This window comes from Acinetobacter sp. RW6, from assembly GCF_041956835.1.
Lineage (GTDB): Bacteria > Pseudomonadota > Gammaproteobacteria > Pseudomonadales > Moraxellaceae > Acinetobacter > Acinetobacter calcoaceticus.
Map to the genome: position 1 here is coordinate 2,074,554 of NZ_CP167121.1, position 55,540 is coordinate 2,130,093.

Genomic DNA, 55,540 nt, shown 5'->3' on the forward strand with positions numbered 1-55,540 from the left:
TATCGACCCCAACAGTATGAAACCCGCGATGATGAAATAAATAAATCGCCTTATTAACGACTTGTAAGGCACGTGTAGAAAGTACTAAATTTGGCATAGTTTTACCGTTATAAATTCTTGTTGTTTCTAAATGAGATACTTTTTTGGGAGAAAAAAGGCATAGCAAAGCCGTAAAGACTGTGCGTGGCACATCTCAAGTTTTGTTGTTCAAATAAGTTTTTTGAGCCGTAATGACTTAAAGCCTGAAAACCTTAGGGCGTTCAAGCTGCTTTAAATTTTTAAGTTGTGTCGTTATAGCTTTTGGCATTGAGAGCCAAGAAATAATGGATGTGCAAAGCCAACTCCTTTTTTATTGGGAGTTCTGCCAAAACATTAAAATTATGGTGGCAGAACGAAAGGGGGTTAGCAGACTGGCCGAAAAAACCCAGCACACCCGAAGGTGTCCCCCTCCCGTTCCGCCGCAGAGGGGGCACGAGGGTTCGTCACTAAAAGATTGCTCTTTTAATGCTTTTCGGAACGGTCTGCTAAAACCGACTGGCAATGTGGCCAGCAGGCAAAGGATAGTGTCCAACCCTTTTGCAGTCAAGCACACAAAATGACATTTGTTTTAAATTAGATCATTAAAAAGTAAGAATAAATAATGAGTGAGTTATTGTTAAATTGGGGTTTATAAATAGGGTAAAAAATAGCCCAATTGAGGTTTTTTGTAGATTGGATAAACAATATAAAATTAATTTTTAAATAATTAATAAAATTTCAATCTAACCATTGAATAAAAAAAATCACCTATAAATAAGTTAGATAGCAACTTTATATGAGCAATAAATGAAATTTAAAGAAATATTCACTGAGGCTATTCACACTAAAAGCAAATTAAAAGTTACCTTTTTTTCTAAAGAAGATAAAAGCCCTTTAACTCGCTTATGTGCTCCATTCGATATAGGACCGGGTAGTAAAATTAAAAAAGATACAGCAGATCGTTATCACTTATGGGATTATGATAGCGACAGTGGACCACATATTTTATCTCTTATCGATGAACAAGTTATTGATATAAAAATATTAGATGAAAAGTTTGAGCCTTCAAATATTATTAATTGGAATTTCAAACCAAATTCTTGGCATATTAAGAGAAATTGGGGAACTTATAGTTAATAGCAAAAACTCTTTGGAGTTGGGATTAGCTCCACCGCTCCAAAGAGTTCAACGGAATTAATATGAGTATTTTTCTGATCAGACATGCTGAAAGTGAAGCCAATATTAATGGAAAAACCCTTTCGCATGCTTCAATTGCTTTAAGTGAAAATGGGCATAAGCAAGCTCAAGCACTCTGTTTAAAGCTCCCGAAGATTGATCATGTGATTGTGTCTCAATATTTACGCACACATCAAACCGCCGCCCCACTACTGGAAAAATATAATCTCACTTTTGAAGTAGATGAGCATTTGCATGAGTTTAGCTATTTGTCTGAACGCAAGTGTGCCAATACTAATATGGATGACCGTAAGGCTTGGGTAAACGCATATTGGGATAAAATGGATTATCAGCATAAAGATGCCTTTGATGCCGAGTCTTTTGAGGATTTATATGTTCGGGTTCAGGCTTTTCATGAGAAGTTAAAGGCATTGAGTGAAAATTATGTCCAAAAGAATTTGGCTGTGTTTAGCCATGGACAGTTTTTACAGCTTTTGATGATGCAAATACAGCAACCTCAACCACTTTCGAAAGATTTAATGCGGCAGTTTAGATACAACTTGTTTTATCAACCAATTAGAAACACTCAGGTTTTTACTTATTAAACTGATAAATTTCATATAAGCTACATTTAGTATTTTAGTAAAACGTTAAAGAATAAAACCTATGTGCGAATGTCAAAATGTTGGTGATTTTTTTGTATGCCCTGACAGCTTTTCAAATATTTTTAGCAATAACTATGAAATGAAAAATAAGTTTCCTTACTACATCATTGAAGATGCCCCATGTGAAGAAGCTCAACCAAAATTTGACTATAGTGTGTTTTACTATATCTGTTCTGAATGTCAGCAACCATGGTATTTTGAATGCTATCCAGATACACCAACAGCACCTATTTTTGGAATTAAACTTTCAGATGTGAACCAAAGTTTAAGTCAAAATCGAATAAACAGTATTAAGCAATTTTTAGTTGTTTTAGCTCATGAAGGCTTTTCAGAAAACAAGTGCATTCATAAAGGCTGTACGGACTACTCACTTAACGGAATTAAAGTATGTCTTAATCATTTTGGCTATAAGTTTAGTACCTGATAAGTTTTGCTTTCAACTTACCAAGTACTAAGCGAAATACCCAAATAAAAAGTATTCTTAATTTATAGAATTAAATTTTTTGATAATTATCATCGATAGAAGTCAAAAGATCCTGAGCTGGAAACCATCCATTTGCTTCTGCTTTTTGTAACCAATATTGAGCTAATGGAATGTTTTGATCTACAAGTTCTCCATTAAAATAAAGTACTCCTAAACTCCACTCCGCAGCTGCAATACCTTGTTCAGCGGCAATATTATAAAGTTCAATAGCTTTATTAATGTTCTGTTCAACACCAGAGCCATTTTCATATATGTCAGCTAAATTATTTATTGCTGGATAAAAATTTTCTTTTGCCGCCTTTTGATAGTATTCAATTGCTAACAAAGGATCTGGTTCTCTAAAATGAACACCTAGCATGTAGATTGCTGCCAAATTATTTTCCTCTGCCAATATTTGTAATTCTTCTAAAGAAATATCTTCTTCAATTTTATAACAAGGTGTACTTGTCCATGTTAAAGCCCAATTATACTGAGCAATAAAAGACCGATAGTATGTAGCTGCTATCCACAACCATGCTCGCCCCTCGTTAATGTCTTGTTCATATCCATTTATTCCTAAACAATAATTAATCCCTATAATCATTTGTTCATGGACACTAAAGTTCTGCGCTTTATCAGCTATTTCTTTTACAGATACAAAAACCACTTTAAACCTTTTAATTTTTAAAAAACAATTAAGTATAAGTAAATTTAGCTATTAAATATAATCAATGTTCTACAAAAAATAAGAAAAATAAGCACACAAAATGACATTTGTTTTAAATTAGATCATTAAAAAGTAAGAATAAATAATGAGTGAGTTATTGTTAAATTGGGGTTTATAAACGAGTAAATAAAACAGCCTAGTGAGAATATGTTTTAAGCGGAATATACACAGGTGCTGTGTATATTGCCGATTTGAACCAAGAAAATAATTTACTCTTAAATTTATTTTTTCATAGGGAGTAGTAAAACAGGATCTTCAATATCATAACCAGTTTCCTCTGGAACCCCCAGATATTTAACGACAACCAACCTCTTATTTTGTTTAGGTACGCTATAATTTTGGGAAATTTTTATTGCTTTGGTGTAATGAACAGCAACATGGGTCTTACTTTTTAAAGACGGCGATTTTACAACATATTCTGTTTTATATTGGGTGATCTTTCCTGAAGGGTCGAACCAAGCCGATACTTGATTCTGATGAGTTTTTAATGTTTGAATTTTTACAGTCTTACTCTTACTTACTAGCAAAGGGGTTAAATTCTTTTTAATTTTATTTAGAGCCTTATTAAACGCTGTACTATCTTGATCATAATCAATTTTATGAGTTTTTGGATTGATATAGAGAGATTTAACTTCAATAAGTTTATCAGGCGATTTACTATTTAATAGATAATAATATAGTTGTGGTAGACGTCCTCGACCATCTTCATAATGTCTTAATACATAAAGTTTTTTCTCTTTTTCCAGATAACCCAATACTTCAATCTTTTGTCCCCCACTGACAGTTGCATAACTATGTGCGGATAACGTAAAAATAGCACTAAAACTTAGAATTTTTAGAAACTTCATTAGCTGATATCCTTGTGATTTTTTAGCTATGTTATATACATATTAACCAGATTAAAATTACACTTCAGTAAGTGATGCTTGCTGTTTTTTCTATTCTTTTGTACAGAAGCACCTTCACTAATGACTACTTATTGGTCTTATATTCCGATGCTGTACTCGATAGTTGTGCAATAGCCTATTTACCCTACTCTTTGGTGAAACCTGCTTTAGAAGAGAAAAAGTTAGTAAGTCTATTAGAACAACACGCGGTTACCTTGCCTCCTTTTTATTTGTTTTATACCAGTCGTAGATTGATGTCACCTGCTTTTAGAATCGTTAAAGATACCTTGAGTGAAATATAAGAAAAGTCCTCATTAGAGGACTTTTTATTTATAAATTATCGTTTTCTTTAGAGGGTAAAATTAGTTAACGAGTATAGAGTGGATCTTCCTCAACAAAAAACACTTCACCTGATGAAGGTAGAATCCATTGATAGGTTCCTTCTATTTTTTGCATTTTTTCTTTTAAAATATTATATATGGCTACAAGATCATGTTTTTCATCATATTCTCCTATATAGCCAAGCGCCTTTTCCTCATGAAAATCTCTAAACATTTTATGCATTTTTACTGCTCTCAGTTCCATATCTTTTCTCCTTTTTATTATCATTACAATTAATTATGATCTTTTTTTATTTCCAATACTAAAAAATATGTACCAAAATATATCTTATAAAAACATCAACCCAATATTTATTGGAGTTTAATATTTATCAAACCTAAACTTTTCCATATCGTATGGTATGTCTAGCTTCACGCTCCATTGAGTTGATTCTTCACTCATTATAACTGCATCAACTTCAAAAGCATCTCTCTCACTAAAACCTTTTATTTTTAAAAAATTAACAAAACTAGAAGAGTTTATTTTATTAAGATACCCTACTCTTAAAGTATCTATATATACTGCGATTTTATTTGTTTCTTTTTCTAGGCATATTACAGCATTTTTAAAGACCTTAAATCTGCCACCATTTTGGTTACCAACTAAAGTTATCAATTCTTCTTGGTATAAAATTACAATTATTTCATGTTCAAAAAAGTTTTTATTCTCTGTAAATATTTTACCAGCTATTTTTAGGGTGCTTTCGGGAAGCTCAAGGTTAACTTTAGAAAAAACTTTAAATAAAATATAAGCAAAAATAAATAAAATAAAAACTATGATAATAAAATACATATTAAAAATATTCCTCTTAATTTTATAAATTGGCAAAAAGAATATTTATTCTTTCTACCAACCAATTTTTTAAGAAAAAATATAATTATCTATATTATGATTTTTTCTCATTTTTATCATTTTCATTCAATTTTTCTACATCATTTTGATCAGGAGTTTTAGGCTCAAACTCTTTACCATCTTGTTGTTGCTGTTGTTGCTCTTTTGATTTGTCTTGATCGCTTTTAACTTGGTCCTGAGACATTAGAGTCTCTCCTATTTAATGTTGTGCAGATGATTATCTAACACTTAGTTAACATAGGCCCTTTATCTTTATATAGATACAACGCAAGTGTATCTGAATGTAATACCGTTGTTTATTATCAAAATAATATAGATATTTTAAATCCACCCACCAAATAAATATTTTAAACCTCTATATTTTTTATTATTTTAAATTTTATTAACTTTACTTTCACTTCTCAAATAAAAATTTAACCTATAAAAACAACACCATAAAACTCCCACACTCTTTAATGTAGACATGAATATTACATTTTTATTAACACCATAAATAAAATAAATTTAAAGTATTAATTGATTCCCACCATTAATTTAAATTTCCCCATTCAAATCAATACACAAGATATCTTTTAAAAATTATTTCGATATTAAAATATAGAAAGGAACATATCTCTACATACCACGCCTATAACTACCGCAATGTAACTCAGTTAAAGGTATACGATTAAGCTTCACTACTCTTATTAAGAAGTTTAAAATGTCTGACTTCAAAGACTTTTCAAAAAAAGCAACTCAAAACCAGAATGACTCCGACCCAAAACCAAATGAGGATAAAGTTGAAAAACCTGCGCAGCCATCTGAATCAGAAGATTCTTCACCAATTAAAAATAATGAAGAAAAAAATAAATAAAAAGATTTAACTAATATGAAAGAAGTCCAATATTGGACTTCTTTCATATTATTTCTTATAAATAAATTATTTTAATTTAGGTAACTAAAAATCTCGTATTTAGTATTAATTCAACTCTTTTTTGTGCCTCATACAAGCCAAGCTCTTCACTTACCCAAAATGAATGAAGTTGTCCATCTAAATGAAAATACTCTTTATTATATTGAGAACCATGATCAGAATAATGGTTGTCTACTTTGAAATGAGTTTGATCATCCTTTCTTTTTTGACCATCAAGTATGCCGCCAATACAAATATCCATTTTAATACCAATTATTAATCGAATTTGACTATAACACACATAGACCAGTTGCTCGAAAAAGAGTTGTTACCGGTAATTTTTTCATTATTTATCAGGACATTATGATTTTAGCGTATCTGTTTAAACTTACAGGTAATAAAAAATAAATTGTATGTCTAGAATATTTTAATAAGCAATATCAGTGTTTAATTTTCCAAATTTCACATCATTCCTAAATAACCCTTCTTTGATTAGCTAAATCTCTATATGCTGCAATGCACCACTTACAGAAAATTATTCGAATGGCCGAACAGACCCTACTACAAGAGCTTAACTCGCGTATCGAATATTACTCTACAAGAACGGACTATCCGCTACGCAGAATTTTGATAGGTTACCGAGCATACGCAAAATTGATGTTATGCTCCTCTTTCTCAGATGAGGTCATAAATTCTGCAATTGATCCAAATAAACGCAAATATAAAAAGTTAAAAATTAAAATTACTAAAGATGATAATCAACTTGATCTTGAATGAATCAATCAAAGTGGTTCACCCATTCCTGCTTTTAGACAATTGATGTCATGGGGCTTGAAAGCAAAATTCTAAAATATAAACTTTTCAATTTTCGAAATACTTAGAAAAACGGAGAAAGAAATAAGCCTCATAACCGCATGTTATGGTGCGAGCCTGTAACACGTAGAAGTAAATAAAGCGACTTTATTATTTAAACCGTCTGTTATCACCACTTCATAATGCGCGAATTTTTTACTACTTCCAACTTTGGTTGCCGTTGCAAATAACACCTTATCTTTCGCACCGCTCATATAGCGAATATCAGCCTGTAGGCCAGTATATGGCGCATCCCCTGCATTACAAGCCATCGCAAAAGCAATATCGGCTAAAGAAAATATGACACCACCATGCACGCCGCCCAAAGCATTCATGTGTTCGTCTTTCACATTAAGCTGGCAACGCGCTTCATCAAAACTGCGATGCAGCACTTGAACACCCAATAGCTCTGCGAATTGATCAACCGCAGTGGTTTCCATTTTTTGCACAAACGTCTCCCTACTCGTGCGAGTATTCCTTAAGTTTTATGAACTCATGTGTATTGAAATCGACTTATGAATCGTCGTTAAACACTATCTTGTTTAATCTGATAGTTTGAAGAATTAAAGTCCTTATAGGTCAGGCGATCATCTAGCTCTGAGCTTAAAGGCTGAACTTCTTGCATTGAGTTTAAGCATCGCTGTGCAAGCTCAATGTATTCTTGCGTGCCTCTGGTTTTCCACTTTTTTTCTTGTTCTGATAAATCACGTGCCACCTTGGCAGGACTACCCATTGCCAATACATTTGCCGGAATAATATCTTTGGTTTTAACCAGACTATTTGCACCAATAATGGTGTTTTCACCAATTTCTGCATAGTCCAAAATTACGCTGTTCATGCCGACCAAAACATTTTTTCCAATACGGCAGCCATGCAAAATTGCACCATGCCCAATGTGCCCCATTTCCTCAACTAACGTCACGCTTTGCGGAAAACCATGTACGGTGCAATTATCTTGCACGTTGGCATTTTGTTTAATATGAATACGACCAAAATCGGCACGCAATGAAGCAAATGGCCCCACATAGACACCCGCTTCAATAATGACATCACCAATTAAAACAGCGGTTGGATGTACAAAAGCGTCTGGGCTGACCACCGGAATAACACCGTCAATACTATAACAAGGCATGATTTAACCTCTCATTTGTCGCAACCAAACCTCCGAAACGGCGCCAATAGTGTGCTGTGGCATTTGGCATTGGTCCTTCTGCTGTTGCGGCAACAGACAAGAAGTATTCATCCGCAGGTTCAAATACTTTTTTATAAATGTTCATTGATAAAGTTCGTGCACTAATCGCAGGCCAGTCAGTCGGCAACAACTCAAGCGGCAATGCAGGGTCTTTCAATAAAATCCGTCGATAATAATGAATCAGCAAAGTTCGAATTTGAAAGGCCTGAACTGGTTCGAGTTGTTCATTTTCCTGCATCAGCAGCACGCCAATTTCTCTAAAAATATCGAGAAACTGTAAATATCTTTGACGTAATTCATCGATTGGCCAGTTGGTTCTGAGCATACGTCCAATGGTATCGACCGAATTATTAAAGAGCTGCAAGGTTTCGGCTTTAAACACCACCACTTGCTCACTCATATTTAAGTCAACCAACAACCGTTGCAGTTCAATACGGTTACAGCCCGGATACGCCATTAAGTTGGTTGAAATATTGGCAAACCCCAACCATTCGAGTTCTTTCTTTAACAACGCTTTATTTTCAGTGTCGAGGCTAGACATCAGAATAAGATCCCAATAATGGTCCCACTCTTTCATCTGGTCGTTATAAATGCGTTGCTCGGCTTGCAAATAGGTCGAACGGCTCGAATCGGTAATTCGATAAAAACTGGTTCTGCCGATTTTGTCTGAACATAACCAATCATTTTTAACTAAACGAAAAACAGAGGTTCTTACAGCGCGGTCATTAAAACCAAATAGCTCTAATAACTGAATCAGGCTTGCAAGACTAATGTTTCCACCCCGATGAAGTACTGAATCTCCAAAAATTGTCGAAATAAGCGAAGTTCCACTTAAGGTTTCATTCTTTACAACAGAATCAATTATTTGCTGTATTTTTGCACTCATACTCATGTCTTGGCGTTTAGTTTCAGGGTATAGATTCTATACCCTGAATGATCTTGATGTTAAGCAATCTGACGCATATCGATTACCCGCTTTGCCTTACCTTCCGAACGAGGTAAGGTCGCTTCTGTAACAACTTCTACAGTAACGCTAATCCCAATCATGGTTTTAATGCGTTTCATCAACTCCTGAGCAAGTTGATTGGCCTGTATAGTACAGTTATGACACATCTCTGTACGAATATGCAAAGTATCCATATGTCCTTTTTTAGTCACCAAAATTTCATAATTTGGAACTAAATTCGGAACTTGCAAAATTTGCTCTTCAATTTGAGTCGGGAAAACGTTCACGCCGCGAATAATCAGCATGTCGTCACTACGGCCCACAATTTTATCCATTTTACGCATTGCCAGATTTTCTCCCGCCAGTAAACGGGTCAAATCGCGGGTACGGTAACGAATAATCGGCAAGCCTTCTTTGGTAATGGTCGTAAAGACTAACTCACCAAGTTCGCCATCTTTACAGACTTCACCCGTTTCAGGGTTAATAATTTCTGGGTAGAAATGATCTTCCCAAATGGTTAGCCCTTCACCCTCACCTAAGCACTGCATCGCAACGCCCGGACCCATCACCTCAGACAAGCCATAAATATCGAGTGCTTTAATATTTAAGCGTTCTTCAATTTCACGACGTAGTTCATTGGTCCACGGCTCGGCACCAAAAATACCAACTTTTAAAGACGTATTACGTGCAGTACCAAATTGTTGTTCCAGCTTTTCAATAATACTGACGCAATACGATGGCGTAACCATAATTGCAGTAGGTTTAAAGTCTTGAATGAGCTGAACTTGCTTTTCAGTTTGCCCGCCAGACATTGGAATAACAGTTGCACCTAAACGCTCAGCGCCATAATGGGCACCTAGACCACCGGTAAAGAGTCCATAGCCATAAGCAACCTGAATCATATCTTTAGCAGTTAAACCTGCCATGCGTAAGCAACGCGCAACAATGTCTGACCAAGTGTTAATATCTTTTTGGGTATAACCCACTACTGTCGGTTTACCCGTTGTGCCCGATGATGCGTGTAAACGCACAATTTGCTCTTGCGGTACGGCAAACATTCCAAACGGATAGTTGTCTCTTAAATCCTGTTTGGTGGTAAATGGGAATTTTGCCAGATCGTCTAAAGTGACGAAGTCGTCAGGATGTACACCTGCTTCATCGAACTTTTTCTTATAGACCGGACTATTTTCATAAACAAAAGTCAGGGTTTGTTTTAACCGTTTAGTTTGCAGCTCTCTAAGCTCTGCAAGTGTTAATTGTTCAACATTATCCGTTGTAAGGCTGTCCATCGCCTCTCTCCTCATTATGTAATTTTAAAAACCGTCTGAATTAATTTAAATTTTCCAAAATCAGTGCAACGCCTTGTCCAACACCCACGCACATCGTGCAAAGTGCATAGCGTCCACCTCGTTTTTTTAGCTCACGTGTTGCAGTAATCACTAACCGTGTACCACTCATACCTAACGGATGGCCTAACGCAATTGCACCACCGTTTGGATTAACGCGTTGATCATCATCTTTTAGACCGAGTTCGCGCATACAAGCCAAAGATTGGGCTGCGAATGCTTCATTCAGTTCAATCACATCCATCTGATCTAGCGTTAAACCTGTCTGCTTTAAAATTTTCTGTACCGCCGGAACAGGACCTATACCCATATACTTGGGTTCAACCCCTGCACTTGCAATGCCAATCACGCGTGCTAAAGGTTTTAAACCATGTGTATCTGCAAATTCACGGTTGGTAATTAACACACACGCGGCACCGTCATTTACACCAGAGGCATTTCCGGCAGTCACTGACCCACCTTCTTTTCTAAAAGGTGCTTTAAGTTTAGCGAGTGCTTCAAGTGTCGTTTCACGCGGATGTTCATCGCGGTTAATAACGTTCACATTTTTCTTACGGTCTACAATCTCGACAGGCAAAATCTCGTCAGTAAAAAAACCGTTTTGTTGGGCAGCAGCCGTTTTTTGTTGGCTACGCAATGCAAAAGCATCTTGGTCTTCACGACTAATCTGATATTTTTCAGCTACATTTTCAGCAGTTTCCGGCATGCTGTCGGTGCCGTATTGCGCTTTGAGTTGCTTATTTACAAAGCGCCAGCCAATGGTTGTGTCATAAATTTCAGGTGTACGGCTAAAGGCTTCGGTTGGTTTAGCTTGTACAAATGGCGCACGGCTCATTGACTCAACACCACCTGCCAATACAAACTGCGCTTCACCTGCTTTAATTGAGCGTGCAGCAAGTCCTACCGCATCTAAGCCAGAGGCACATAAACGATTGACGGTCATGGCTGGTACTGCATCAGGTAAGCCTGCCAAGAGTGTTGCCATACGTGCAACGTTACGGTTGTCTTCACCTGCTTGGTTAGCACATCCTAAAAACACTTCATCTACCGTATTCCACGGCAAGTTCGGGTGTTTATCTTTTAAATATTTGATGGGCAATGCAGCTAAATCATCTGCACGCACAGCACTTAAGGCACCTGCATATCGTCCAATTGGGGTACGAATAAAATCGCAAATTAAAACGTCTTCCATGTTGACTCCTGATTATGCAAATTCGGTCATATCACGTGAATATTCAGTAGCAATGTTTTGAGTTTTCGCTACATATTGCTTGAGATAGATACTCGCGCGATATTTTTCCTCTCCATACAGTGCATATAAGTTATTTAAAGTTTGGAGCACATAAGCGCCGCCCATTTGTGTCAACCATTGGTAAGGACCTTTAGGATAATTCACTCCATATTTCATAGCATTATCAATATCTTCCAGACTCGCAACACCATGTAAACTTGCTTCGCATGCTTCATTAATGAGTAAAGCGATGGTACGTAGGGTTAACAGTGCCGGATGGTCTTTAATCCACATGACGCTCATGCCAAATTGCGCAAAGTAAGCTTCAACTTTAGCGAGGTCACTTGCTTCACATAGTTCGTTATGACTGAGTACTAAAGTCTGCGCCTGTTCAAAATCATGATGCCAATCCATTAAAACCACTTTACGGCTTAGGTAATGAATATTGGCTGACTCACCTTGGCTTAAACGCAAGTCAATATCATCAATTTGAAGGATATTGTCGTCACTTGCAGATCCGCTTTTTAAACCTAAACGCGTTAAAAAAGCAGGTAGCTGAGACCAAGCACCTTTGAGCTGAATATGTGCATCGACTGGTTTGGCAATCACAGCTTTAGGCTGAAATGTCTCGTACTGATTTTTTTCGTTATAAGTATAAAAGCCCTGTTTTGACTTACGCCCCCAAGCGCCAGCATCGACTAATTCTTTTTGAATCAGGCTTGGGCGGTAGCGTGGCTCGTAAAAAAATTCTTGATAAACGCTTTGCGTCACTGAAAAGTTAACATCTTGCCCAATGAGGTCGGTAAGTTCACACGGCCCCATCGCAAAACCGCCACATTGCTTTAAGGCATAGTCTAGCTGGTCGTAGCTAGTGACTTGTTCTTGCAGTGCTCTAAAGCCTTCAGCATAAAACGGACGTGCAATTCGGTTCACAATAAAACCGGGAGTCGACTTGGTGAGTACTGGGATTTTTTTCCAGCCGAGCATCAAGTTTTTTAAAGCCAAACATAAGCTGTTTGGGGTTTTTAAACCTTGCACAATTTCAACCAGTTTCATGACTGGCGCAGGGTTAAAAAAGTGTAAACCGACCACACGTTCAGGATGAGCAATGCCAGCCGAAATTGCAGTGACTGAAATTGATGAGGTATTGCTTGCAAAAATGGTTTGCGCACTACAAATTTCAGCGAGTTGTTTAAATAAAGACTGTTTAACTTCTTTTTTCTCAACGACCGCTTCAATGACCAAGTCAGCATCACGTAGCGCTTCAACTTGATTCACCACAGTTAAACGCGCTAAGGCTTCATCAGCTTGCTGTAGCGTTAATTTGTTCTTTTCGACTAGCTTTTTAAAAGTCTGTACCAAGCCTTCAACCGCTTGTTGTGCTTTTTGAGCATCCAGATCATATAAAACGGTCGAGTGCCCATTGACGATCGCTAACTGGGCAATGCCGATGCCCATGGTGCCAGAACCAATGACGGCAATTCGGGCGTGGGATAAGTCTAAATCTGTCATCCTTAGCGCCCTTTAAAATTTGGTTCACGTTTATTCATAAAGGCTTGCACACCTTCACGATAATCTTCCGAGCGTCCAGCAATACGTTGTAAATCACGCTCTAACAGCACTTGCTCATCGAAAGTGTTATTGCTTGATTGATGAATGGCTTTTTTAATAAGAGATAGACCAAATGTAGGCTGTTTCGCTAAACGTTCCGCGAGTTCCGTGACTTTTGTTTTAAGCTCGGCGTCCTCAACCACATCCCAAATCATGCCCCATTCTTTTGCTGTTTCTGCTGGTAGCTTGTCGCCTAACAGAGTCAGCCCCATAGCTCGCGCATGGCCTATGGCGCGTGGTAAAAACCATGTACCCGCAGAGTCTGGAACCAAACCTAAGCGGCAAAATGCTTGTACAAAGTTTGCCGATTTAGCTGCAATCACCAAATCACACGCCAGTGCAATATTTGCTCCTGCACCTGCTGCCACACCATTTACCGCGCAAATGACAGGCTTTGGCATATTTACAATCGTTTTAATGAGCGGGTTATAGTAAGTTTCAATGGAATATCCTAAATCTGGAGCTTCAGCATTTGGGTCTACTACACGATCGCCTAAATCTTGACCTGCGCAAAAGCCTCGGCCTTCGCCACTAATCACAACACAGCGAACATCTGGATTTTTAGTCCACAGGTTTAAAACCTCAGCCACTTCACGGTGCATGTCGACGTTAAAGCTATTCAGTGCTTTTGGGCGGTTAAATGTCAGGTAGCCAACACCATTTTTTTCTTCAGCAATAATATTTTGATAGTCCATCACTCACCTCTAAACACTGGCTTTCTTTTCTCAAAAAAAGCATTAATCCCTTCGTTTCGATCTTTTGTAGCCGCCAGCCAGACAAAGTTTTGACGTTCAAACTTGAGTCCCTGACTTAAAGTCGTTTCATGAATACTTTTAATTGACTGTTTAATCACGCGAATCGCTAAAGGCGCTTGTTTCGCAATTTTGGCTGCAAGTTGAATAGCATATTCAACGGTTAATTCAGTCGGTACAACCTGACTGCAAATAGCATGTTGCTCTGCTTGTTTTGCCGAAATCATCTCACCTGTCATGGCCCAGCGCATGGTGAGTTGTTGCCCAACCAAGCGCGCCAAACGCTGTGTTCCGCCTGCACCCGGCAACATGCCAAGACCAATTTCAGGTAAAGCAAAACGGGCATTTTCACCACAAATCACCATATCTGAATGCAAAACCAACTCAAACCCAGCGCCTAAGGCATAGCCATTGACGGCGGTAATGAGCGGCTTACTAAAAGCATCAATTTTTTGCCAAAGCTTCGGACGAATATCGAGTTGCAAAGTGACAGCGTCCATAGCAGCCAACTCGCTAAGATCTGCCCCAGCCGCAAAACATTGAGCGTTACCCGTTAAAACCACCGCTTTGACTTGAGCATTATGTTCAGCTTCTTCGAGCAACTCGCATAAACATTGCAATGTTGCATTGTTTAAAGCATTTCTTTTTTCTGGACGGTTTAGTGTTAATAACAAAACACCGTCAGCTGCTGTGCTGGCTTTAATCAACTCTTGCATGGCGGCCTCTATTCATCAAAACTCAAACGAACATTTGAACCCTTTGGCAAGGTTTGACAGCTCAGCACATAGCCCTTTTCAACTTCATCTTTTTCAAGACTGTAGTTAAGGAACATGTCGACTTCGCCAGAGACAACTTTACAACGACAAGTCGCACACACCCCACCTTTACAGGCATACGGCAAGTCAGCACCCGCACGTAAAGCCGCATCAAGAATACTTTCATCATCCTGAGCCACAGAAACAATCAGCTCACGACCATCTAAAATGATGTTTACTTTTTCCTCTTTACGGTTTGCATCAGCTTCAGCACTACGTTTACGGGCTTGTCCTGTATGGAAACGTTCAGTGTGAATCTTCTCTGCTGCAATACCATAGTTTGGTAACGTGCTTTCTACAGCATTCATCATTTCGTCTGGACCACAAGCAAACACATGGTCAAAACTCGTTTCAAGCACATCAAAATCAAAAAGCTGTTTTAGCTTTTCTGCATCAATACGACCATTCATCAGTTCACTATCGTTGAACTCACGAGAAAAAATATTGATGAGCTGAAAGCGTTCTTTAAACTGATCTTTCAAATCCATAATTTGCTCGGCAAACATGGTTTGTTTCCATGAACGATTGCCATAAAGCAACGTAAATTTAGCTTCAGGTTGTTCAAACAAAACTTGCTTAACAATCGATAAAATTGGAGTGATCCCACTGCCCGCAGCAACGCCTAAATAGTTTTGCCCACCTGCCTTTGCTGCTTTTTGAAAAAACACGCCTTGTGGTGGCATTACTTCAAGTACATCGCCCACTTTTAAATGGTCATTTGCCCAATGTGAAAATTGACCCTGATCAATTTTTTTAACCGCAATGCTGATGTCTTCTTTTGCTGCATAGCTACAAATTGAATAACAACGGCGGATTTCACCAGCTTCGGTTAAATGGCGAATGGTTAAGTGTTGCCCCGGTTGAAATTGAAATTGTTCTTGTTGTTCAGGTACAACATCAAATGCAATACAAATTGCCTGATCGGTTTGAGGCGTAATACTTTTTACTTTTAATGGTACAAATTGGCTCATGGCTGATTTCCTTATCTAAAGACTTAAATACATTTGAAGTAATCAAAAGGCTCAAGACAGTCCTGACATTTATAAAGTGCTTTACAGGCAGTAGAACTAAACTCTGTTAACAGTCGGGTATGTCGGCTTTTACAACGTGGGCACTCGATACCATCAATCAAATGAACATGCGTACCGCACTGGTGTGCCAACCCTTCAGGTGGCGCAATGCCATAAACTTGCAATTTCTTTTTACCCGCCTCAGACATCCAGTCCGTGGTCCATGCTTCTGATAAATCGACCATCACTTTGACTGGGGTCAACGCTTCTGCGGTAAATGCCTCAACAATTTGTGCTTTCAACATATCTGTTGCTGGGCAACCGCTATATGTTGGCGTTAGACGAACTACAATTTCTTGTTGATCGTTAATGTCTACACCCCGAATCATGCCTAAATCGACAACCGATAAAACCGGAATTTCAGGATCACTTACCGTTTGTAGAACATCCCAACATTGGTCGATGCAATGACGAATCATGTGCATGGCTCACCTCCTTGTCTTACCAGGTCATGCCCGGATAAGTTCTTTGAATACTTTGCATTTCAGCCAACAAATAACCTAAATGCTCGGTATGCAATCCTTGTTTCGCACCGCGGCGATAAGAGCCATTAACAGCAACATTTAATTCAAAGCGCTTAAGCTCATCTGCAATGGTTTGGTTCCATTGTTCTTTTTCATTTGAAAAATCTGGAATCACGCCTTGTGCGACTAATGCTTGTTCGTCTGCATTAAGTTCAAATAACTCAGCGGTAAAGCGCCATAAATTATTTAATCCATCTTGCACACGTTGATGAGCTTCATCTGTGCTTAGACTTAAACGCTCCATCCAGCTAGTCGAAAAACGAATGTGATACTTCACTTCTTTTAAAGATTTCACAGCAAGCGCACTTACTTCTGGCAGCGAACTCTGTGTTAACGCAGTAAATAAATGAAGATGGTAATGGTCTATCAACCACTGGCGTACAATCGTTTGTGCAAAATCACCGTTTGGTTGTTCGCATAACAATAAGTTTAGAAACTCACGTTCTGTACGGAAATACGCAAGTTGATCTTCATCACGCTGAGCTTCATCATATTGCCCAGCCAAAGTCAGAAAGTTTCTTGCCTGACCTAACAAGTCCAAACCGATGTTTGCTAAAGCAATATCAACTTCAAGCTCAGGTGCATGTCCACACCACTCAGCTAAACGCTGAGACAAAACCAGTTGACTATCGCCAATATGTAATAAGAATTTAGATAAAACTGAATGATTCATTTGCCATTCCCCTTACATGTGCTCAATGCCATCTGGAATATGGTAAAAAGTCGGATGACGGTAAACCTTATCTAGAGCAGGATCGAAAAATTCAGCTTTTTCATCTGGCTGTGAAGACTTAATGAGTTCTGAACGAATCACCCAAATGCTAATTCCTTCATTACGACGTGTATAAACATCGCGTGCATGTTGAAGTGCGATTTCATCATCTGGTGCTCTTAAGCTACCCACATGACGGTGGCTTAAACCTTGTTTACTACGTACAAATACTTCGTAGAGTGACCAGTTGTTTTTATCTTCCATTTTGATTTCCTCAAATTTTTCCATAAATCTTGTTAAGCCACTTTGTTCGCTTCAAGCTTCTGTTTTTTCGCGTAGACCACTGCCGCATCACGAACCCATTTGCCGTTTTCCCATGCTTTACGGCGTGCTTCGATACGCTCGTGATTACACGGTCCACGTCCAGCAATCACTTCATTAAATTCGTGCCAGTCAATCTCGCCAAACTCATAGTGACCTGTTTCTTCATTAAGTTTTAAATCTGGATCTGGTACTTCCAAGCCAAGCTGCAACACTTGCGGTACGGTGTTATCGACAAACTTTTGACGTAATTCATCATTACCAAAGCGTTTGACTTTCCACGCCAGACTTTGTGCGCTATTTGGAGAATGCTCATCACTTGGGCCAAACATCATGAGTGCAGGCCACCAATAGCGATTTACCGCATCTTGTGCCATCTGTTTTTGTTCTGGCGTACCGTTTGCCAAAGCCATCATCGCTTCAAAACCTTGGCGTTGGTGGAAACTTTCTTCTTTACAAATACGTACCATTGCACGTGCATATGGCCCATATGAAGTACGGCAAAGTGCAACCTGATTCACAATCGCTGCCCCATCGACAAGCCAGCCAATCGCAGCAACATCTGCCCAAGTCAAAGTTGGATAGTTAAAGATTGATGAGTATTTCATTTTCCCATTAATCAATTTTTCCATCATGTCATCACGGTCAGCACCTAAAGTTTCTGCCGCGCTGTACAGATATAAACCATGACCCGCTTCATCTTGTACTTTCGCCAACAAAACTGCTTTACGTTTTAAAGTTGGCGCACGAGTAATCCAGTTCCCTTCAGGCAACATACCTACAATTTCAGAATGGCCATGTTGCCCGATTTGACGAATCAATGTTTTGCGATAGGCATCGGGCATTTCATCCTTAGCCTCGATCGTAATGTCATTGGCAATATTTTGTTCAAATTTCTGGTAATTGTTTTCCATTCTTTCATTCCCTGTAGGTATCACCCTTAAATCTATTTTTCGATACACCAAAAACAAAGTCAATCTATTTTTTAGTATCAAATTAAATCCACATACCAAAACCACATTAAACAATTGAAATAAATAAATATTAATCAATTGTAAAAAACTTTTTTACTTTTAAAAATCAAAATAAAGTTGACTTTTATACAAATTAATCTGAAATTATGAATCATATTTTTGCAATTTTTATAATTGATGTATCACATAAAAAGGAGTTTGGTCATGCTTGAACAAGCACACCTAGAAGGAACCTCAACTGACACAGATTTTCAGCAGTCTGAGCATCAACTACCTCACCTTGCTTCTTATGTCTATGGAACATGGCATTCGACGAGTGAAGAACTGCGCCCCGTTTTCCATGCCATTACAGGTGAAGCGATTTATGCCGTAAGTAGTCATGGCATTGATATGAAACGTGTTGTTCAATATGCCAAACAAAATGGTTCAGAACTGGCAAACTGGACGTTTCATCAACGCGCTAATGCTTTAAAACAAATTGCCCAATATTTATTGGAACGTAAGGAAGAGTTTTACAAACTTGCTTATGCAACAGGTGCAACTCTTAAAGATGCATGGATTGATATTGAAGGTGGTATCCAGACATTATTTGCTTATTCAAGTCTGGTTCGCCGCGAACTCAATGATGAAAAAATTATTACTGAAGACAGCTGGATTCAATTATCTAAAAATGGAACTTTTGGTGCTAAGCACATTTTAAGTCCTAAAGCGGGTGTTGCAGTTCATATCAATGCTTTTAACTTCCCAATTTGGGGAATGCTTGAAAAGATTGCACCGACTCTACTTGCGGGTGTGCCATGTATTGTTAAACCAGCAACTGACGGTGCCCAATTAACTCAAGCTGTTGTAAAAGCCATTGAAGAAGCACATGTATTACCAAAAGGTTCACTACAACTGATTTGCGGTCAAACTTATGACCTATTAGAGCATTTAGGTCCACAAGACTGTGTCACATTTACGGGTTCTGCATACACAGGCCAAAAACTACGTAACCACCCTCACCTGAATAAATATTCGATTCCGTTTAGTATGGAAGCCGACTCGGTAAACAGCGCAATTTTAAGCTTAGAGGCAAATGAAGAAACAATTGATTTATTTGTGCGTGAAGTCTTCCGTGAAATGACGACAAAAGCAGGCCAAAAATGTACTGCAATTCGTCGTGCTTTCGTTCCTGAAAATTTGTTAGCTGCTGTGCAAGAGAAGCTAACCGCCAAACTTGCTAAAGTTGTGGTGGGTGACCCTCAAAAAGAAGAAACTACCATGGGTGCTTTGGCGAGCATTAAACAAAAACATGACGTCGCAGAAAAAGTTGCTGAACTCAGCAAAGATGCAAAAATTGTTTTTGGTGACAGCACTAGCTTTACATTTAATGCAGATCATCCTGAAAAAGGTGCTTTTTTCGCTCCAACTTTATTGTTATGCGAACAACCTTTGCAAGCGGCACATGTTCATACGACAGAAGCTTTCGGTCCAGTATGTACACTCATGCCATATCAAACCATTGAGGAACTTGCCGACCTCGTTTCACGTGGTGAAGGTAGCTTAGTGGCTTCAGTCGTTAAAAATAACGATGAGAATATCGAACAGATTATTCAAAAAATTGCACCTTGGCATGGACGGGTGCATGTACTAGACGCAGAGTCAGCAAAAGAAAGTACAGGACATGGTTCTCCACTTCCTCATCTCGTACACGGCGGCCCTGGTCGTGCAGGTGGCGGTGAAGAGTTAGGTGGTATTCGCGCCGTTAAACACTATATGCAGCGCACTGCAATTCAAGGTTCTCCAAATAGCTTGACACAAATTACCCACTCGTGGACTGCTGGCTCTAATGTCAACGAAGACCGTGTTCATCCATTTAAAAAGTCGTTTGATGAGTTAGTGATTGGTGAACGTTTATTAACGGCGCGCCGTACAGTAAGCGAAGCAGATATTGTCAATTTTGCTGGTTTAAGTGGTGATTACTTCTATGCACATACGGACAAAATCGCAGCTGCCGATTCTTTCTTTGGTGAGCGCGTCGCACACGGCTATTTCATTGTGTCTGCCGCAGCAGGTTTGTTTGTAGATGCAGCGCAAGGTCCAGTTATTGCCAATTACGGTATGGACAACTTACGCTTTGTTGAACCGGTTAAAATCGGTGACTCAATTCAGGTTGAACTCACCTGTAAACAGAAAACGCCTAAACCACAAAAAGATCCATCTCAGCCTGCTCATGGGGTTGTGGTATGGGATATTAAAGTCAAAAACCAACGTGGTGAACTTGTCGCAACTTACGACATTTTAACTCTAGTTGCTCGTGATTTATAAATAGAACTCAAACTGATGGATAGCCAATTTATCCATCAGTTTTTATCTTATATAGCCGTTAAACTTACACCACAAGAAATAATGTAGTCTTCAAGTTAGTGATGAGCCAAAGGCCAAAATCTTTTTAGTCGACACCTTTTTAGTGTACCGAAAAATAGCGACTTTAGAATTATCTCAGATGAAAACGTTTAGCCAGTTTCTTTTGCAGAATAATAACGAGAATTGGGAATCCTGATGCGGAAATTGCACATACCATCAGTAACTTGTTTACATTTTGTGGTGCCATATCATGATCAGGTAATAGAAATGCAGACAGGAAGAATGCGATGGTTGTAACCAGATACATGATTGATGTCTGTAATGAAGAGAATCCAGCTCGTTGCCTATCATCAGGAAACTGAATCGAAACCACCGAAGATGACACCAAACGACTGTAAGATGCGCCGAGAAATAAAGTAATAAATAACGTTGCATACTGGTAGCCTAGAATTGGTATCAGCAAACTCAATATAAAGACGATGGTTGAACCTGTAGCCAGCATCAAAGCAGAAAAACGGGAGGTTAACGCCCCTGTGATTTTTGTAGACAGATAACCTATAACGCCCCCGCTGAAGAAGAGCCAAGGCAGTAGATCTTGCGAAGCGCCCAACTGCTGTATCATTAATGGCGCCAGAATAGGAATGACCAGCATAGGACTAAACTGTACAAGCGCATTACTGGAAGCGAACAGTAAAGTATCCATATCGAGAGGCAGCGCACGAAGCGTGTCTAAAGAGAGTGGGTCTTCGGGTATGATGGATACAATCAATGGCAATGCCAACACACACAATGCACTTATTAGCCACAAAGCCACATGCCAACCATAATTTGTGCACAGAAATAATAGAGTGGGCATTCCTACAATGCTTACTATCGAAAATGACGCAATCACCGTCGCCAACATTTTTCCGCGCAAGTTAGGCGGTGCGTTGTTTATCAATATATTTATACCCACACCCATTGTCGTACCACTAACCAGCCCTGCACAGAATCGTAGTGCGAGCAGAAGACTAAAACTGGATGTAAATGTAGTCAAAAGTGTGAGTAAACCTAACAGCGCCATATTAGCGATTAAAAATTTTTTCTTATTGAAATGACCAATCCAGTAAAAGGCAATAACTCCCGAAAGAACGGCACCAAGTGTGTACATGCCGGACACATAACCTGAGAATGATACAGGCACTGCGAAATCTGTTGCCATAAAAACAAAAACAGGATTGAACACCATATATTCCAGTGCATTCGTGAACTGGACAAAAGCAATTACAAGGGCTATCCGCATGAGCGCTTTATGATTAAATGTCTGCGTCACTAGGGGCATAGCAAGCAACCTATGGATGAAAGATATCCAAGTTTAACTGCTATCAATGGTGTTTATTATATGGTAGAAATGGCAATTATTATTATCAAATATGGGATAATTGATGCGTCCGACTCTGGATTTTAATACCCTGAAAGTGTTCATTGCGGTGGTTGAAAGAGAAAGTTTTGTTGGGGCATCGAAAATCCTTGAAATGCCGACATCAAATGTTAGTCGCTGTATTTCTCAGTTAGAAGAAAAACTGGATCTTCAGCTCATTGAGCGTAGCACTCGACATATGAAACTCACTCAGGCGGGGCAGCTACTCTATACCCGAGCAAAGCCATTACTGGAGGCGCTTGAGCAAACTGAGACAGAGTTAACGTTGCGGCAAATGCAACTCAAGGGTCCATTACGTATCTGTATTCCCAATGAAATAGGTCCTGCATTGCTGGGTTCTGTTATTGCCAATTTCGCCTTTGAGTACCCGGACCTAGAGATCAGCTGTGTCACAAATTTATCAGGTTTTGAATCTCTGCGTGATGATCTGGATTTAGCTATCATTATTACCCGCGGTCAGATGGATAACAGTGACTACATCGCCCGTCATTTGGTGACTATCCCTTGCACCATTGTTGCAGCCCCCTCCGTCATTCAGCGTTATGGCACCCCTACTCATATCCAGCAATTTGAAGAATTACCCTGTATTACAACGGTAAGTGCACTCAAAGGTGCTCCCTGGCAATTTGTAAATAAAAAGGGGGAATTCGAGACCATCAAGGTTAAAGGACATTATCGAGTAAACAGCGGAGAGATGGCAGGACAAGCTGCGATATCAGGTGTCGGTTTTGCAATTCTATCCAAACAAGCCTGCCAACCATACATTAGCGATGGACGGTTAATCGAGGTTGAGTTTGAACAATCGGCAGCGCCATTGCAATTGTTCGCACTTTATTCAAATCGCCGTTACTTACCCGCTAAAACAAGAGCACTTATTGATTTCATACAGCAGAAATTGAGTGATAGTTTGAGCTGATAAGGCCACTTTCTTTTTGCTGTTTATTTCCTCGCTCATTTTAGGAATCTTTTTTGTCAATCAGTCTCAATTTGTTAAGATAGCAACCGTGAAAAATTAAGTTAAGTTCTCACACACTGTTAACTCAATATTGACACTAAAGAAGGTACACTACAAAGGTATACTTTTTTTCTTAGATTAAGTCAGATTTACACAGAAGTTGTTAGAATTGGTTTGACAACCAAACTTTCAAAGTTAACTTATTTATTATTGATTTTTTAAGGGTTTAATACGCATGAATAGCGCTGAAATCATGGCTGACTTATCTTCTCATACACCTATGATGCAGCAATATCTCAAAGTCAAAACGGACTATCAACATGCGTTGCTGTTTTATCGTATGGGTGACTTTTATGAACTCTTCTTTGAAGATGCTCATTTAGCAGCCAAACTTTTAGGCATCACCTTAACCCATCGTGGTAAAGCCAGTGGGCGACCTATTCCAATGGCCGGTGTTCCCTATCACGCGGCAGAAGGTTATCTTGCACGTCTTGTCAAAGCTGGGCGCACTGTAGCCATTTGCGAACAAGTCGGAGAAGTGACAGGTAAAGGTCCGGTTGATCGTAAAGTTGTTCGTATTCTTACTCCGGGTACGTTAACTGATGATGCATTACTCAGCAGTTATCAATCATCTAATCTGGTTTCATTATGCATCCATCAAAATCAGATTGGTTTTGCTTTACTCGACTTAAGTGCAGGCATTTTTAAAGTTCAACAACAAGATTACAAACCAGAACAATTGCCTATCGAACTTGCGCGTTTAATGCCAAGTGAAATTTTGATTGATGAAGACTTGGTCGACACGAATATTATCGAACAAATTAAAAAGCACTTAGATTGTCCCGTTACCAAACGCCCGAATGTAGACTTCAATCAAAATAATGCACAAAAAACCTTATGTGACCAGTTTACGGTATCAACGCTTTCAGGTTTTGGTTTAGACCCATTGCCTTTAGCCAAAGCTGCTGCCGCTGCGCTCATTCACTATGCAAAAGAAACACAAAAAACTGCATTACCACATATTCGTTCAATTCAACTTGAACAAAGCACAGACTTTATTGCGCTTGACCCAATCACACGTCGTAACTTAGAAATTATTGAACCATTATTTGAACATGGAACATCATTATTCCAACTGGTAAATGATTGCCAAACTGCAATGGGTGGACGTTTATTAAGCCGTACACTGATGCAACCGGTTCGTGATACCGCATTACTCGATGCTCGTTTAGATGCCATTGAGCAATTAATTCAGGGATATCATGAAAGCCCAGTTCGTTTAGTGCTTAAAGAAATTGGTGATATTGAGCGTGTGCTTAGTCGTGTTGCACTGGGCAGTGCACGACCACGTGATTTAGTGCAACTTCGTCATGCATGTGCACAAATTCCAGCTTTAAGAACGGCATTAACTCCAGTCATTCAAGCGAAAAAATCCAAACTATTAGTTCAACTTGATCAAGAACTTGGTGATTTTAAAGCGCTTCATCAACATTTGATGGCAGCCATTGTTGAAAACCCACCTGTATTACTTCGTGATGGCAATGTAATTGCAGAAGGCTACGATGCTGATCTTGATGAATTACGCCAAATTCGCGATCATGCAGGTCAATTCCTCATTGATTTAGAAATTAAAGAGCGTGAACGTACCGGCATTAACACACTTAAAATCGGTTATAACCGTGTAAGTGGTTACTACATCGAACTCACTCGTGCTCAAGCAGAACAAGCTCCAGCCGACTATATCCGTCGCCAGACTTTAAAAAATGCTGAACGCTACATTACCCCTGAACTAAAAAGTTTTGAAGATAAAGTCCTATCGAGTGAGTCGCGCGCATTAGCACGTGAAAAAGCACTATTTGAAGCTTTACTTGAAAACCTTCGCGAAAATATTGCTCATCTCCAAATGATGAGTTCAGCAATTGCTCAAATTGATGTGGTTGCTAACTTTGCTCATCAAGCACGTTTAAACAATTGGGCGCGTCCTGAATTTACCCCAGAAACGGGCATTAAAATTCAGGCAGGCCGTCACCCTGTAGTTGAAGCATTAAATAAAGCACCATTTACACCAAATGATACTTTTCTTGATAGTCAACATCGCATGGCAATCATTACTGGCCCAAACATGGGCGGTAAATCAACATTCATGCGTCAAACGGCATTAATTAGTTTATTGGCTTACTGTGGCAGTTATATTCCAGCCAAAGCAGCCAAACTCGGTCCAATCGATCGTATTTTCACTCGTATTGGCTCAGCCGACGATTTATCTACAGGCAAATCGACCTTTATGGTTGAGATGACAGAAACTTCTCAAATTCTGCATCATGCGACTAATCAATCGCTTGTTTTGATGGATGAAGTTGGTCGTGGAACCAGTACCTATGATGGCTTGTCTTTAGCATGGGCATGCGTGGTTGATTTAACTAAACGCGTAAAATGTTTATGTCTTTTTGCAACCCATTATTTTGAGTTAACCGAACTTGGTGGTGAAGCAGGAATTGATAACTACCATGTCACGGCACAAGAGCTTAACGGCAACCTGATTTTATTGCATAAAGTTCAGCAAGGCCCTGCAAGTCAAAGTCATGGTTTACAGGTCGCAAAATTAGCGGGTATTCCTGCCAATGTGATTAAAGAAGCTCAAAAACGTTTACGTATTTTAGAGAAACAGCAGCAGCAACATCTACAAACGAGCTTTCAAAATGATTTGTTTGCGCCACCCGATGCGAACGCTGGTTCACAAATCATAGAGAAAGTTGTTGAGATAGAAGTTTCATCCCCTGCTCTAGATTTACTTAAGCAAATTGAAGTCGATAACTTGTCACCTCGTCAGGCGCTTGAACAGCTCTACGAGTTAAAAGCTGCACTAAAATCCTAGTAAAGCACGTATGAATAAGCAGGCTTAGGTCTGCTTATTCATATCGGAGAATAATATTTATATGATTTTAAGATCTTTACAAAGTTCAGAAATCGATCTTATTTGGCAACAGATTAGCCGTCGTGAATTAATCACTCAAATGTATATTCAAAATCAACAACACTTAGAGTTAGTTGATTGTTTTTTTGATGTCCAATATTGGGACTCATATCATTTAGAAAATGACCCACCTAAACTAAAACAACTCTATGACCAAGGTGCTTTATTCATCGGTGCATTTGATGCCGCAGAAAAACTTGTTGGCGTCAGTGTGGTGTCAAATCAAATTATAGCTGACTACCCTAACGCTAAATTACTACACTATTTCTATGTCGATGCAGACCATCAAGGTCAAGGCATTGGCGCCAAACTTATGCAAGCTGCAAAACAGTCCGCCAAACAACTCTGTGCAAATCAACTGTATATTTCAGCAACCCCAAGTCGACGCACTGTAGATTTCTATATCAAGCATGGCGCACAACCGTTAAGTGCCCCAGATCAACAACTTTGGCAATTAGAACCTGAAGATATGCATTTGCTCTGTACCCTTTAGTTCTACAGATTTAAGTGATTTTCAACAAAAAAAGCAGAAAATCAAAATTTGTAAAAGAAAAAATGAGAAATTAAAGCATTTAATAAAATAGATGGCTTGACTTAAATGACATCTGAATATTTAAAGGAAATATTTCTTAAGTAATTGTTTTATAAAATATATTATTATTTTAATTTTATAGATTAACACATCCTAAGGATGGAAGATCCGTTTGATTATCAACGTATTAACTTATCTTCATATGCATGAATAAAGAATATCAATAAAAGCAATTGTTTGTTTACCCCTTTTTTGCCTAAAATAAGCTATTCGAAATGAAACCATATTTTTTAGGTAGCTGTCGCCATGACCTTTGTTGTCACTGAAAATTGTATTAAATGTAAATACCAAGATTGCGTAGAAGTTTGTCCTGTAGACTGTTTTTACGAAGGTCCGAATTTCCTAGTGATCAATCCGGATGAATGTATTGACTGTGCATTATGTGAACCAGAGTGCCCGGCAAATGCAATTTTCTCTGAAGATGAGTTACCAGAAGGTCAAGAAGTGTTTATTGAGCTCAATGCTGACCTTTCTCAAAAATGGCCTAACATTACTCAAATTGGTGATCAACCGGCTGACCGTGAAGAATGGAACGGCAAACCTGATAAATTACAATATCTTGAAAAGTAATTTCAAAAAAGATCAGCAACCGCTGATCTTTTTTTATACTCTATTCAAACATTTCATTGCAAATTCCTCGTAATTTGTGCACTGTTTTGCATTAAAATAGCCGCAATATTTATAAGTGCTTAATTTTTCTTATGCGGAAGTTTTTGCAGAGTATGGTGCCCTTATGCATAATCCCAGCGGTTATGGTAGGTTGTGTCAGCTCTCCCCAACACACAACAACAGGCAAAACCTCTCCAAGTGGTAAACGAATCTTTATTCCACAAGAGCGCGTTATTATCGAGCGCCCGATTCCCCCTAAAGTTGAGCCTACATCTTATCGAAGCTGGTTAGGTTCGGGTGAAAATTACGAACGTGTTCGTGAATACGAAAAATTCTTAACCCGAAATAATGTCGCGGGCATTGTGCCAAGTTTTGAGCTATTACGTTCAGCACGCGATTGGCAAAAATGTGGGCGCTCAGAATATGCTGTGCCTAATCGCGAACTTTGGGGAAATTCTTTATCGACCCTTCGCGTATTTAAATATTTAGTTGCGTCAAAAGTTCTAACAGACTTTGAAGTTACCTCTGTTTACCGAGATTTACCTTTAAATGAATGTGCTGGTGGCGCAAGCTCTTCTAAGCATTTATTTAACTCTGCAATTGATTTCCGTATTGGTCCTGAGTTCCCTCAAGCTCAAGATTATGCATTTATTGAAAATACCAAATTTAAACTCTGTCAATTCTGGGCTCAGCATGGTCAAAGCTTAAATATGGGTATTGGTTTATATAGCTCTGGACAAATTCATATCGATACTCAAGGCTATCGTACTTGGGGACCTGATTTAACTCGAAGCAGTTCGATGTGTAACCTTTAAATTAAAAAACTCCTTTCAATCGAAAGGAGTTTTCACTTAAACCCATTACAAACGTTTGGCTAAAGAGATGAGTTTTGAGCGGTTTTTAAAGCCATGCTTTTTATAAAAATCTTCGGAAATAGATGCTCTTAACGTGTGCAGAACAATAGTTTCTATATTATTTTCTCTACACTTTCCTTCTATATACTTTAAAAGCTTAGAACCAACTCCTTTTCCCTGATATTGGGGATGAATAAAAAAATCATCTAGATAATAACGAAGCCCTTGTATAGTTGGGTGAATATGCCCCATTCCCACACCAATTAATTGGTTTCCCCATTTTGCACAAAAGCCAAAAGAAGATGAATATTGAAAATATCTCTCAAAATATTTTCTAATTGGTTCTAAATCATCAAACTGCTCATTCCATGGCTCATTACTAAAAGCTGAACAATAAACCTCAATACCCTCTTCAAAATCTACACTTGTGAAAGCACACAACGTAATTCTCATTTATACATCCCTAACTACACATTGATAAAAATAAGCAAGAAATAAGCCTTTTTATACTCCTTGTTTAATTTGGGCTGGTAACTCAGAAAAAGTAATTTGCTCATTCAATAATCAACCAAAATTTCTTCAAACGAAGATTTTTGCACTCTAAGCATAAATGTTTAAAATACCCCTATCAACATATAGGTAAATTTGATTATGCAGCAGATGTGGACAGACATTGACGAATATATCGATTCACATTTAATTCCCGAAGACCCGCGACTCGAATATGCATTAAAAAATACCGATGAACACGGCTTCTCAAATCATCTTGCAGTGGCTCCTAACCAAGGAATGTTCTTGCAGATGCTTATTCAAATGAATAAATGCAAACGAGTTTTAGAGATTGGAACCTTTGCTGCATACAGTACAATTTGGTTAGGCCGTGCGTTACCTGAAGATGGTTATTTACTGACGATAGAAGGCCGTGACACTCACGCAGAAATGGCACAAAAAAATATCGACCATGCAAATCTTCCTGTAAAAGTTGAACTTAAAACTGGCCGTGCCGCAGATATTCTTTCTGAGATTGATCCTCAATCTATCGAGCCTTTTGATTTTATTTTCATTGATGCAGATAAACAGGGATATCCGGAATATTTAGAATTGAGCCTAAAATTTTCCAGATCAGGTACGATTATTGTGCTTGATAATGTGATTCGCGCAGGTGATATTTTAAATCCAGATAATAAAAAACCAAGTATTGAAGGCATCCGTGAAATGTTTAAAGCCCTCGAGAACCATCCACAAATCTTGTCTTGTACAGCATTACAAACAGTTGGCTCAAAAGGCCATGATGGCTTCGCAATTGCAATTGTGAAATAATGGTTAAAAAATCGTCTTTTTTATTTTATTATTTATAATCAATAAATTACTTTTATTACAGTTGCTTTTCCATATAGTTATCCACAAGATTTGCGGATAACTATATGCAAATCTTATTATTTAGCTACTAGCAATGGTACAGTCGCATTTCGGAATACGGTTGTTGCAATACTTCCCAAGAAGAACTGATGAATTTTGCTATGACTAAATGCACCTAGCACAATGATTTGAATACCATGTTCTTGTTGGTACTCTAAAATATTTTGTGCAACATCGCCATAACGATATACAGTCACTACATCTATGCCCGCTTGTTTAAGGTAATGCTCAGGTTCATTGAGTACTTCTGGATGATCGCCGACATAAACCAAATGACATTGCAGTGTTCGTAATAGATCACTTTGAGCAATACGACGCATCATTTTTTGACAAGTTGGTGAATATTCATAGGCGAAAATAAATCGTGTCGGTATTTTAAAGTTTTCACCAATGGTCAAAACAGTACAGTTGGCTCCACGAATAAAGTTTTCAACATTACTACCAATTGGTTTCTGTTTTTCGGCAGCTCTTTCACCTACTCGGCCTAAAATTACGATGTCATTTTCATGTAAAAGGTTAAAACTTTGCTCTAAAAAATCACCTTTTTCTTGAATTTTTGAACATGTAATTCCATGTTTTTCTTGAATAAGATCAGAAATGTGACGAAGTAAATTATTGCTATAGTCTAAAGCGAGTTCACTTTGTTTTTGTTCCAACTCAGCTAACTCTTTTAGCAGCATTGCATTGCTTTCAAAGCCAATTACTCCACTAATTTCACCAAGATGATAACTTGCAGGGTAATAGTCTAGAATTTGTAATAATACAAGTTCTCGTCCGGTTGCTTTAGCAACCCATGCTGCTGCATCGGCAATAGCATTAATACACGGTGATGAGTCAATACACGCAATAACACGGTTCATGTCAGCCTCTCTTCTTCAGGTCTTTTGCCTTGGAGATTATTCTTAAAACTTAGCTTTAACTTAACATAGATAAAAATTGGTATGTTAAGGTTTATGTATAAAAATCAACTTTTTTGTTTAAAGATCAAACATTTTATTACATTCTTGAGACTGTATTATTCCCTTAAACGAATAAATTTTGCGGGGTTACCACCTACAATATGGTGCGGTTCCACATCTTTGGTCACCATACTATTCATGCCGACCACAGCATGCTTACCTATTTTAATACCATCTTTAATACCCACATGTGCACCCAACCAAACGTCCTGCTCAATTTCAATTCCTTTGGAGGTGACAGGTTGCTGGTAAAGTGGACGATCTAACTGCATGCCATGATCAAATGCATATAAGTGGCAATATGCAGCAATACGGACCTGATCATGCAACTTTATACCAGCTCGCCCCCCATCTAAAATACAATGATGATTTATCGCGACCTCATTACCAATTTCAAGGGGCCCATGCAAACTGCAATCTGCTGCAATAAAACAATTATCACCAATAATAATTTTTCGTCCCGGTTCAGCAAAAATGTGAGCTAAGGGCGAGATAAAACAGTTTTTACCAATCTCAACTGTTTCCATCTCCATCAAATAGGCCTGATATTCTTGTTGCCACTCTTCGGCCCAAACACGATTTTTAGGTTTCAAAGTCCAATATAACCATGGCATATAATTTAAACGGTGCTTATGTTGTTCCCGATATTTGAGTAAGGAATCAGTCATCAGTTAATTCATCCTCAATTTTTAACTCTTCACGACCACGCGTTACATCTCTGAGTTTTAAGGCAAGTGGCTCAATTTGATGTATTTGTAGTCTTGCTTCGATATCTACACCCGTTGCAGTATAGGTTTCCTGATATTCAATTTGTTGTTGAGTAAGCTCATATTGAAATATGGCCCACTCATTAAAGTGGCAGGAAAAATAAATCGTTTTCTTGGCAATGAGTTCAATACGCTCAGCCAATAGCAAACATTGACCAGCACAGCCACCGTATGCTCTTACAAGACCGCCTGTCCCTAGCTTTATTCCACCATACCAGCGGTTAACCATTACAATAATATTCGTCAGGTCATTCCCTTCAATGGTTGCCAAGATTGGACGCCCTGCTGTTCCTGAAGGTTCACCATCATCATTAAAGCGAACATTGTGACCAATTTTCCATGCCCAGCATTGATGAGTTGTCGAGATATCTTTGTTTTGTTCTAAAAATTCTTTAACTTGCTGTTCATTTTCTACTGGTGCAGCGATAGCTTGAAATCTACTTTTTTTAATTTCTTCTTCAAACGTAACGGGTGATGCAATCGTAAAAGCCATAAATTAAATAAAGCATAATAAAAATCAAATTATAACGTGAATTTAATAGAATCAAACCCATAAAAAAAGCCCCGAATCTCGGGGCTTTTTTTATTATCTTTCTCGTAACGCTTCTTTGGCTTTATTGAATGGTTTAAGTAAGTAATCCAGTACCGTTTTTTCACCCGTACGAATATCTACAGTTGCCACCATACCTGGTGTAATTCCGAAAGCTTTACCTTCTTTATTATAAAGCTTGTCTGAATCGGTTCGAATATAAACACGATAATAGAACTGGTCTTGTTTAACTTCATCACGAATCGTATCTGGTGAAATAACCGTAACCTTACCTTTTAACCCCCCATAAATTGAGTAGTCATAGGCAGTAATCTTAACCAGTGCTTCTTGTCCCGGTCGAATAAATGCAATGTCACGCGGTAAAATACGCGCTTCAATGAGCAGCTGTTCATCAATCGGTACAATGGTCATCAACTTGCCGTTTTGCGGAATAACACCGCCATGGGTGGTAACCGCAATTTCTTTCACAACACCGCGTACTGGTGCTTTAAAAATAGCACGATCTAAGCTGTCAGTACGACCCAGTACGACTTGTTGCTGCGTTTCAATATCGGTATTGGCTTTAGATAACTCTTCACGAGCCTTTACGAAATATTGGTTCTGCGCATCATTCATTTTATTTCTAAGGTCGTTTGCTTCACGACGTAAACGTAAAACTTCAACCTCACTGGCCGCACCTTTAGCAACTAACGGTTCGGTCATTGCCAGCTCTTGTTGTACCAGTTGTAAAGCTTGTTTTAAGCCTGCAATGGTCTGTTCTAAATCTGCACGACGAGACCGATATAGCGCTGTTTCTTCATGTACAAGTTTTGGTTCTTTCAGCACAATTTCAGGAAAAACCAAGGGCGTACCGTTTACTTCTGCACGCAAACGTGAAGCTGTTGCCTGAGCAGAAATAAGCAAAGATCTTGATTCACCGACATTCGATGCAAAACGGGTTGGATCTAATTGCGCAAGAATTTCGCCTTTTTGAACAATATCGCCTTCTTGTACATTCAGCTTGGTTAAAATACCGCCCTCTAAAGACTGGATGACCTGCTCTTTAGACGATGGAACCACTTTACCTGTGCCTGTAGAAACTTCTTCAAGTTTAAATACCCATGCCCAGATAAAGAAAATAACTAAACCAATCCCCACAATCCAGATCACTAAGCTGGCACGTGGTAACGGTGGCTCACTATAAGAGACATTCATTGAACGGGTGAGTTCTTGTTCTTGTTGTGGTTCGCTCATGAATTACCCCCTTGCACTTGTTTTTGTTGGGCTGTTGATTGATTAAGGACCTGATCTCTTGGACCATCCATCACGATTTTGCCTTCGTTAACGACAATAATACGGTCCACCAGTTCTAAAACAGCGCGGCGGTGAGTCGCAACCACCAAGGTTCGATGGGCCAGCCAGCCTTTTAAATGATCAATCAGTTGTTTCTCTGCCACATCATCAATCGCTGCTGTCGGCTCATCCAGCAATAAAATGTTGGGTTGACGAATCAATAGACGGGCCAATAACAAGGCTTGTTTCTGACCACCCGAGAAACCAACCCCACCTTCTAAAATCAGGTGATCGAGTCCTTCTTTTTTCTCTTGAACAAAAGGTAATGCACCTGTCACAACTAAAGCCCGAAGAATATCTTCATCGGTTGCAAGCGGAGCACCTAAAGTGAGGTTCTCACGAATCGTACCGTAGAAAAGTTGTGCATTCTGGTTGAGTAAACCCATATCACGACGTACATCAGATGGGTCAATTAAAGACAGATCCAGACCATCTAAATGCACTGCACCTTGAACAGGGACCTGCATGCCAGATAGAAGCTGAAGCAGTGTCGATTTACCTGCCCCATTGCGCCCTAAAATTGCAACTTTTTCACCAGCACGAATTTTTAAATGGCGAATTGCTAAACTTGGTTTCGGGTCTTCTTCTCCATATTGGAACAAGACATTTTTTAATTCGTAGTCGCCATTTAAAACTGCTTTATGTACCAGATGTGAACGGTCAGCTTGGTCGATCGGACGTTGCATGAGTTCATCCAGACTTTGTTTAGCCACTTTCGCCTGCTGTAAACGCCCCAATACACCCGTAATTTGTGCAATCGGTCCTAACATGCGTGACGATAAAATTGAACAGGCCACTAACGCACCCGTGGTCATTTCACCTTCCATCACCGCAAAACATCCCACCAAAACCACAATTGCATAGGTTAAGCCCTGAAGCATTTGAGTCCATGCCATTAAGGTACCGACAATTTTACGCTGTCTCATACCGATATCGGCTGAAACTTCATTCATGTGGTTCCACTGGTTCTGGAAACGTGATTCAGCACGCAACAACTTGATATCTTCAATACCCTGCACCGCTTCAACCAGAATGGCATTACGGATTGAAGATTCTCTCATGCCTTCCTGTGCCAATTGCGCTAGCTTCTTCTGTGCCAGAATACCCGGCAAAAGCATAAGCGGTACAACCAGCAACATCACCCAAAACAGCTTTCCGCCAATAAGGGCAAAGATAATAAGAAACAGGAAAAAGAATGGGAAATCGGCAATTGCACTAATGGTGGTAGAGGTCACCAACTCACGAACACCTTCGAGCTCACGAATCTGCGAAATAAAACTACCGGTAGACTTTGAACGATCTTTATTTTTGATTCTTAAGGCATGGCCGAATACACGGTCAGAAACACGTAAGTCAGCACGTTTACCAATAATGTCGGATAGATAGACTCGAGATACACGTAACGTAAACTCAAAAATAGCAGCAATGAGTACACCACCAGCCAGAACCCATAAAGTCGGGATGGACTGAGAAGGAACAACACGGTCATAGACTTGCATTGAGAAAATAATAGTTGCCAGTGCCAGCACATTGGCAATAAGTGAGGCAAACATAATATCAACGTAGCGTTTCCAGTCTCTTAGAACAATTGACCAGAACCAGCTTGCTTCATAGGGTTTGATATATTCATCAATACGCGCATCGGGAATAGAGCTTTCAGGACGCAGAATATAGACATTCTTAATGGTATTTTTTAAGACATCTAGGCTTAAATTCTGAGAAAGTCCCTGATCCCCACTAAACTGGATACTGACATTCCCTTGGGTATCGGCTTTATCAATAATACCGACCTGCCCGTCATGAAACTCGACCATAACAGGTAGGCGCCACGGGTTCAGCAGCTCTAAAGAAAACGGTACTTTACGTAAATTTAGTCCAACCTGACGTGTAATGAGCTGTAAAACATCATCCAGGTTTTGATTCTGGTTCCAGTCAAGTTGTAAACGGATTCTTTCTTCTGAAGGCTCAATTCGATAATGTTTAGCAATCGTTAAGACCGCCTGTAACCAGGGCTGGTAATTTATTTTTGTCATCATGGTTGTACTTCGAACCCCTGAATTGAAATATTATTTAAGTCATAAGCTTGGCGGGAACGTCCTGTTGCCGAGATGTATTGCACAATACTATTATAGATGTCATAACGTGCCGTTTCGAGTTCTGAATTGGCACTATGAATGGCCTGTTCTGCATTCAATAAATCAACCAATGAGCGTGTACCAAGTTTGTACTGCTCTTGATAAAGTTCACGTGTACGAACCGTAGTGGCTTGACGATTGGTCAGCACCTGCATTTGACGTTGTTTATTTTCAATTTGCTCACGGCTAGTTCTGATCTGGTCAAGAACATCCATATAAACTGAATTGACTTTTGACTTTGCAGCTTCTTCTGCATAACTCGCCATTTTGACCTGAGAAGAAACGGCCCCACCTTGATAAAACTGACTGCTAGCTTCAAGCATGACAGAACTGTACAGACCATCATCTTTATCATTGTTTGGATTTCTGCCGTTAATGGCCTGACTTAAGGAACCTTTGACGGACAAGGTTGGATAACGTGTTAGACGAGTCTGTTCCTTTTGTGCTTTAGCCACTTCAACACTCGCTTGCGCTGCAATCATTTTTGGGATGGTATTGAATTCAGGTTCGCCATATAAATCGGACACTTTCACCAGATCATCTGAAATAATCCACCCTGTTCGAGAAACATCACCACCTAATAATGTTCTTAAGTGTTGCTGGTATTGTCTTAATAATGACTGCTGTGCGATCAAACTAGACTGGGCAGCTTGTAAATAGGACTGGGCTTGAATCGGATCGGCTTGACTGCTAATACCGGCATTTGCACGTAAATTGGCAATTTCCTGAATACGCTGAATACCCGCAATTTGCTGCTCGGCAATCTTATTTAATTGAAGATAGCGTTGAATATTGACAATCGACTGTGCAACATCAAGTGCAATATCATCAATGCTGACCAGCACATTGGCCTGCTCGACTTGTACTTTGGCCTTCTCAACCGACACACCTGATTTTACTTTGCCAAAATCAAAAAGCATTTGAGTCGCATTTAGAGTCAATAACTGCCGCCCACGTTCGCCACTACTCAAATCACCTGTCGTTATTCCACCTGAAAGCTGGGGATAATAACCAGCCTTGGCATAATCAATACCTGCATTTTGGCCAGCTAAAGTGGAGATGGCTTGGGAAATATCTGGGTTCCGCTGGATCGCGACTTTCACCGCTTCCTGCAAAGTCATTTTCCTTGATGGCAAATTTGAATAAGATGAAGCTGCTCGATCATTGAGTTGAACAGTCGGAAACTCCTGCACTCTAGAACGATCTAACTTAAAATTACTCAGCTCTTGCATCTTGGCAACTTTAAATTCATCACTACTTTTAGGGGCAAAAAGTTGTGATAAGTTGTCTTTTAGGGTGTGATATTGCTCACTGGGTTTAGCAGCATATATCACTACAGGTACATGCAATGAAGTTAAAAGCATCAACCCTTTCAGGAAAGCCGGCTTTTTACATGTCCTTTCTACTTTTCTTTGGTTATATCCAATCATGCTTGTCTTGTTGATCTTGTTTGTTATCGTTTAAAAGCTTTTACATTCTACATAGTTTTTTGCATAAAGAAGCATAATTACTTGAATAATTTACACATTACTTTTTCATCAACTGATTATTTTAAATTGTTGTTTTTAATAAATAAATACAAAAAAACTAAAAAGAGGCATTGACCTCTTTTTAGACAAATAGATTAACCATTTTATTTAAACTGTAAAATCGTCACCTAAGTAGACTTTACGGACTTGTTCGTTATCCAGAATTTCTTGTGGTGTACCTTCGGCAATGACAGCCCCTTCACTGACAATATATGCACGTTCACAAATTGCCAGAGTTTCACGTACGTTATGGTCAGTAATGAGTACCCCAATACCACGATCTTTCAAAGTCTGAATGATATCTTTAATATCTCCAACCGAGATTGGGTCAACGCCGGCAAATGGCTCATCAAGTAACATAAATTTAGGGTCAGCAGCCAATGCACGTGCAATTTCAGCACGGCGGCGTTCACCACCAGACACACTCATTCCTAGTGAATCTTTAATATGACTGATTTTAAAGTCATTTAATAATTCAGTAAGACGTTGCTGGCGCTGTTGCTTATTTAAATCTTTGCGTGTTTCTAAAATGGACATAATATTTTCAGCAATGGTCAGCTTTCTAAAAATAGAAGCCTCTTGCGGAAGATATCCAATTCCCTTACGTGCCCGTTCATGCATTGCCAAATCGGACATATCAAGATCATCAAGGTGAATTTCACCTTTATCCATACGCACTAGCCCTACAACCATATAGAAGCTTGTTGTTTTTCCTGCACCGTTAGGGCCAAGCAAACCAACAATCTGTCCACTTTGCATACTAAAAGATACGTCTTTGACGACCCAACGCTTACTATAGTTTTTCCCTAAGTGCTTAATACACAAAGTTTGGGGTTGTTGAAGAGCTTGTTGCATTAGTCACGCGCTCCTGGAAAGCTTTTTGAACTTGATGGTGGAATAATAATTTGCACACGATTTGACGATGAGCCTTGAGCTTCAACATCACCTTTGTTCATACTATATTTCAATGAGTTACCACGAATACTAGAACCATCTTGATATAAATATGCACCACCATTCAATGTAATAATGCCTGTATCTGCATTATAAACAATGGTCTGTCCTTCACCACGTGCCACGCCCTTATCAGCACTTATTTGTTGCTGAAATTTAGACGGTCTACCCTTGGCAGTAATGGTTTGGATTTCACGTTTAGAGTTTAGCGTAGCAACAATTGAGTCAGCTTGAAGCTTCATCGTGCCTTGCTCAATCACGACATTGCCGGTATAGGTCGTCAAACCGGTTTTTTCGTTATAAGTTGCACGGTCTGCCACTAATGAAATTTGTTGACTACGGTCAGACGGTAACGCAAAAGTCGAAGCTGATGATAAAGCAACGAATGTAATGACCGCAGCTTGTTTTAGGAAAGCTGAAGAACGTTTTAAATTAAGACTTTGGTGCATACTTTCCTCGAACATTAAAAAATTCGTACTGACCGTTATTCAAATTAGCTTTTAATCCTTTGCTGACAAAGTCGGCTTGTGGAGAATGAACAATCACTTGATGATCAGTTTCAATTTCTCTGGTTTTTGGATATCCAGTTAACTCATCGGTCTGGAATTCAATTTTTCCCTGTGGTGCCAGTTTAGTAGCTACCACATCACCCGATAATATAACTTTACGGTTATCATCATAGCCATTTGCCTGCTTCGCAAAGAACGTCGCATCAACTTTGCCATCTTTATACATAGACGCATTAAGTTGATCCAACTTTGATGTTTTTTGTTGCATATCCTGTTCAAGCTGACGAACTTCAGCACGAATATACAAATTGCCTTGATCATCAGTTTGAGTCAAATGGACGCCCTGCGCCGAATATGTCATATTCTTCGCAGAACCAATGTCTAGTTTTTTTGCTTTGCCACTATAGTAGTAATAACCACCACTTATAGCAGCAATCACTACAGCAACAATAGATAAAACTCTGGTATCCATGAGCAGGAATAGCCTACCTTTTTAAGTAATCTTATTATTAATGCGGTACTGCAAGATATTTTTCAAGAAGTTCTTGGTAAATGCCTTTTGCGATCAGCAACATATCACAGACTTCTCGTACAGCACCACGTCCACCCATCGATTGGGTAACCAAATGAGCACGGCGACGCACTTCTTCATGACCATTTGGCACAGTGACACTCATTCCTGCTATTGCAAAAGCAGATAAATCAGGCCAGTCATCGCCCATATATAAGCAATCAGAAGGCAGAATATTAAACTGTGCACAAGCTTCACGTAGCGCAGAACCTTTGTCTTCACGCCCTTGAAAAACGAGATCTACACCTAAATCAGACATACGTTTTTCAACGATATTACTTTTTCGGCCTGTAATAATGATGATTTTCATGCCCGCTTGCTGCGCAAGTTTCATACCTAAACCATCACGAATATCAAACGATTTAATCTCATCGCCACTATTCGTTAAAGTTACAAAGCCATCACTCAAAATACCATCAACATCCAGAACCAATGCCTGTAAATGACGTGCTTGTTCTAACAATGCATAAGATGCCATTGATTAATTTACCCCTGCCTGAATAAGGTCATGCATACTAATTACACCAATCACTTTATTTTGGTCATCCACCACAACAAATTGACTAATTTTTTTCAGGTTAAGCTGTTGTAAAGCTTCTACCGCACGTGCTTCTTGAGAAATAGTTGACGGTTTTTTTGTCATTACTTCAGAAACAGGTAAATTCACATCAAAACCTTGCTGTCTATCAATTAAACGACGCAAGTCGCCATCGGTGAAAATGCCAAGCAAATGTTCTTCATCATCAACAATGGTCGTCAAGCCTAAACGCTTATTAGAAATTTCGTAAAGCACTTGATTCATTGGTGTATTTGGTGAGACTTTTGGCAACTCATCGCCTGTATGCATCAGATGCTTTACATGTAAAAGTAAGCGCTTACCCAATGCTCCAGCAGGATGCGAACGCGCAAAATCATCTGCGGTAAAACCACGCGCTTCAAGTAAAGCAACAGCCAGTGCATCACCCAATACTAAAGTTGCTGTGGTGCTCGATGTCGGAGCTAACCCTAATGGGCACGCTTCGTCAGACTCACCTAAAGTTAAAGCGATGTCAGCATTTTGAGGCATTGGCCCTTTATCAGTACGGCTAATAGTAATAAGAGGTACACCAAGATGTTTGATGAGTGGCATCAACATCATGATTTCATCACTTTTTCCAGAGTTGGAAATCGCAATTAAAACATCACCACGAACCAGCATACCCAAATCACCATGTCCAGCTTCGCCCGGATGCATAAAGAAAGATGGTGTACCAGTTGAAGCAAAAGTCGCAGCCATTTTACGGCCAATATGCCCTGACTTCCCCATGCCAGTAATCACAACACGGCCTTTACACTGTAACAATATTTCACAAGCCTGACTAAAACTGTCATTAATTTGTGTTGCTAACACGTCTAAGGCTTGCTGCTCAATACGCAAGGTTGCTAATGCGCTGCTTTGAAAATCTGTAGGATTGGGCATACGAGTTTGACTCAAAATAATTGATCTGATCTCTTATAAAGATCGGTGATTTTAATCAAAAGATTTGGGGGCATTCTAACATAACTCAATCATCTACACGTTTTTAAATGTATAAGATTTCACAAGCTTATAAAATTCTTGTATAAAACTTTGTGAAAAATGATGCATCAGTTATGATGTAACACTGTTTTTGTTGAGTGTTTGAAAACCCTTATGCAACCGTTTGTTTTATATAACTCTGAGCAACGAAAAAAAGTTGAATTTGTACCTCGCAAAGAAGGTCACATCGATATGTACGTCTGCGGTATGACCGTTTACGATTACTGTCATATCGGGCATGCTCGAGTTATGGTTGCATTTGACTACATTATACGTTTCTTGCGTAGTCAAGGCTGGAATGTTCGCTATATTCGCAACATTACCGACATTGACGACAAAATCATTAAACGTGCGAATGAAAATGGTGAAACCATTCAGCAGCTCACTACTCGTTTCATCGACGCAATGAATGAAGATGCAGCCAATTTAGGCTGTGCTGCACCCGATGAAGCACCTAAAGCGACTGAATATATTGACCAGATGCAAAATATGATTGGCAATCTGGTGGATAAAGGCTCTGCTTACCCTGCTGCAAATGGCGATGTTTATTTTGAAGTTACCAAATTCGAAAAATATGGCCGCCTCTCTGGGCGTAAGCTTGATGATATGCAAGCTGGTGCAAGTGACCGTGTTGACGTAGAAGTTGAAAAGAAACATCCGTTTGACTTTGTACTTTGGAAACATGCCAAAGAAAATGAACCATCGTGGGCATCGCCTTGGGGCAATGGTCGTCCGGGCTGGCACATTGAATGTTCAGCAATGTCTACTTGCTGCTTAGGTAATCACTTTGATATTCATGGTGGTGGTTCAGATCTAATGTTCCCGCACCATGAAAATGAAATTGCTCAAAGTGAAGCGTCAACTGGTGAACAATATGTGAACTACTGGATGCATGTTGGCTTCATTAATGTTGATGGTGAAAAGATGTCTAAGTCTTTAGGCAACTTCTTTACTATTCGTGACGTGATGGAGAAATTCCACCCTGAAGTGATTCGCTACTTTATTGTGTCTTCACACTATCGTAGTCCTGTGAACTTCTCTGATGTGGCATTGAAAGAAGCAAAAACTTCTTTAACTCGCTTCTATCATTCATTTAAAGCCTATCAACAAGTGTACGGTCAAACGACAACTGAAACGCTTGATCAAAGCTTTATTGAACGCTTTAACAATGCAATGTGCGATGACTTCAACACTGCCGAAGCAATGGCTGTATTGTTTGAACTTAACAAAGAATTGAACCGTGCTGTAAAAGAAGAGCAAGCTGAACAAGCGACTATTCTTTATTCGACATTACGCCACCTCACCAACATTTTAGGTTTGGTACAACACGATGTAGATGCTTTCTTAAAATCAGATATTGGACAAGAAGCTCTTGCTTTGTCTGATGCTGAAATTGAAGATTTTATTCAACAACGTGTTGATGCGAAAAAAGCAAAAGATTTTGCTAAAGCAGACGGTATTCGTCAGTCTTTACTCGACCAAGGTGTTGTATTAGAAGACACGCGTCAAGGTACAGTTTGGCGTCGTGCTGATTAAATGTTCAATTAAATCACAAGAGTGTTGACACTTTAGTGAAACACTCTATAATGTGCTCACATTGCGGGAATAGCTCAGTTGGTAGAGCATAACCTTGCCAAGGTTGGGGTCGCGAGTTCGAGTCTCGTTTCCCGCTCCAAAATTTAAAAACCACTTAATTCGAAAGAATTAAGTGGTTTTTTATTGCTTCTCAATTAAAAAAATCAGCTACGCCCGACTGTTTCTTATCTAATGGATCTTAATAACTAATATTTAAAATTATTCTGACATAACCAAGAAAATTAATCTGAAACTATTTCAAAGTAAATTTATAGGTTCTAGAACCACTTTATAGAAAGAAAAAAATGGCCTTAATCAATTGTAAAGAATGTGAGAAAAAATTTAGCAATCTTGCTTATGCATGTCCTAAGTGTGGTGCACCCACATCATACTCAACAGAAACAAGTAAGGTATCTATCCAAACTGACAACCCCTCTTCTTTTGATTTAATAGAATCAGAAATCTGCAATAAAATCATAGACCACTACTGGAGCTCACATAGAGAGATCACTCGGTTAGGAGGAGTAACACCCGACAGCCCAGAATTTAATGAAGAAGAGATTGCAAGAGCAGTGATTACAAGAATGGTGTAGTTTAAAAGGATGTTTTTAACTACTAATCATTTTGATGGAAAACCTCAGATCCAATTCATTCCAAATGATTGTTGGATTCTAAATAGTGAGAATATTGTAAAAATTATTGCTGACCGTGAAGGTCCTAAAAAAGAGCTTTTACCTGATATTATTCAAGCAGCTGTGAATCGCTTGGCTAAAGCACCCTAGGATGCTTTAATCTAAATGATCAAATTCACTTCTTTGATAAGGTTTTTCCAAAGTATAAATACGTTCATTTAACTCCCTAATTTCTTCTTTTAAAAACTGTATATCCTTTTCGCTGTATTCATTAATTACTTCTAGTTCTTGCACTTTAGATTCAAGGCTTTCAATTCTAATTAGAAAACTCATGGAGTTTTCATTCGTTTTCTTTTCAAGTTGATCCAGACCCCACCAAAGAATTACACCAACACCAAAAATCAAAACATAGATATTTTCCTTAGCTAGGCTTGCAAAAATCCATAGCCCAATAAAATAAATAATAATCTTGAATATCTTTTTCATTATTCTCTCCTCATGAATGAAGAGAGAATACCAGAAAGTTATTTAACGCACATTCGACATAAAGCTATATAAAAAACACCCGAAGGTGGTTATGGTGCTTTACATTTATCACAGATTTTATGATCTTTTTTGGGTGATGGAGTTAAACGCCCTATTGCCCACATAAAGCCTAACAATACTAACCAGATGCCACATGTAAGCAATGTAGCTAATCCATGGATTAGTTTTTTATGCTTCTCTTTCCAATGTTTGAATATAGGTTTACTGGGGTGCCAAGTCTTACATTTTGAACAGTAAGTATTTGCAGGATCGGCCCAGCGATCATGAAGTAATTCTAATTGAACAAATATTGCAGGATTATCAGCTTTTCTTAGGAGCTCAATAACAGGTTTATATAGCTTGTAATTGCTATTTAAAATGGATCTTAAACTGCCTCTTAATAACTCTTCATCTAAATTATAATGTCGGATACCAATAGCAACAAATTCTAAGAAGTTAAGCATGTACACAACTGCCGATCTTTCTTCTTCGGTTTTCAGAGCCTCAAAATTTTCAGCAGTTAGAACAACATCTTGTTTTTCACTTTCACTACTACCATTTCCCTTGAGTAGACTTCTTCTAATTTCAATTGTCTTATCAACTTTCTGCATATACACAGTAGATGTTCTGCTATTCATCAGAACCTGCATAGAATGACCCTTGATTGCATTTATGGTTTGAACTCTTGCTGTAAAGATCCATCCACATACAGCTGCAATTGTAGCTAGAATTGTAATAAGCCCAGTACTTTTATTATGTGAAGGGGTGCTTCTTACCGAATATCCTAAAAATTCATAATCTATAAATAAGGCCTTCCAAACCAAAAGATTTCCAAAAACAAAGCCAAGGAATAATAGTACAAATAGAAATTGCACACTACTTCTTGTTTTCAGAAAGAATTTATCACTTTGGAAAGTAATAAAATAAAAGGTTAAAGCAATGTATGGAACTATTAAAAAGTAAGTATGTAAAAATGACATGTTATAGTTAATCCAAAAAATAAAGCACCCCATCGGATGCTTTACTTTATACATGAATTGGTTAACTTTTTTAACCTAAACCATAACCTTCAGATAATTTGCAGATAGTTTTTTTATTGTTCATAGTGCCTCCTAAGTGACTCAGTCTAGGAATAAGTGTTCGCAAACGCGAACACCGCGTTTAAACGAATAGTACGTACTAATGACAAAAGTGTCAATACAGAATCGTAGCATCGCTGTCAATAGAATAGTCACACAAGGTGTCAACAACTGCGCTATATCGCGTCGCGCGAACGCAGCTAAGTATCGCACGTCAACATTTAAGTCTTCTCCGGTCGTTGCGTCACCTTCTTATGCGCCTTATTCAAGAATATGCTGTCTATATAAACCAGCTTAAGCTTTGTACTTCTCAGCAAACCGTCTAACTTTTCTTAAATCATCAGATTTATGGAATAGCAGTCCTAGTTTCATTAAGTTTTTCTGACTGGATAATCTATCCTCACATTTTCCCACCAACACCCTCAAATATTTTTAGCTAAATCTTTTGCTAAACATTGTTCATGCCAAGTCGTTTGGAAATTTTCGACAGCTTTTGACTTAATGAGAGGGTCTTCAAATAATTTTGAAGAATATGCAGATTTGATAAGCTCTTGATAAAGTTGTTTGGCTTGTTGCTCTTCAAGATGATTGGCGATGTCATGTAACTCTTGAGCTGGCACTTCATGTTGTCTAGCATCCATCACTCCACTCGCTGCTTTCTTCACAGTTTCACAGTAATGAAGTTCCATTGCTTCCGATGCTGCATAACACTGAATTGAAATTGCGCTTATAAAGAGGAATATAAATCTCATAATCTCACCTTAATTTGACGCGCAAGGGTACCAACTAATCTGCCCAAATTTAAGTTAAAAAAGGTTATTTTTGTTTTCTCTTATTTTATTTCACCTTTTGCACTTGAGTATTAAAAGCTCTCAGCACTGTTCCATCTGCCGCGACTGGCACCATAAATGGGATTTGCTGACCTGTATTTTTATCAATTAACAAAGAATGACGCTCACCACTTTCAAATAAGTTGTGCTCACCCCATTGTCGTAGAGCCACAACCACGGGAAACAAACTCTCCCCTTTAGCGGTCAACACATACTCTTGATAGGCCGTACCATCCGAAGCATCTTGCATTTCAAGAACACCTGCATCAACTAACTTTTTCAATCGATCAGAAAGAATATTTCGCGCAACTCCCAGACTCCGCTGGAAATCTCCAAAACGGCGCATTCCATCAAAAGCATCACGCACAATGAGCAGTGACCACCGATCCCCTATGAGATTGACACAGCGCGCAACAGGACAAGGTTCATCTTTCAAAGATGTAGTGTTCACCATCAGGTTTCCTTAAAAATAATCAGGAATAAAATATCTAGTTGCATTTTAAAACTAGTCAATCTAACATTCAACTAGTTTTATTTTAAAACTAGATTAAATGGATTTAGGACTATGAAAGCTTCTCTTGCATCTTCAACTTCACCCGCAGAAAACTATAGACCGCTTTCGAGCATGCCTCGTGGCGTCATATTGCTGTTTGCTATTGCAAGTGGTGCAAGCGTAGCAAATGTCTATTATGCACAGCCTTTGCTCGACATATTGGCTAGAGACTTTAGCATTAGTCATGCCGCCATCGGTGGTGTAGTTACAGCCACGCAAATTGGTTGTGCGCTGGCCCTCGTATTTCTGGTGCCGTTGGGTGATCTTGTAAATCGGCGTCGATTAATGGCTATACAGTTACTGGCTTTAGTATCTGCATTGCTAGTTATTGCATTTGCTCATTCTGTTGTTGTTCTTTTGGCAGGAATGCTTGCGGTCGGTTTACTCGGGACAGCCATGACACAAGGGCTTATTGCTTATGCTGCGAGTGCTGCTCTCCCACATGAGCAAGGACATGTAGTTGGGACTGCCCAAAGTGGTGTGTTCATTGGCTTACTGCTTGCCCGAGTATTTTCAGGGGGAATCAGTGATGTAGCTGGTTGGCGTGGCGTGTATTTTTGTGCAGCCATCATCATGCTCATGATTGCTTTACCACTCTGGAGAAGACTTCCTCATTTAAAAGTTCAGCCCAATACAATGCGCTACCCGCAGCTTCTGGCTTCTATGGTAAAACTGCTACACCAAGAAAAAGTACTTCAAGTGCGCGGTGTCTTAGCTTTACTTATGTTCGCGGCATTCAATATTTTTTGGAGTGCACTGGTATTACCATTGAGTAAACCACCTTATAGTTTCTCACATACTATTATTGGGTCTTTTGGTCTTATTGGAGTCATTGGTGCTCTAGCCGCTGCACGTGCTGGACACTGGGCTGACCGCGGATATGCTCAGCGTACAAGCTTAGCAGCACTCGTAATATTATTAATCGCATGGGGACCACTTTCACTTATGGCGTACTCACTTTGGGCACTACTGATTGGCATCGTACTGCTAGACTTGGGTGGACAAGCTTTACATGTGACCAATCAGAGTATGATTTTTCGTACTCGTCCAGAAGCGCATAGCCGGCTTGTTGGTCTATACATGCTCTTTTATGCAGTGGGTAGTGGAGTCGGTGCAATCAGTACAACCGCTACTTATGCCTATGCTGGATGGCTTGGCGTGTGTGCTCTAGGTGCAGGTGTGAGTCTGTTGGCGCTATTATTTTGGTGGATGACACATAAAGTCTCTTAAATAGTAATAACATCTACTCTCAAATTAAAAACCACATCATCCAAAAGAATCATGTAGTCTTTAATGAGCAGTTAATTTAATGAGACGTCTGTGCTGCTTTAGGTTTAAAGACCATTAAACAGACAACGATAAAAGCTAATAAAACAAAAGATGCACTAAATCTGCTTAACTCTAATCCGCCATGCGCGATAGGTTTATCAAGAAAATCTCCTAATACTGCGCCTAAAGGTCTGGTAAGAACAAAGACCAACCAAAATAATAAGGTTCTTGAAATTTTTGTATAGAAATAGCAGATTGCCAATACCAATAATAAAGTACCAAAAATTAAAGCAGCGCTCGTATACCCTAACCCTTGAGTATCTGCTGTCCAATCTCCTAAAGCTGTCCCTAATGTTTGAGAGAACATGATTGTTGACCAATAGAAGGCTTCACTTTTTGCAGATTGGATACTTTTTACCGAAATTGTGCCACAGCTTAAATACCAAACAAACAGAGATAGGCCTAATAAAATAAGTAATATTAAACTGCCTCCTGCATAGCCCACTCCTAAAGTTCGGTCAACAAAATCGGCAATTGTTGTTCCTAGCGTCGTAGTGGCAATGATCGTTGCCCAGTAAAAAAATGAATTATATTTTTTAGCTTTAATTTGCAATCCTACAAAAACTGCAAATATCACTGCAAAAATTGCAGTACTGATTACATACCCCAAATTTAGGGACATGGATAACGCATCTCCAGCAGTTTCGCCTAGCGTTGTGGCTGCAATTTTAATTATCCAGAATAATAAGGTGACTTCTGGAACTTTACTCAAGGTTTTAGATAAATTCTCATGACTAATCATTGTATGTTCTCCCAACATACACATTCTTTAGCACCTATCTAAAGGTCTATGCCTTAAGATTAAATTAAGGTTAAAAAGAAATTACAAATACTTTTTTCAAAGAGGTTTACACGACGCATCTTGCCCCCAAACACAGACGAAAAAGATAACAATATATGAATTAGTAAAATATAATAAGATGAAATCTTCACTAACAATCTAAATGTTGATATGCAACGTTAGTCCATTACTATCAAAAATACATGGAAGTCCCTAAAGGAACAAAATTGGGTATTAATAATAAATTGATTTGCACAGTTGTTTTGGTACTCCTTACGGGATGTCAGCGGCAAGAGGCGAACGAAGAAACGAGTGCAGTGAAACTACCTGTTTATCAGTTTAATGGTGTTTCAGCTTCAGCACGCTTAAAAGGAATATTGCAGCTAAAACAAGAGTGTCTTTATGTGAACGATATACTGGTTATTTTTCCGGAACACACCGCTCAGTGGGATTCTGAAAAAGAAACTTTAAGTTATAAAGGCAAGCATATCGCCATAGGCAGTGAATTAGATATTGCTGGGGGTTTAGGTGATTTTGAGCAAGACAATTTACGCATTAAACATTTAAGCCCAATGTGTGATCATCAGAATATTTGGTTTGCTGGATAATTTATAGCGCAGGGTTCGAGTTCAATTTTCGCCCCCCCTCAACCGCTAAGTCTTAAACTGGATGAGTCAACTGATGATCAGATTTATATATTTTCCTGACAGGCAACCAGAAATAAATATAAATGAATAGCATAATCCAACCCAACAATACGTCTCCAATTAAATGTGGAGACTCATGTGCCATCACCAATCCCATAACAAACATTGCACCGAAATGCGCAATATTTGCAATCATGGTAAATTCAAAAAATATATAGTTTTTTAGAGGTTCATTGGCGGCTTTTAATAGAAACCAGCCCCATACAATATAGATGGCTGAGATCATCAACTCGTAATGCTCACCTCCCCCATGCAACTCTCCCCAGCGAATTAATCGAACAAGAAATTTACCCCATTCGAACTGGAGTAAAATTGCAGGAATATTTAAAAGGATAAAAAGCACTGCACCTGCAAAAAATAGAAGAAAGCTAATTCCCATCAATTTTGCGACTAGACTAAATCTCGATATTTTTATCTGATAAGCGGTCGACATAACTTATAACCTCATTGATATAAAACGTTAATTTATAATTTTAAGACGCACGTAATCGACGAGTTTTGAAAATACCCAATCCTTTATCTTTTTCATTTTCAATAATGACATTGCCCAGTTCACTGATTGCTCTAGAGTCAATCATCACGTTACCGGTAATCAGAACTTCGACTCCAGATTGCGACCAAGTTCGATATAGCTGAATTAGTTCTTTACTTAGTCGCCCATCTGTATGTGCCAGCCCTTCACTTAAAGCCGATTTAATAAGCCTATTCTTGAGTGTAAAACCATCTTTTAAAACAAATGGTGATGCCAGTTTTAATTCGGTTTCCATTTTAGACCTCCGGCTTTATTCTTTTTAAGCAGTAAGCTTTTGAATATATTTACGAATAGGCATTGCGATTAAATCAGGATGGCTTGCAATTCCCCAGTGGCCCAATGGAATATCTGTACGTGTAAAAGATGAATTCACCCATCGATCTTGTTTGTCTACAATATGCTGAGGCACAAAACGATCTTTAGTCATTGATACAACATGTATCGGCACCGATGTATAACGTTTCTGTGCATTCAATAATGGCTTGAATAAATTTAGGCGATAAAAGCCCAAGCCATGTATTCCATTTTTGAGTTGGTTGGAATGAGCTGTAACTTTCTTACCTTCTAATTGTGAAACGATCTGGGGCCAAACTTTTGCCAAGCCCAAATACCAGCTTAATTCAGGGATAAGGGGAACATTAAAAAACAGCATGTAACTCGAGGAAATCATTTGTTTGACAGCAGCGAACATTTTCATCGGATCTTTACTGTTTAGATTTTCTTTAAACCATATGCCCACATGGTCAATACTAGGCGCTAAAGCTGTATAACTTTTGATATAAGGTTTTAACTTGTCATCTAAAATAGCTTCCCACCCTTGTAATGCCCCTAAATCATGGCCAACTAGGTGTACAGGACGATCGGGACTTGTTTGTTCAATAACAGCTTTTAAATCAGAAATGAGATAGTCCATCTGATATCCCGCTTCAGATAAAGGAGCCCCAGATAAACCCGTACCTCGTACATCGTAAGTCACAATATGGAAATCTGATTTAAGTAATGAAGCCAGCTCATCCCAAATCTGTGCCTCATCTGGATAACCATGAATGAAAACCAAGGTCTCACGATCTGCTGATGATTGTCCCCACTCATAAACAGATAGAGTCACATCAGCAGACTGAATATATCTTTGTTGTTTTTCAACATTGGTATTCATATTAGCTCACCAATCCTTTTTGTATTTCTTCATAAAGTTTGACCGCTGGTGATCGATTTATATAATCCAATGCAAGCTCGGTTGAACCTTCATAGTAAGGATGATACGCAGGTTTAAAGAAGTTTTTAGCAATCGTGATAAACCACACAGGACTTGGTACTAACTCTTGAGAGCTTGCTTTAAACCATTGTTGCCAAAAACCTAGACGAGCTAAGCTTTGTTGAGATTTAGGTAAACTACGATCTACCGCTGCCAGCTCTTGGGTGCCTTTAATCATTAAATAAGTAAAAATTGGTGCAGTTAAACTCATAATTGCAGCACGCAATGCATAGTTACCGCCTAAGTGCTCAAATAAATCAAAAGCAACCGTTCGATGTTCAACTTCTTCTGCACAGTGCCAAGTGAATAGATCACTTACTGCTGGGTCACAGCCTTTTTCCTCCCAGTGAGCTTTCGTCAAAGTATATTGGCCTAATGCGCAAGTGTAATGTTCAGCAGCAGCGACAATAGCAACACGGAACAATAACCAAGACTTTTGCATACGCTTTGGTAGAGCTTTGCCAAACGGCTTATCTGCAAGCATATAATCAAATAATTCCATTACACGTTCGTACTGTTTTTCAATATCAATCCCATAACGCTGTATATATTTTTCGATAGATTCTTTGTGCGCTTGCGCATGAATTGCCTCTTGGCGAATAAAAGTTTCTACATCTTTCTTTAATTTTTCATCGGTTATGAATGGTAGTGCCTTATTAAAAATGCGGCAGAAAAAGTACTCTCCTCGCACAAGTGTAAAACTGAAATGGTTTATAGCATGACTTCCTATTGGAGATTGTGGCATCCAATGTAGTGGTGACTCATTCCAATCAAAAGCGACGCGACGTGGAAATAAAGGCCATAAAGTTTTAGAAGCCATATCTTTGAATGCGTTTGGGTACATGTTCTTTTTCTCTTCCTCAAGATAACTACACACTAAGTTCCAAAAAGGAACTTGTTAATATCTTTAAAGGACAATACCTGTGTCAGAACGGTCAAAAACTCAAATTAATCTTTAAAATAATAGCTAACAGAAAATTTTAGGAGTGAGAAAGATTAAAAAAGCCCCATATGGGAGCTTTTTCAAAGTAGTTTAAGATCTGCTATTTACAGCTTAAAACTTAACTTGGATGAATTTCTGACGTTAATCTTTGCAAATCATGACCCGAAGGTGCCTGATAAACGCGTAGCCCAAATTCAGGAAGAATCGCAATTAAGTGATCAAAAATATCGGACTGAATTGCTTCATAGGAAACCCATGCAGTTGTATTGCTAAATGCATAGATTTCTAAAGGCAAGCCTTGGCTGGTAGGCTGTAATTGGCGAACCATAATGGTTTGATTTTGGGCAATCCCTTTGTGTTGGCGCAAATAAAACTCAACATAGGCTCTAAATGTACCAATATTGGTTAAACGGCGCTTGTTATAACGAGATTGATTACTTAAATGTTTATTGAATTCTTCAATTTCAGAGTTCTTTGCATCGAGATATTGATCTAATAATAAAAACTCTTTGAGCTTTTGTTGCTCTTCATCAGTCATAAAATGAACACTGCTTTGATCGAGAAAGAGTGAACGCTTCATTCGACGGCAACCTGAATTGCTCATGCCTCGCCAGTTTTTAAATGTATCGGTAACAAGCTTATTGGTTGGAATGGTAGTGTAGGTTTTATCAAAATTTTGAACCGTCACCGTATGCAACGAAATATCGATCACATCACCATCTGCATTCAGTGATGGCATCTCAATCCAGTCGCCAATACGAACCATGTCATAAGATGCAATTTGTACACTGGCAACTAAAGACAAAATCGTGTTTTGGAAAACCAGCATTAATACTGCTGCCATCGCACCAAAACCTGCAAGTAAAGTGAACACATCCTTTTTAAGGAATGTTCCCAAAATCATAAGGCCACACACAACAAATAAAATGAGTTTAACAAGTTGTAGGTAACCTTTAATCGGCTTATTTCTAGATTTTGGATTACGCTGATAGATGAGATTGAAGATATTTAACACTTCGCTGACTGTGAGTGCGAGTGTAAGAAAAATAAATGCTTGCGCCCCCATCTCTACAAAAGTAATAACCTTCTGCGTTAAATGAGGAACTGTTGCAATACCATTCATTATCACAACGGCAGGAACAATATTTGCAAATTTCTTTATGACGCTATGCTGAGCAAAAATAGATTGATTGGGTGATTTGAGCTTTGTGATTAAATGACGCACGCCCCGAACAATAATTCGTTTAGCAATAAAGTTTGCAAAAGCTGCAAATAAAATCAAAATAATGAGTGAAACCAACATCTCTAGCCATGGATAATGGCTTAATTCAACCCGAATATCTCGAAAAAAATTTAAAAAATCCAAACATCTACCCCTTAAAAATTTAATTCTAGAATTTTAAGGGTTAAAGCATTTGATAATAAGACTTGTTTACATATGTAGTCATAAATACAACAACTAAGTTATATACCCTCCCTTAATTTAATTATGAATCTTTTAGTTTTGGCTCTTAACGATGAGGTCTTATCTGCATGACTGAAAATCTAAAGGTAATCATTGCTAAAAAAGATCTCGTTAAATACAAAGTGGGTAGCACGATTAATATTAAATATGACCCTAAAAATTTAAATAATATTTCGATATTGGGCGAGGTCATGCTTTAAGTCATTAGAGATTATTTAAAAAATACGATAATCCCTGAGGTGCGCGCCCATTTAATCGACTACTTGTTGTCACTCTAACCAGATTACTCCAAGTAATATTGCAAGATAGACTTTTAATCTTTTCGATGAGGGAAATATCTTCATGGCAAGAGATTGGCTCAAAACCACCTACCAGCAAGTAAACCTCTGTACTAAAACTTAAATTTGCCCCATGAATATGTGCGTGATCCATCTGATCTTTATAATGTGCCAAGTATTTCTGCCGTTTGGTTATAGATAGATGACTCAAGTCATCTAAGGTCACAGTACCGCAAATTGCATCTGTTGGTTGATGCTGAATCTGATAGCGTAGCCAATCAGGACTAACCACAGTATCTGCATCAGTACACGCAATCCATGTTACGCCGCGCCCAATTAAATGACGAATTCCTAAATCTCGTGCTTTTCCAACACATGCATAGTCGCATTCAATCCAATTGATTTGATGGCTTTGCACGATTAACCGCGACTGATCTGTACAGTTATCGAGTACAACAAGCACTTCTACGTCATAACCACTGATGTTATCTATCGCAACCTGAACAGATTGCAGACAGGCAGATAGATATTGCTCTTCGTTATGCGCTGGAATGACGATACCTATTTTCATCTTAGTTTCTCCTGCTGTGCTAAAGAGGAAGAGTTCACCGTCCAAAGATCAATCATAAAATCTGGGTCGTTTAAACTTAGATAATGATGAAATGGAAAATGTTGCTGAAAACTTTGATGGACTTGCTCGGCATTTAACTCAAAATCTTGAATTTCATGACGCCAATGGCAACATAGAATTTCGCCGTCGTCATTTAAACTATGCTTTAACTTTTCAATAAAATGATGCAATTCATCCGACGACAAGTAATAGGCCATCTCACTTATCAAAATCAGATCAAATTTTTGAATTGAATAGTCCTCTGGTATTTTTCTATTCTCAACAACAACATGCTCAAACTCTTGTAAACGCTCGGAAGCTAATTGAACAGCGCACTCAGAGACGTCTATACACAGCAATTGCTCAGCTCTTTGAGCTAAATGAATACTTAAATGCCCATTTGAACAGCCCACCTCTAACACTTTTGGGTAGCGAGGTCTTGTGAGCAGCGCAAGACAAATTTGTCTTTTACGCGCCTCATACCAATGAGAGTCATAGCCCCATGGATCACTGTTATGACGATATAAATCTTCAAAGTACATGCGAGAATGAATCACTCAAATAGACCTCATAAGGCATCAAAAGACGATTAATTGTAGAGGGAGATAAAACTGCCATATTCCCCGTGGTTTCATCTGCTTCAATTTGGCTTTTAAACTGCAAAATTGCTTGATGTTTTTGAGTTAACTGTTCTTCGGTCAAGTGGTACGCTTTTGCGCGCTGCCAATCAATTCGTGGGTCTAAAGGCTCAGCCCAATGCCAAGCCCAAATTAATACATGTAAACACAATATCTGCTTAGCGTCTGCATAAGCTTGCACGGTTTTACCTACGGCTTCATGGTCTGGGTGACCATCCAATGCATAACTACAAATGACAATATCATCAGCCTGAACACTCTTTTCTAAACTCTGCCATAGTTGATGGGTTTGAAAAGGAATCTGTCCATCCTGTAAATCGAGTGCAATGCGCTCAGCAGACTCTGCCACGCCTAAACAATTTAAGGCAGCCAAGCTTTCTTGCGGACGAAGAATATTGAGCTGATCTGGGGAATATTTTGTAGAGTTAGGATGGCTTTGTGTGCCATTAGTCACAGCTAAAATTAGGATCTTACAATCCAGCGCGATGAGTTGCTGCATTAATCCGCCACAACCGAGCACTTCATCATCAGGATGTGGAGCGACAATGATGACCCTTTTAGAGCGAAATAACTCAAGATTTAAAGGTGCTAAAGGTTGTTCTTTAAATACCTTTAACCATTGTTCTTTGGCTGTACCTTCTCCAAAAATAATACGATCTTCTACCAAAGGATGTTTTAAAGTTCCCATAAGCTTTGCTCCGATAAACAGAGTTCTGCAATTTGTTCATAGTCAAAAGCGGCATGACTTTGTCGGATGAACACAGGCAAGTCAGCCATGAGCTGAGCGAAAGTCGCATCTTCACAAAAAGGCCGAGCACCTAAGGCTTTCCCTACTCGCTCAACAACACTCAAACAACATTGTTCTGTTTGGGCACGCAATATCCGTATTTCTCGCTCATGACTCAACTGTGGCTTATGGTCAATCAGTTCAGCAACGTATTGAAAATACTGCTTGGTGATCGCTAATTGCTGAGCTAACTCTCCTAAATACAATTTCTTAAAAGAATTCGGATTTGCCTGACAACTTTCCTGCAAAAAGCTGACTAAACGCTCAGCGGCACCGTACCAACAAGCCGCAACTCCAGCCGCACCATGCCAAAAACCTGAGCGTTCTAAATAGCTGTTTGGTCGACCAATCAATTTAACAGGCGTATTTTCAAAAGTGACTCTGGCTGTTTGTGTGGCGTGCATCCCTACTGCATGCCAGTGACTTAAATCAGTGCTAATTGATGAGTGATTTAAATCAACAATACAAAGCTGTGCTTGGCCTTGCTGGTCTTTATAACTCATTAAAGCTTTTTGAATAAACTCCGCACCGGAGCACCAAGGTTTTATGCCACTACAAAGATTATCTTTTATTTGCAATGG

At 38.9% G+C, this 55,540-nt stretch carries 64 protein-coding genes, 1 tRNA gene and 1 pseudogene (2 of these 66 only partly in view); 19 read left to right on the plus strand and 47 right to left on the minus strand.

Features of this window, described 5'->3' with window-relative positions; genetic code table 11:
• Positions 1-97: the 5' portion of a TetR/AcrR family transcriptional regulator gene (locus tag ACB088_RS09825; RefSeq protein WP_375036832.1), read on the minus strand. 464 nt of this gene lie to the left of the window's left edge; 97 of the gene's 561 nt are visible here — the first part of the coding sequence; it begins with the start codon at positions 95-97; the stop codon falls past the left edge of the window.
• Between the two features lie 728 nt (positions 98-825).
• Between ACB088_RS09825 and ACB088_RS09830 the strand changes: the two genes are divergently transcribed.
• The 3 genes from ACB088_RS09830 to ACB088_RS09840 all read left to right on the plus strand — a co-directional run bounded on the left by ACB088_RS09830 (position 826) and on the right by ACB088_RS09840 (position 2,283).
• Positions 826-1,155: a hypothetical protein gene (locus tag ACB088_RS09830; protein ID WP_375036833.1), complete on the plus strand. Its 330-nt coding sequence runs from the start codon at positions 826-828 to the stop codon at positions 1,153-1,155.
• 62 nt (positions 1,156-1,217) lie between these two features.
• Entirely contained in the window at positions 1,218-1,799 is a 582-nt protein-coding gene (locus ACB088_RS09835; protein WP_375036834.1) for a histidine phosphatase family protein, read from the plus strand.
• Positions 1,800-1,860: 61 nt separating this feature from the next.
• Complete coding sequence (locus ACB088_RS09840; protein WP_375036835.1) at positions 1,861-2,283, plus strand: hypothetical protein; 423 nt, start codon at positions 1,861-1,863, stop codon at positions 2,281-2,283.
• Positions 2,284-2,353: 70 nt separating this feature from the next.
• On the opposite strand, the gene ACB088_RS09845 is transcribed toward ACB088_RS09840, so the two are convergent.
• The gene (locus tag ACB088_RS09845) at positions 2,354-2,989 is read right to left on the minus strand and encodes a tetratricopeptide repeat protein (protein WP_375036836.1); all 636 of its coding nucleotides are present in this window, start codon (positions 2,987-2,989) and stop codon (positions 2,354-2,356) included.
• A gap of 281 nt (positions 2,990-3,270) precedes the next feature.
• Entirely contained in the window at positions 3,271-3,897 is a 627-nt protein-coding gene (locus ACB088_RS09850; protein WP_199990899.1) for a hypothetical protein, read from the minus strand.
• Positions 3,898-3,971: 74 nt separating this feature from the next.
• On the opposite strand from ACB088_RS09850, the gene ACB088_RS09855 reads away from it, so the two are divergent.
• Positions 3,972-4,238: a LysR substrate-binding domain-containing protein gene (locus ACB088_RS09855; protein WP_375036837.1), complete on the plus strand. Its 267-nt coding sequence runs from the start codon at positions 3,972-3,974 to the stop codon at positions 4,236-4,238.
• A gap of 64 nt (positions 4,239-4,302) precedes the next feature.
• Here ACB088_RS09855 and ACB088_RS09860 read toward each other — a convergent pair whose 3' ends face one another.
• The 3 genes from ACB088_RS09860 to ACB088_RS09870 all read right to left on the minus strand — a co-directional run bounded on the left by ACB088_RS09860 (position 4,303) and on the right by ACB088_RS09870 (position 5,353).
• Entirely contained in the window at positions 4,303-4,491 is a 189-nt protein-coding gene (locus ACB088_RS09860) for a hypothetical protein (protein ID WP_133746695.1), read from the minus strand.
• Between the two features lie 147 nt (positions 4,492-4,638).
• A complete protein-coding gene (locus ACB088_RS09865; protein ID WP_375036838.1) occupies positions 4,639-5,109 on the minus strand; it encodes a hypothetical protein in 471 nt (156 codons plus the stop codon).
• Positions 5,110-5,203: 94 nt separating this feature from the next.
• The gene (locus ACB088_RS09870) at positions 5,204-5,353 is read right to left on the minus strand and encodes a hypothetical protein (protein WP_133746411.1); all 150 of its coding nucleotides are present in this window, start codon (positions 5,351-5,353) and stop codon (positions 5,204-5,206) included.
• Between the two features lie 516 nt (positions 5,354-5,869).
• Between ACB088_RS09870 and ACB088_RS09875 the strand changes: the two genes are divergently transcribed.
• Complete coding sequence (locus ACB088_RS09875; protein ID WP_003650910.1) at positions 5,870-6,022, plus strand: hypothetical protein; 153 nt, start codon at positions 5,870-5,872, stop codon at positions 6,020-6,022.
• Positions 6,023-6,098: 76 nt separating this feature from the next.
• Here the strand turns inward: ACB088_RS09875 and ACB088_RS09880 are convergent, their stop codons facing one another.
• On the minus strand, positions 6,099-6,323 hold the full coding sequence (locus ACB088_RS09880) for a hypothetical protein (protein WP_092705347.1): 225 nt from the start codon (positions 6,321-6,323) through the stop codon (positions 6,099-6,101).
• Between the two features lie 281 nt (positions 6,324-6,604).
• Here ACB088_RS09880 and ACB088_RS09885 point away from each other — a divergent pair, with 281 nt between their 5' ends.
• Positions 6,605-6,838, plus strand: coding sequence for a hypothetical protein (locus ACB088_RS09885; RefSeq protein ID WP_199990904.1), 234 nt, complete (start codon positions 6,605-6,607; stop codon positions 6,836-6,838).
• A 140-nt stretch (positions 6,839-6,978) separates the two neighbouring features.
• Here ACB088_RS09885 and ACB088_RS09890 read toward each other — a convergent pair whose 3' ends face one another.
• The 13 genes from ACB088_RS09890 to paaA all read right to left on the minus strand — a co-directional run bounded on the left by ACB088_RS09890 (position 6,979) and on the right by paaA (position 18,347).
• The gene (locus tag ACB088_RS09890; protein WP_375036839.1) at positions 6,979-7,362 is read right to left on the minus strand and encodes a PaaI family thioesterase; all 384 of its coding nucleotides are present in this window, start codon (positions 7,360-7,362) and stop codon (positions 6,979-6,981) included.
• Positions 7,363-7,439: 77 nt separating this feature from the next.
• Positions 7,440-8,045: a gamma carbonic anhydrase family protein gene (locus ACB088_RS09895; protein WP_375036840.1), complete on the minus strand. Its 606-nt coding sequence runs from the start codon at positions 8,043-8,045 to the stop codon at positions 7,440-7,442.
• Positions 8,032-8,997 carry a phenylacetic acid degradation operon negative regulatory protein PaaX gene (gene paaX / locus ACB088_RS09900; RefSeq protein WP_000062822.1) on the minus strand — a complete coding sequence of 322 codons (966 nt, stop codon included), beginning with the start codon at positions 8,995-8,997 and terminating at the stop codon, positions 8,032-8,034. Before paaX ends, ACB088_RS09895 begins: the two co-directional genes overlap by 14 nt.
• Before the next feature lie 53 nt (positions 8,998-9,050).
• Complete coding sequence (paaK, locus tag ACB088_RS09905; RefSeq protein WP_202743826.1) at positions 9,051-10,340, minus strand: phenylacetate--CoA ligase PaaK; 1,290 nt, start codon at positions 10,338-10,340, stop codon at positions 9,051-9,053.
• Positions 10,341-10,380: 40 nt separating this feature from the next.
• Positions 10,381-11,589: a 3-oxoadipyl-CoA thiolase gene (gene pcaF, locus ACB088_RS09910; protein WP_375036841.1), complete on the minus strand. Its 1,209-nt coding sequence runs from the start codon at positions 11,587-11,589 to the stop codon at positions 10,381-10,383.
• A 12-nt stretch (positions 11,590-11,601) separates the two neighbouring features.
• The gene (locus ACB088_RS09915; protein ID WP_375036842.1) at positions 11,602-13,140 is read right to left on the minus strand and encodes a 3-hydroxyacyl-CoA dehydrogenase; all 1,539 of its coding nucleotides are present in this window, start codon (positions 13,138-13,140) and stop codon (positions 11,602-11,604) included.
• Between the two features lie 2 nt (positions 13,141-13,142).
• A complete protein-coding gene (paaG, locus tag ACB088_RS09920) occupies positions 13,143-13,934 on the minus strand; it encodes a 2-(1,2-epoxy-1,2-dihydrophenyl)acetyl-CoA isomerase PaaG (protein WP_375036843.1) in 792 nt (263 codons plus the stop codon).
• A complete protein-coding gene (locus tag ACB088_RS09925; protein WP_375036844.1) occupies positions 13,934-14,707 on the minus strand; it encodes an enoyl-CoA hydratase-related protein in 774 nt (257 codons plus the stop codon). Before ACB088_RS09925 ends, paaG begins: the two co-directional genes overlap by 1 nt.
• An 8-nt stretch (positions 14,708-14,715) precedes the next feature.
• Positions 14,716-15,777: a 1,2-phenylacetyl-CoA epoxidase subunit PaaE gene (gene paaE, locus ACB088_RS09930; RefSeq protein ID WP_375036845.1), complete on the minus strand. Its 1,062-nt coding sequence runs from the start codon at positions 15,775-15,777 to the stop codon at positions 14,716-14,718.
• 23 nt (positions 15,778-15,800) lie between these two features.
• Complete coding sequence (gene paaD / locus ACB088_RS09935; protein WP_005047944.1) at positions 15,801-16,301, minus strand: 1,2-phenylacetyl-CoA epoxidase subunit PaaD; 501 nt, start codon at positions 16,299-16,301, stop codon at positions 15,801-15,803.
• Positions 16,302-16,317: 16 nt separating this feature from the next.
• Positions 16,318-17,073: a 1,2-phenylacetyl-CoA epoxidase subunit PaaC gene (gene paaC / locus ACB088_RS09940; RefSeq protein WP_375036846.1), complete on the minus strand. Its 756-nt coding sequence runs from the start codon at positions 17,071-17,073 to the stop codon at positions 16,318-16,320.
• 12 nt (positions 17,074-17,085) lie between these two features.
• Positions 17,086-17,376 (minus strand): 1,2-phenylacetyl-CoA epoxidase subunit PaaB, encoded by a 291-nt coding sequence (paaB, locus tag ACB088_RS09945; RefSeq protein WP_004642197.1) that lies wholly within the window; start codon positions 17,374-17,376, stop codon positions 17,086-17,088.
• Positions 17,377-17,408: 32 nt separating this feature from the next.
• Positions 17,409-18,347, minus strand: a complete 939-nt coding sequence (gene paaA, locus ACB088_RS09950; RefSeq protein ID WP_092705336.1) for a 1,2-phenylacetyl-CoA epoxidase subunit PaaA — start codon at positions 18,345-18,347, stop codon at positions 17,409-17,411.
• A 264-nt stretch (positions 18,348-18,611) separates the two neighbouring features.
• Between paaA and paaZ the strand changes: the two genes are divergently transcribed.
• A complete protein-coding gene (gene paaZ / locus ACB088_RS09955) occupies positions 18,612-20,714 on the plus strand; it encodes a phenylacetic acid degradation bifunctional protein PaaZ (RefSeq protein WP_375036847.1) in 2,103 nt (700 codons plus the stop codon).
• Between the two features lie 169 nt (positions 20,715-20,883).
• Here the strand turns inward: paaZ and ACB088_RS09960 are convergent, their stop codons facing one another.
• On the minus strand, positions 20,884-22,074 hold the full coding sequence (locus ACB088_RS09960) for an MFS transporter (protein ID WP_375036848.1): 1,191 nt from the start codon (positions 22,072-22,074) through the stop codon (positions 20,884-20,886).
• Between the two features lie 103 nt (positions 22,075-22,177).
• On the opposite strand from ACB088_RS09960, the gene ACB088_RS09965 reads away from it, so the two are divergent.
• The 5 genes from ACB088_RS09965 (at position 22,178) to ACB088_RS09985 (ending at position 28,118) form a co-directional block, all read left to right on the plus strand.
• Complete coding sequence (locus ACB088_RS09965) at positions 22,178-23,089, plus strand: LysR family transcriptional regulator (RefSeq protein WP_375036849.1); 912 nt, start codon at positions 22,178-22,180, stop codon at positions 23,087-23,089.
• Between the two features lie 274 nt (positions 23,090-23,363).
• Positions 23,364-26,003 carry a DNA mismatch repair protein MutS gene (gene mutS, locus ACB088_RS09970; RefSeq protein WP_003650856.1) on the plus strand — a complete coding sequence of 880 codons (2,640 nt, stop codon included), beginning with the start codon at positions 23,364-23,366 and terminating at the stop codon, positions 26,001-26,003.
• Positions 26,004-26,064: 61 nt separating this feature from the next.
• The gene (locus tag ACB088_RS09975) at positions 26,065-26,595 is read left to right on the plus strand and encodes a GNAT family N-acetyltransferase (protein WP_209733180.1); all 531 of its coding nucleotides are present in this window, start codon (positions 26,065-26,067) and stop codon (positions 26,593-26,595) included.
• A 345-nt stretch (positions 26,596-26,940) separates the two neighbouring features.
• On the plus strand, positions 26,941-27,264 hold the full coding sequence (gene fdxA / locus ACB088_RS09980) for a ferredoxin FdxA (RefSeq protein WP_003650851.1): 324 nt from the start codon (positions 26,941-26,943) through the stop codon (positions 27,262-27,264).
• A gap of 131 nt (positions 27,265-27,395) precedes the next feature.
• Complete coding sequence (locus ACB088_RS09985; RefSeq protein WP_199990918.1) at positions 27,396-28,118, plus strand: D-Ala-D-Ala carboxypeptidase family metallohydrolase; 723 nt, start codon at positions 27,396-27,398, stop codon at positions 28,116-28,118.
• Positions 28,119-28,163: 45 nt separating this feature from the next.
• Here ACB088_RS09985 and ACB088_RS09990 read toward each other — a convergent pair whose 3' ends face one another.
• A complete protein-coding gene (locus tag ACB088_RS09990; RefSeq protein WP_045125211.1) occupies positions 28,164-28,610 on the minus strand; it encodes a GNAT family N-acetyltransferase in 447 nt (148 codons plus the stop codon).
• Positions 28,611-28,808: 198 nt separating this feature from the next.
• On the opposite strand from ACB088_RS09990, the gene ACB088_RS09995 reads away from it, so the two are divergent.
• The gene (locus tag ACB088_RS09995) at positions 28,809-29,477 is read left to right on the plus strand and encodes an O-methyltransferase (protein WP_056478888.1); all 669 of its coding nucleotides are present in this window, start codon (positions 28,809-28,811) and stop codon (positions 29,475-29,477) included.
• 116 nt (positions 29,478-29,593) lie between these two features.
• On the opposite strand, the gene ACB088_RS10000 is transcribed toward ACB088_RS09995, so the two are convergent.
• The 11 genes from ACB088_RS10000 to ACB088_RS10050 all read right to left on the minus strand — a co-directional run bounded on the left by ACB088_RS10000 (position 29,594) and on the right by ACB088_RS10050 (position 40,341).
• Complete coding sequence (locus ACB088_RS10000; RefSeq protein WP_092705331.1) at positions 29,594-30,436, minus strand: universal stress protein; 843 nt, start codon at positions 30,434-30,436, stop codon at positions 29,594-29,596.
• 155 nt (positions 30,437-30,591) lie between these two features.
• Positions 30,592-31,203, minus strand: a complete 612-nt coding sequence (locus tag ACB088_RS10005; protein WP_375036850.1) for a DapH/DapD/GlmU-related protein — start codon at positions 31,201-31,203, stop codon at positions 30,592-30,594.
• Positions 31,196-31,795, minus strand: coding sequence for a YigZ family protein (locus tag ACB088_RS10010; protein WP_199990920.1), 600 nt, complete (start codon positions 31,793-31,795; stop codon positions 31,196-31,198). The genes ACB088_RS10005 and ACB088_RS10010 overlap by 8 nt, the downstream gene beginning before the upstream one ends.
• 93 nt (positions 31,796-31,888) lie before the next feature.
• Positions 31,889-33,085 carry an HlyD family type I secretion periplasmic adaptor subunit gene (locus tag ACB088_RS10015; RefSeq protein WP_205469560.1) on the minus strand — a complete coding sequence of 399 codons (1,197 nt, stop codon included), beginning with the start codon at positions 33,083-33,085 and terminating at the stop codon, positions 31,889-31,891.
• Positions 33,082-35,220 carry a type I secretion system permease/ATPase gene (locus tag ACB088_RS10020; RefSeq protein WP_375036851.1) on the minus strand — a complete coding sequence of 713 codons (2,139 nt, stop codon included), beginning with the start codon at positions 35,218-35,220 and terminating at the stop codon, positions 33,082-33,084. Before ACB088_RS10020 ends, ACB088_RS10015 begins: the two co-directional genes overlap by 4 nt.
• Positions 35,217-36,683 (minus strand): TolC family outer membrane protein, encoded by a 1,467-nt coding sequence (locus ACB088_RS10025; RefSeq protein ID WP_375036852.1) that lies wholly within the window; start codon positions 36,681-36,683, stop codon positions 35,217-35,219. The genes ACB088_RS10020 and ACB088_RS10025 overlap by 4 nt, the downstream gene beginning before the upstream one ends.
• Positions 36,684-36,956: 273 nt before the next feature.
• Positions 36,957-37,703 (minus strand): LPS export ABC transporter ATP-binding protein, encoded by a 747-nt coding sequence (lptB, locus tag ACB088_RS10030; protein ID WP_003650837.1) that lies wholly within the window; start codon positions 37,701-37,703, stop codon positions 36,957-36,959.
• Positions 37,703-38,251, minus strand: coding sequence for a lipopolysaccharide transport periplasmic protein LptA (gene lptA, locus ACB088_RS10035; protein ID WP_133746427.1), 549 nt, complete (start codon positions 38,249-38,251; stop codon positions 37,703-37,705). The genes lptB and lptA overlap by 1 nt, the downstream gene beginning before the upstream one ends.
• The gene (gene lptC, locus ACB088_RS10040; protein WP_133746428.1) at positions 38,235-38,783 is read right to left on the minus strand and encodes an LPS export ABC transporter periplasmic protein LptC; all 549 of its coding nucleotides are present in this window, start codon (positions 38,781-38,783) and stop codon (positions 38,235-38,237) included. Before lptC ends, lptA begins: the two co-directional genes overlap by 17 nt.
• Positions 38,784-38,820: 37 nt before the next feature.
• Positions 38,821-39,360: an HAD family hydrolase gene (locus tag ACB088_RS10045; RefSeq protein ID WP_003650830.1), complete on the minus strand. Its 540-nt coding sequence runs from the start codon at positions 39,358-39,360 to the stop codon at positions 38,821-38,823.
• Between the two features lie 3 nt (positions 39,361-39,363).
• Entirely contained in the window at positions 39,364-40,341 is a 978-nt protein-coding gene (locus tag ACB088_RS10050) for a KpsF/GutQ family sugar-phosphate isomerase (RefSeq protein WP_375036853.1), read from the minus strand.
• A gap of 213 nt (positions 40,342-40,554) precedes the next feature.
• Here ACB088_RS10050 and cysS point away from each other — a divergent pair, with 213 nt between their 5' ends.
• The 3 genes from cysS (at position 40,555) to ACB088_RS10065 (ending at position 42,797) form a co-directional block, all read left to right on the plus strand.
• Positions 40,555-41,976, plus strand: a complete 1,422-nt coding sequence (gene cysS / locus ACB088_RS10055) for a cysteine--tRNA ligase (RefSeq protein ID WP_375036854.1) — start codon at positions 40,555-40,557, stop codon at positions 41,974-41,976.
• A gap of 63 nt (positions 41,977-42,039) precedes the next feature.
• A tRNA-Gly gene (locus tag ACB088_RS10060) sits at positions 42,040-42,115 on the plus strand.
• Between the two features lie 502 nt (positions 42,116-42,617).
• Entirely contained in the window at positions 42,618-42,797 is a 180-nt protein-coding gene (locus ACB088_RS10065; RefSeq protein ID WP_375036855.1) for a hypothetical protein, read from the plus strand.
• Between the two features lie 6 nt (positions 42,798-42,803).
• Here ACB088_RS10065 and ACB088_RS10070 read toward each other — a convergent pair whose 3' ends face one another.
• From ACB088_RS10070 to ACB088_RS10085, 4 genes are all read right to left on the minus strand, one after another.
• Complete coding sequence (locus tag ACB088_RS10070; RefSeq protein WP_375036856.1) at positions 42,804-43,133, minus strand: hypothetical protein; 330 nt, start codon at positions 43,131-43,133, stop codon at positions 42,804-42,806.
• 89 nt (positions 43,134-43,222) lie between these two features.
• Entirely contained in the window at positions 43,223-44,152 is a 930-nt protein-coding gene (locus ACB088_RS10075; protein ID WP_375036857.1) for a DUF4760 domain-containing protein, read from the minus strand.
• A 521-nt stretch (positions 44,153-44,673) separates the two neighbouring features.
• Positions 44,674-45,003, minus strand: a complete 330-nt coding sequence (locus tag ACB088_RS10080) for a hypothetical protein (protein WP_375036858.1) — start codon at positions 45,001-45,003, stop codon at positions 44,674-44,676.
• A gap of 85 nt (positions 45,004-45,088) precedes the next feature.
• Positions 45,089-45,535, minus strand: a complete 447-nt coding sequence (locus ACB088_RS10085) for a winged helix-turn-helix transcriptional regulator (protein ID WP_375036859.1) — start codon at positions 45,533-45,535, stop codon at positions 45,089-45,091.
• A gap of 111 nt (positions 45,536-45,646) precedes the next feature.
• Between ACB088_RS10085 and ACB088_RS10090 the strand changes: the two genes are divergently transcribed.
• Complete coding sequence (locus tag ACB088_RS10090) at positions 45,647-46,864, plus strand: MFS transporter (RefSeq protein WP_375036860.1); 1,218 nt, start codon at positions 45,647-45,649, stop codon at positions 46,862-46,864.
• Between the two features lie 76 nt (positions 46,865-46,940).
• Here ACB088_RS10090 and ACB088_RS10095 read toward each other — a convergent pair whose 3' ends face one another.
• The gene (locus ACB088_RS10095) at positions 46,941-47,705 is read right to left on the minus strand and encodes a hypothetical protein (RefSeq protein WP_375036861.1); all 765 of its coding nucleotides are present in this window, start codon (positions 47,703-47,705) and stop codon (positions 46,941-46,943) included.
• A gap of 242 nt (positions 47,706-47,947) precedes the next feature.
• Here ACB088_RS10095 and ACB088_RS10100 point away from each other — a divergent pair, with 242 nt between their 5' ends.
• On the plus strand, positions 47,948-48,352 hold the full coding sequence (locus tag ACB088_RS10100; protein WP_375036862.1) for a hypothetical protein: 405 nt from the start codon (positions 47,948-47,950) through the stop codon (positions 48,350-48,352).
• A 52-nt stretch (positions 48,353-48,404) separates the two neighbouring features.
• Here the strand turns inward: ACB088_RS10100 and ACB088_RS10105 are convergent, their stop codons facing one another.
• The 5 genes from ACB088_RS10105 to ACB088_RS10125 form a co-directional block, all read right to left on the minus strand.
• Positions 48,405-48,884 (minus strand): DUF6632 domain-containing protein, encoded by a 480-nt coding sequence (locus tag ACB088_RS10105; RefSeq protein WP_375036863.1) that lies wholly within the window; start codon positions 48,882-48,884, stop codon positions 48,405-48,407.
• A 40-nt stretch (positions 48,885-48,924) separates the two neighbouring features.
• Entirely contained in the window at positions 48,925-49,218 is a 294-nt protein-coding gene (locus ACB088_RS10110) for a hypothetical protein (protein WP_375036864.1), read from the minus strand.
• A 24-nt stretch (positions 49,219-49,242) separates the two neighbouring features.
• Complete coding sequence (locus tag ACB088_RS10115) at positions 49,243-50,139, minus strand: alpha/beta fold hydrolase (protein WP_375036865.1); 897 nt, start codon at positions 50,137-50,139, stop codon at positions 49,243-49,245.
• Position 50,140: 1 nt separating this feature from the next.
• A complete protein-coding gene (locus ACB088_RS10120; protein WP_375036866.1) occupies positions 50,141-51,082 on the minus strand; it encodes a metal-dependent hydrolase in 942 nt (313 codons plus the stop codon).
• Between the two features lie 217 nt (positions 51,083-51,299).
• Positions 51,300-52,547 (minus strand): mechanosensitive ion channel family protein, encoded by a 1,248-nt coding sequence (locus tag ACB088_RS10125; RefSeq protein ID WP_199990936.1) that lies wholly within the window; start codon positions 52,545-52,547, stop codon positions 51,300-51,302.
• Positions 52,548-52,714: 167 nt separating this feature from the next.
• Between ACB088_RS10125 and ACB088_RS10130 the strand changes: the two are divergent.
• Positions 52,715-52,846, plus strand: a pseudogene (locus ACB088_RS10130) (hypothetical protein); the annotation flags it as partial.
• A 4-nt stretch (positions 52,847-52,850) separates the two neighbouring features.
• On the opposite strand, the gene ACB088_RS10135 reads toward ACB088_RS10130, so the two are convergent.
• The 4 genes in view from ACB088_RS10135 to ACB088_RS10150 are tightly spaced (each overlapping or abutting the next) and all read right to left on the minus strand, a layout consistent with a single transcriptional unit that may run on beyond the window.
• On the minus strand, positions 52,851-53,495 hold the full coding sequence (locus tag ACB088_RS10135; RefSeq protein ID WP_375036867.1) for a glycosyltransferase: 645 nt from the start codon (positions 53,493-53,495) through the stop codon (positions 52,851-52,853).
• Complete coding sequence (locus tag ACB088_RS10140; protein WP_375036868.1) at positions 53,492-54,091, minus strand: class I SAM-dependent methyltransferase; 600 nt, start codon at positions 54,089-54,091, stop codon at positions 53,492-53,494. Before ACB088_RS10140 ends, ACB088_RS10135 begins: the two co-directional genes overlap by 4 nt.
• Positions 54,066-54,860, minus strand: a complete 795-nt coding sequence (locus tag ACB088_RS10145) for a PIG-L deacetylase family protein (protein ID WP_375036869.1) — start codon at positions 54,858-54,860, stop codon at positions 54,066-54,068. Before ACB088_RS10145 ends, ACB088_RS10140 begins: the two co-directional genes overlap by 26 nt.
• On the minus strand, positions 54,848-55,540 hold the 3' portion of the coding sequence (locus ACB088_RS10150; RefSeq protein WP_375036870.1) for an acyl-CoA dehydrogenase. The gene runs 321 nt beyond the window's last position; the window shows 693 of its 1,014 coding nt (coding positions 322-1,014); its start codon lies off the right edge, out of view; the stop codon is at positions 54,848-54,850. The genes ACB088_RS10145 and ACB088_RS10150 overlap by 13 nt, the downstream gene beginning before the upstream one ends.

What these genes read in the sequence shown, in the direction of transcription:
- ACB088_RS09830 (WP_375036833.1), top strand. Translation starts at nt 826, where the DNA reads ATGAAATTTAAAGAAATATTCACTGAGGCTATTCACACTAAAAGCAAA.
- ACB088_RS09835 (WP_375036834.1), top strand. Translation starts at nt 1,218, where the DNA reads ATGAGTATTTTTCTGATCAGACATGCTGAAAGTGAAGCCAATATTAAT.
- ACB088_RS09840 (WP_375036835.1), top strand. Translation starts at nt 1,861, where the DNA reads ATGTGCGAATGTCAAAATGTTGGTGATTTTTTTGTATGCCCTGACAGC.
- ACB088_RS09850 (WP_199990899.1), bottom strand. Translation starts at nt 3,897, where the DNA reads ATGAAGTTTCTAAAAATTCTAAGTTTTAGTGCTATTTTTACGTTATCC.
- ACB088_RS09855 (WP_375036837.1), top strand. Translation starts at nt 3,972, where the DNA reads ATGCTTGCTGTTTTTTCTATTCTTTTGTACAGAAGCACCTTCACTAAT.
- ACB088_RS09860 (WP_133746695.1), bottom strand. Translation starts at nt 4,491, where the DNA reads ATGTTTAGAGATTTTCATGAGGAAAAGGCGCTTGGCTATATAGGAGAA.
- ACB088_RS09865 (WP_375036838.1), bottom strand. Translation starts at nt 5,109, where the DNA reads ATGTATTTTATTATCATAGTTTTTATTTTATTTATTTTTGCTTATATT.
- ACB088_RS09870 (WP_133746411.1), bottom strand. Translation starts at nt 5,353, where the DNA reads ATGTCTCAGGACCAAGTTAAAAGCGATCAAGACAAATCAAAAGAGCAA.
- ACB088_RS09875 (WP_003650910.1), top strand. Translation starts at nt 5,870, where the DNA reads ATGTCTGACTTCAAAGACTTTTCAAAAAAAGCAACTCAAAACCAGAAT.
- ACB088_RS09880 (WP_092705347.1), bottom strand. Translation starts at nt 6,323, where the DNA reads ATGGATATTTGTATTGGCGGCATACTTGATGGTCAAAAAAGAAAGGAT.
- ACB088_RS09885 (WP_199990904.1), top strand. Translation starts at nt 6,605, where the DNA reads ATGGCCGAACAGACCCTACTACAAGAGCTTAACTCGCGTATCGAATAT.
- ACB088_RS09895 (WP_375036840.1), bottom strand. Translation starts at nt 8,045, where the DNA reads ATGCCTTGTTATAGTATTGACGGTGTTATTCCGGTGGTCAGCCCAGAC.
- paaX (WP_000062822.1), bottom strand. Translation starts at nt 8,997, where the DNA reads ATGAGTATGAGTGCAAAAATACAGCAAATAATTGATTCTGTTGTAAAG.
- paaK (WP_202743826.1), bottom strand. Translation starts at nt 10,340, where the DNA reads ATGGACAGCCTTACAACGGATAATGTTGAACAATTAACACTTGCAGAG.
- pcaF (WP_375036841.1), bottom strand. Translation starts at nt 11,589, where the DNA reads ATGGAAGACGTTTTAATTTGCGATTTTATTCGTACCCCAATTGGACGA.
- ACB088_RS09915 (WP_375036842.1), bottom strand. Translation starts at nt 13,140, where the DNA reads ATGACAGATTTAGACTTATCCCACGCCCGAATTGCCGTCATTGGTTCT.
- paaG (WP_375036843.1), bottom strand. Translation starts at nt 13,934, where the DNA reads ATGGACTATCAAAATATTATTGCTGAAGAAAAAAATGGTGTTGGCTAC.
- ACB088_RS09925 (WP_375036844.1), bottom strand. Translation starts at nt 14,707, where the DNA reads ATGCAAGAGTTGATTAAAGCCAGCACAGCAGCTGACGGTGTTTTGTTA.
- paaE (WP_375036845.1), bottom strand. Translation starts at nt 15,777, where the DNA reads ATGAGCCAATTTGTACCATTAAAAGTAAAAAGTATTACGCCTCAAACC.
- paaD (WP_005047944.1), bottom strand. Translation starts at nt 16,301, where the DNA reads ATGCACATGATTCGTCATTGCATCGACCAATGTTGGGATGTTCTACAA.
- paaC (WP_375036846.1), bottom strand. Translation starts at nt 17,073, where the DNA reads ATGAATCATTCAGTTTTATCTAAATTCTTATTACATATTGGCGATAGT.
- paaB (WP_004642197.1), bottom strand. Translation starts at nt 17,376, where the DNA reads ATGGAAGATAAAAACAACTGGTCACTCTACGAAGTATTTGTACGTAGT.
- paaA (WP_092705336.1), bottom strand. Translation starts at nt 18,347, where the DNA reads ATGGAAAACAATTACCAGAAATTTGAACAAAATATTGCCAATGACATT.
- paaZ (WP_375036847.1), top strand. Translation starts at nt 18,612, where the DNA reads ATGCTTGAACAAGCACACCTAGAAGGAACCTCAACTGACACAGATTTT.
- ACB088_RS09960 (WP_375036848.1), bottom strand. Translation starts at nt 22,074, where the DNA reads ATGCCCCTAGTGACGCAGACATTTAATCATAAAGCGCTCATGCGGATA.
- ACB088_RS09965 (WP_375036849.1), top strand. Translation starts at nt 22,178, where the DNA reads ATGCGTCCGACTCTGGATTTTAATACCCTGAAAGTGTTCATTGCGGTG.
- mutS (WP_003650856.1), top strand. Translation starts at nt 23,364, where the DNA reads ATGAATAGCGCTGAAATCATGGCTGACTTATCTTCTCATACACCTATG.
- ACB088_RS09975 (WP_209733180.1), top strand. Translation starts at nt 26,065, where the DNA reads ATGATTTTAAGATCTTTACAAAGTTCAGAAATCGATCTTATTTGGCAA.
- fdxA (WP_003650851.1), top strand. Translation starts at nt 26,941, where the DNA reads ATGACCTTTGTTGTCACTGAAAATTGTATTAAATGTAAATACCAAGAT.
- ACB088_RS09985 (WP_199990918.1), top strand. Translation starts at nt 27,396, where the DNA reads ATGCGGAAGTTTTTGCAGAGTATGGTGCCCTTATGCATAATCCCAGCG.
- ACB088_RS09990 (WP_045125211.1), bottom strand. Translation starts at nt 28,610, where the DNA reads ATGAGAATTACGTTGTGTGCTTTCACAAGTGTAGATTTTGAAGAGGGT.
- ACB088_RS09995 (WP_056478888.1), top strand. Translation starts at nt 28,809, where the DNA reads ATGCAGCAGATGTGGACAGACATTGACGAATATATCGATTCACATTTA.
- ACB088_RS10000 (WP_092705331.1), bottom strand. Translation starts at nt 30,436, where the DNA reads ATGAACCGTGTTATTGCGTGTATTGACTCATCACCGTGTATTAATGCT.
- ACB088_RS10005 (WP_375036850.1), bottom strand. Translation starts at nt 31,203, where the DNA reads ATGACTGATTCCTTACTCAAATATCGGGAACAACATAAGCACCGTTTA.
- ACB088_RS10010 (WP_199990920.1), bottom strand. Translation starts at nt 31,795, where the DNA reads ATGGCTTTTACGATTGCATCACCCGTTACGTTTGAAGAAGAAATTAAA.
- ACB088_RS10015 (WP_205469560.1), bottom strand. Translation starts at nt 33,085, where the DNA reads ATGAGCGAACCACAACAAGAACAAGAACTCACCCGTTCAATGAATGTC.
- ACB088_RS10020 (WP_375036851.1), bottom strand. Translation starts at nt 35,220, where the DNA reads ATGATGACAAAAATAAATTACCAGCCCTGGTTACAGGCGGTCTTAACG.
- ACB088_RS10025 (WP_375036852.1), bottom strand. Translation starts at nt 36,683, where the DNA reads ATGCTTTTAACTTCATTGCATGTACCTGTAGTGATATATGCTGCTAAA.
- lptB (WP_003650837.1), bottom strand. Translation starts at nt 37,703, where the DNA reads ATGCAACAAGCTCTTCAACAACCCCAAACTTTGTGTATTAAGCACTTA.
- lptA (WP_133746427.1), bottom strand. Translation starts at nt 38,251, where the DNA reads ATGCACCAAAGTCTTAATTTAAAACGTTCTTCAGCTTTCCTAAAACAA.
- lptC (WP_133746428.1), bottom strand. Translation starts at nt 38,783, where the DNA reads ATGGATACCAGAGTTTTATCTATTGTTGCTGTAGTGATTGCTGCTATA.
- ACB088_RS10045 (WP_003650830.1), bottom strand. Translation starts at nt 39,360, where the DNA reads ATGGCATCTTATGCATTGTTAGAACAAGCACGTCATTTACAGGCATTG.
- ACB088_RS10050 (WP_375036853.1), bottom strand. Translation starts at nt 40,341, where the DNA reads ATGCCCAATCCTACAGATTTTCAAAGCAGCGCATTAGCAACCTTGCGT.
- cysS (WP_375036854.1), top strand. Translation starts at nt 40,555, where the DNA reads ATGCAACCGTTTGTTTTATATAACTCTGAGCAACGAAAAAAAGTTGAA.
- ACB088_RS10065 (WP_375036855.1), top strand. Translation starts at nt 42,618, where the DNA reads ATGTTTTTAACTACTAATCATTTTGATGGAAAACCTCAGATCCAATTC.
- ACB088_RS10070 (WP_375036856.1), bottom strand. Translation starts at nt 43,133, where the DNA reads ATGAAAAAGATATTCAAGATTATTATTTATTTTATTGGGCTATGGATT.
- ACB088_RS10075 (WP_375036857.1), bottom strand. Translation starts at nt 44,152, where the DNA reads ATGTCATTTTTACATACTTACTTTTTAATAGTTCCATACATTGCTTTA.
- ACB088_RS10080 (WP_375036858.1), bottom strand. Translation starts at nt 45,003, where the DNA reads ATGAGATTTATATTCCTCTTTATAAGCGCAATTTCAATTCAGTGTTAT.
- ACB088_RS10085 (WP_375036859.1), bottom strand. Translation starts at nt 45,535, where the DNA reads ATGGTGAACACTACATCTTTGAAAGATGAACCTTGTCCTGTTGCGCGC.
- ACB088_RS10090 (WP_375036860.1), top strand. Translation starts at nt 45,647, where the DNA reads ATGAAAGCTTCTCTTGCATCTTCAACTTCACCCGCAGAAAACTATAGA.
- ACB088_RS10095 (WP_375036861.1), bottom strand. Translation starts at nt 47,705, where the DNA reads ATGATTAGTCATGAGAATTTATCTAAAACCTTGAGTAAAGTTCCAGAA.
- ACB088_RS10100 (WP_375036862.1), top strand. Translation starts at nt 47,948, where the DNA reads ATGGAAGTCCCTAAAGGAACAAAATTGGGTATTAATAATAAATTGATT.
- ACB088_RS10105 (WP_375036863.1), bottom strand. Translation starts at nt 48,884, where the DNA reads ATGTCGACCGCTTATCAGATAAAAATATCGAGATTTAGTCTAGTCGCA.
- ACB088_RS10110 (WP_375036864.1), bottom strand. Translation starts at nt 49,218, where the DNA reads ATGGAAACCGAATTAAAACTGGCATCACCATTTGTTTTAAAAGATGGT.
- ACB088_RS10115 (WP_375036865.1), bottom strand. Translation starts at nt 50,139, where the DNA reads ATGAATACCAATGTTGAAAAACAACAAAGATATATTCAGTCTGCTGAT.
- ACB088_RS10120 (WP_375036866.1), bottom strand. Translation starts at nt 51,082, where the DNA reads ATGTACCCAAACGCATTCAAAGATATGGCTTCTAAAACTTTATGGCCT.
- ACB088_RS10135 (WP_375036867.1), bottom strand. Translation starts at nt 53,495, where the DNA reads ATGAAAATAGGTATCGTCATTCCAGCGCATAACGAAGAGCAATATCTA.
- ACB088_RS10145 (WP_375036869.1), bottom strand. Translation starts at nt 54,860, where the DNA reads ATGGGAACTTTAAAACATCCTTTGGTAGAAGATCGTATTATTTTTGGA.